The following is a 55453-nucleotide window of genomic DNA, read 5'->3' as shown; positions in this document are numbered from 1 at the left end:
GGCGCACGTAGCTCTTGATGCCCTTGGGATGGGCGACGTCGGCGGGCGCGCCACTGGCGGCCGGGGCGGGGGATTCGGGCAGGGAAGACAAGGCAGGAGAGGGGAAATCGGTCACGGGCGGGCATTGTAGGTTTGGCGCCAGGCCTGCACCCATAGGGCAAGCACCTGCGCCGTGGAGGTCGCGTCGGGCACGGCGGGCAGCCCCAGCACCTGCGCGGCCTGCGCCAGCGCGGCCAGGGGACGCGTTTCGTCCAGGGCCGGAGCGCCGTGCTGTTTGGACAGCTTCTCGCCATCGGCGCCGCGCACCAGCGGCGTGTGCAGGTAGCGCGGCGTGGGCAGCCCCAGCGCCGACTGCAGCAGGATCTGGCGCGGCGTGTTGTCCGCCAGGTCCGCGCCGCGCACGATGTCGGTGATGCCCTGGTCGGCGTCGTCCACCACCACCGCCAGTTGGTAGCCCCAGATGCCGTCGGCGCGGCGCAGCACGAAGTCGCCCACCTGCGCGGCCACGTCCTGCGACTGCGCGCCCAGACGGCGATCGTGCCAGCGCACGCCGTCCTGTGCTATTGAAGATGTAGCTGCAGGCCCTTTATTTATATGGGCCAAAGGCATATTTGACTGATATTTCTCGGTATGGAAGCGCCAGGCACGCGGCGCGCGCCCGCCCAGGCCCGCGCGGCAGGTGCCGGGATAGGGCCGCTCCACGTGCCGCTGGTGCGCCAATCCGCGTGCGGCCAGCGCGGCGTCGATGTCCCGCCGGGTGCAGGCGCAGGGATACGCCAAGCCGCCCGCCACGCAGTCCTGCAGCACCCGGGCGTAGCGCGCATCGCGCGTGGACTGCCACAGCGGCGGCGCGTCCGGCAGCAGCCCGCAGGCGGCCAGCTGGGCCAGGATGCGCTCGGCCGCGCCGGGCGGGCAGCGCGGGGCGTCGATGTCCTCGATGCGCACCAGCCAGCGCCCGCCGGCGGCGCGGGCGTCCAGCCAGCTGGCCAGGGCGGCGACCAGCGAGCCGGCGTGCAGCGGCCCGGTGGGCGAGGGGGCGAAGCGGCCGGTGTAGCGGGCCAATGCGGGTGGTCGGAGGATCAGGCCGCGGCCAGCGCCAGCGACAGGCCGGAGACGAAGGCGTCCTCCAGCCGGTGCCCCAGGCACCAGTCGCCGCAAGCGCCCAGGCCCGTCGCCTCGTCCCAGACGAAGGGCTGGCCCAGGGGCGACTGCGTCTGCGCATGCGGCCAGCAGCGCACCTGGGCGTGCGTCGGCGCGGCATGGATGCCGGTCAGCTCGGCGAAGGCGCGCGTGAGCTTGGCGCGCACGCGCGCCGGCTCATCCTGCAGGTGCTCGCGCGACCACTCGGGCGAGGCCTGCACCGTCCAGCGCTCGATCTGGCTGCGCCCGGGTTTGCTCGACTCGCGCGCCAGCCAGGCCACGCGGTGGTGCGTGCTGCGCGCGGCGTTCCACTGCGGGCCCAGCGTGACCAGGCCCGGGCGCACCGCCTGGGCGAAGGCCAGCAGCAGCGTCCAGCAAGGAGCGATCTGCACGTCGGCCAGCGCCTCGGCCCAGTCGGGCGCCACGTCGCAGGCGGCCAGCAGGGCCTGTGTCTGCGGCGCGGGCAGGGCGAAGACCACGCCGTCGAAGCCCGCCAGAGTGCGCGTGCCGCCGTCCAGCGCCTCGGTGCGCAGCTGCCAGGCGCCGGCGCGCATGGGGTCGCGCTCAATGTGCGTGACGCGGGTGTGCGTCAGCAGCCGGCCATCGGCATCCAGCGGCTGCGCCCAGGCTTGCACCAGCGCGTCCATGGTTGGCGTAGCGACCCAGTGCGCCTCGCCCGGCGGCGGCGCGGCGGCGGCCACGCGGCCGGCGGCGTCCAGCACGCGCACGGTGCTGGCGCTCCAGCGCCGCGCCAGGCCGGGCACGGTGGCCAGCGCCTGGTCGAAGCGCTCGTCGCGCACGGTGAAGTACTGCGCGCCGGCGTCGAAGCTGCCATAGGCCGTGTCCAGCGACGCGGTGCGCCCGCCGGCGTGCGGCTGCTGCTCGACCAGCAGCACCTCGTGCCCGGCCTGTGCCAGCGTGCGGGCGCAGGCCACCCCGGCCATGCCGGCGCCGACCACGGCGTAGCGACGCGGGCCCGAAGGGGAGGACGAAGACGGGGCAGGGCGGCGATGTGAGGTCATGGCAGGGCCTGGCGCGGGCGCGGTTGAAGGTGAGAAAGGGCCGGGCGCGCGGCGGCGCGGCGGGTGTGGTGGCTACTCTACACGTGCCACCGGCGCCGGCGCGGCAACTTCCCATGCGTGCTGCTCCAGCAGCCCACGGCGCGTGGCCGGGCTGCGCAGCTGCTGCAGCCACCAGGCCAGCGCGCGGCCGGGTGTGCCGCCAGCGTCGCGCCACGCATAGCTCAGCTGCACGGTGCGCACTGGCCGCGCCACGCGGCGCAGCACCAGCTGGCCGGCCTGCACGTAGGGGCGCACCATGGCCGCGGGCAGAAAGCCGCAGCCCAGCCCGCGCAGCTGCGCCTGCACCTTGGCGCGCATGTTCTCGACGGTGAACACGTCCTGACCCGGCAGAATGCCCATGCTGACCGGGTTGCGCCGCGCCGAGTCGGCCACCGCCACCAGCCGGTGCGCGCGCAGCGTGGCGTCGGTCAGCGGCTCGGGCAGAGCCGCCAGGGGGTGGTGCGGCGCCAGCGCGAAGACGAACTCCACCTCGCCCAGCGGCTCGGCGCGCAGCCCGGCCATGTCGGGCGCGACCAGCGTGGCGCCGATCGCCAGGTCGGCCGTGCCCAGGGCCAGCGCCTCGGCCGCGCCGCTGAGGATGGCGTCGCTCCATTTCAGCCGCGTGGGCGGCTGGAGGGCGTAGAACGCCTCGACCAGCTCCAGCAGCGTGCCGGGCGAGACCACGCCGTCGGCGCAGACAGTGAAGCGCGCCTCCCAGCCGGTGGCCACGCGGCGCACGCGCTGAGCGACGGCTTCGGCATCCTCCAGCAGGCGGGCGCCCTCGCGCAGCAGTGCCAGCCCGGCCTCGGTGGGCCGCGCCTGGCGCGCGCTGCGGTCGAACAGCAGCACGTCCAGCGCCTCCTCGATCTGGCGGATGCGGTAGGTCAGCGCGCTGGGCACCAGCCCCTGGGCGCGCGCGGCGGCGGCGAAGCTGCCGGCGTCGGCCACGCTTTGCAGCAAGGCCAGGTTGTCGGGTGTCAGCGCGTTGCGGGCGGTGTGCATTGGCAGGGCAGCGTCGGGCGTTGAAAACCTTTGCATGATGCCGTCAAGCGCATGCGCCGCGCGGCCGGGCGCGCGGCCCTAGCATGCGGGTTGCTTCATTTCACCCTGGATCGCCATGTTCACCCTGCGCCCCTCCGGCGAGCGCGGCCACGCCGATCATGGCTGGCTGCAGTCGCAACACAGCTTTTCCTTCGCCAGCTACCACGACCCGCGCCACATGGGCTGGGGCAGCCTGCGCGTCATCAACGAGGACCGCGTCGCCCCCGGCCAGGGCTTCGGCACGCACGCCCACCGCGACATGGAGATCGTCAGCTACGTGCTGTCCGGCCAGCTGGCGCACCGCGACAGCCTGGGCAATGTCGAGGTCATCCCGGCCGGCGACGTGCAGCGCATGAGCGCCGGCACCGGGGTGATGCACAGCGAGTTCAACCCCTCGGCGGACGCGCCCGTGCACTTCCTGCAAATCTGGCTGCTGCCACGCCGGGCGGGCATCGCGCCGGGCTACCAGCAGGCGGCGATGGATGCCGCCGCGCGCCGTGGCCGGCTGCTGTGCATCGCCGCGCCGCCGGGCGAAGGCGGGCTGGTGGACGTGCACGCCGACGCACGCCTGCATGCCGGCCTGTTCAACGGCCCGGCCGAGCATGCGCAGCTGCCCATCGCGCCGGGCCGCAAGGCCTATGTGCACCTGGTGCGCGGCCGCCTGCAGGCCAACGGCATGGCGCTGGCCGCGGGCGATGCACTGCTGCTGCAGGACGAGGCGCAGGTGCTGCTGGAAGGCGGGGAGGACGCCGAAGTGCTGGTCTTCGACCTGGCGCCGTGAAGCGCGCTTGCTATCGAATAAATAGCTGAAGGCCGATATGGATAAAGGGCCGCAGGCCGATCAGGCTTCAAATCGCCGCCACTGCCCGGCGACGCGCCGCTGGTGCGGCAGAAAGCGCGCCTTGTAGGCCATCTTGGCGCTTTGCTCGATCCAATAGCCCAGGTACACGTGCGGCAGGCCCAGCGTGCGCGCCTGCTGGATCTGCCACAGCACGTTGTAGGTGCCGTAGCTGGCCTGCGCCTCGGGTTCGTAGAAGGTGTAGACGGCCGACAGCCCGTCGTCCAGGACGTCCAGGATGCTGACCATCTTCAGCCGGCCCGGCTGGCCGCCCTCGGGCGGCTCGCGGAACTCGACCAAACGCGAGTTCACCCGGCTTTGCAGCAGGAACTGCGTGTACTGGTCGATGCTGTCGTGGTCCATGCCGCCGCCGGCATGCCGCGCCATCTGGTAGCGCAGGTACAGCTGGTAGTGCTCGGGCACATAGCACAGGCGCAGCACGCGCGCCTGTAGCTGGGCGTGGCGTTTCTCGGCGCGGCGCTGGCTGCGGTCGGGGCGGAACTCGGCCGCCAGCACGCGCAGCGGCACGCAGGCCTGGCAGCCGTCGCAGTGCGGGCGGTAGGTGAACATGCCGCTGCGCCGAAAACCCTGCGCCACCAGCTCCGAATACACCGCACCCTGTATCAGGTGGCTGGGCGTGGCCACCTGCGAACGGGCTTGGGCGCCGGGCAGGTAGCTGCAGGCGTATGGCGCCGTGGCGTAGAACTGCAGGCTTTGCAGCGGAAGGTCGTTGAGTTGCGTCACGCGGCAGCAGGCGGGGTCAGGAGTTCGTCCCAGTATAGGCAGCGCCAGTCCCAGGCGAAGTCGGACAGCGCGCTGGCGCGCGCCACCTGCGCCAGGAACTGCGCGCGCGGCACCTCGCGCGCGCCCAGCGAGGCCAGGTGTCGCGTGTTCTGCTGGCAGTCGATCAGCTGCACGCCCGCGCGGCGGGCAATGCACACCAGCGCCGCGAGGGCGACTTTCGACGCATCGGTGGCGTGCGCGAACATGGATTCGCCGAACACCGCGCGGCCCAGCGCCACGCAGTACAGCCCGCCCGCGAGGCGCCCTTCCACCCAGGTCTCGACGCTGTGCGCATGGCCGGCGGCGTGCAGCGCCTCGTAGGCGGCCACCATCTCCGGCACGATCCAGGTGCCCGACTGGCCGGCGCGTGGCACGCCGGCGCAGGCGCGGATGACGGCGGAAAAATCGTGGTCCACGCGCACCTCGCAGCCGGGCGTGGCGCGGAAGCGCTGCAGGGCTTTCTTCAGCGAGCGGTGCAGGCGGAACTCGGCCACCGGCAGCACCATGCGCGGCTCCGGGCACCACCACAGGATGGGCTGGCCATCGCTGAACCAAGGGAAGGTGCCCTGGGCATAGGCCGCCTTCAGATGCGCCACGTCCAGCGCGCCGCCGGCCGCCAGCAGGCCCGGCGCGGGCGAGTCGTCGCCCCATGCGTGCTGGGGCGGGGGCAGCGGGTCGTGCGTGCCCAGCCAGGGCAGGGGCAGCGTCGTCATGGGCGCGCACGGCCCGGGGCGCGCCGCGCGGGCTCAGTCCTCGACGTACCAGGCATCCTTGAGCTCGCTGACCGTGGCCTCGGCCACTTCGGGCTGGGCGGACAGCCAATCCTGGGCTGCCTGGCGGTCGTCCTCGGTGGCCGAGCCGCGCAGATAGCCGGTGACGAAGCCTTCGCGCACCCAGCCGGCGGCGGCCAGGTTGCGCGGCACCAGCAGCTCGTCGACCATGCGGTCCATCAACGCGGTCTGCTCGTCCTCGGACAGCTCGCGCTTGACTTTCAGCTCGTACTCGAAGCCGAACTCCTGGAATTCACCGACGCGTAGTTTCTTGCGCAGGCGGCGGCTGCGTTGCTTGTTCGGGGGCAGGGCCATGGGAGTTGTCCTTTCTAAACTCAGGGAGGGCAGGCGCCCATCATGGCAGAGCAGCCAACGCCCAGTGCCCGTTGGGGCATCACAAAACTATAGCTGCCGGCGCTTGCTCCATCAGGGCGAGAGGCCTGAAAGGCTTATAGGCCCAGCTTCTGGGCGACGTAATCCGCGTCCTTGTCCCCGCGGCCCGAGAGGTTCACCAGGATGTGCTGGTCGGCCGCCAGCGTCGGCGCCGTGCGCATCGCCCAGGCCACGGCATGGGCGCTCTCCAGCGCCGGGATGATGCCCTCCACGCGCGACAGGCGCATGAAGGCGTCCAGCGTTTCCTGGTCGTCAGCGATCTCGTAGCGCACGCGGCCGATGTCCTTCAGATAGCTGTGCTGCGGCCCGATGCCGGGGTAGTCCAGGCCCGAGGCGATGCTGTGCACGGCGGCCGGCACGCCGGGCGCGTCCTCCAGCACGTAGCACTTCATGCCGTGGATCTCGCCCGGCTTGCCCATCGACAGCGTGGCCGCGTGGCGCCCGGCCTTGTCCGTGCCCTCGCCGGCGGGCTCGACGCCGACCAACTGCACCTGCGCGTCGTTCAGGAAGGCGGTGAAGATGCCCATGGCGTTGGAGCCGCCGCCCACGCAGGCCGCCACATAGTCCGGCAGCCGGCCGTGGCGCGCCTGGAACTGCTCGCGCGCCTCGCGCCCGACGATGCTTTGAAAGTCGCGCACCATCATCGGGAACGGGTGCGGGCCGACCACCGAGCCGATGGCGTACAGGTACTCCGTGGGGTTGTTCAGGTACTCCTCGAAGGCGCTGTCCACGGCCTCTTTCAGCGTGGCCGCGCCGCGCGTCACCGGCACCAGTTTGCAGCCCAGGATGCGCATCTTGGTGACGTTGGGGTGTTCCTTTTCGATGTCCACCTGGCCCATGTGGATCTCGCACGGGATGCCGACCAGCGCGCAGGCGGTGGCCAAGGCCACGCCGTGCTGGCCGGCGCCGGTCTCGGCGATGACCTTCCTCTTGCCCATGAACTTGGCCAGCAGCGATTCGCCCAGGCAGTGGTTGATCTTGTGCGCGCCAGTGTGGTTCAGGTCTTCGCGCTTCAAGTGGATCTGCGCACCGCCCAGCTGCTCGGACAGGCGCCGGGCATGGAAGATCGGGCTGGGCCGACCGACATAGTCGGCGAACAGCTGCGCCAGCTCGTCCTGGAAGTCCGGGCGCTGGCGGATGGTGTCGTAGGCGACGGCGATGTCGTCCATCGCGGTCTTCAGATGCGGCGGCACCAGCTGGCCGCCGTAGGGGCCGAAGAAGCCGGCGGCGTCGGGCATGGGGGCAAAGGTGGGCAGTGGGCTCATGTCGATGCGCTGAAGTGAAAATGGGAGGGGAAGGCGGTGGCGGCACGCACCACCGCCGGCCATTGTCACCCGTGGTGCCGCCGTCCCACAGCGGGCGTGCCAGCGCCTTCGCACAATCGGCCGCATGCACCTGCAACCGTATGACTGCATGGACGGCATGCCGTTTTCCACTACGCGCGAAGACCTGCTGCGCCAGCGCGGCCCGCCGCGCAGCCAGGCGCGCAACGAGGTCGGCCTGACGGCGCTGGACTATGGCGACGTGGTGTTCCGCTTTCAGGACTGCGGGCGGCTGGAAGAAGTGACCGTGTGGGCCGAGGTGCTGCACCTGGACACGTTGGCGGTGCCGTTTCGCGCCTTGGCCGGATTTGTGCGCGAGCGCGATGCGCTGTTGTTCGAGCGCGCCGGGTTCCTGGTCAGCCCGGCACTCGGCATCGCGTTCGTGCCCGCCGAGCCGTGTTGGGTGACGGCGCTGACGCGGCATGCGGTGGTGCAGTGGGAGCGGATCAGGGCCTCGCGAAATCACGCAAGTGGTTGATTTTCCATCACATACGGGATGAAACACGATAACGGGGAAAAGTGCCGAAATATGGGAGGCTGGCCATTTCACCTCGCCCAAATTCAGACGGGTCAGTCCGGGCAGCCCGGGAAATTGGAATCTGACCCCAATAAATTCTGGCAATCGTCACCGAAACCGCCCGCTCCATCGCGGGCCTGGGCAGCTATGGCGGCTGTTGCGACCGGCTGTGGGGCATGTTGTGGGGCGGCGAGGACCTTTCGGCGGACCTCGGCGCCCACGAGAATCGTGAACAGGGGCGCTACACCAGCCCCTACCGGATGGCGCGCGACCTGTGCCTGTTCAGTGCGCGCGCTGCCGGGGTGCTGCCCATCGACGCGGTCTACACCGAAGTCGGCAACATCGACGGGCTGAAGGCGGAGACCAGCGAAGGCCGGCGCGACGGCTTCGCTGCCAAGGCCGTCATCCATCCGTCGCACGTGCAGCCGGTCAACGACGCATTCGGCGTGAGCGCCGCGCAGGCCGAATGGGCGCGCCGAATCGTCCAGGCCTTCCGGGACGACCCACAAGCCGGCGTCATCAACCTGGACGGGCAGATGATCGACCGGCCGCACTTGGTGCGCGCGCAGCGGATGCTGGACGCTGCCAGCAACTGACCGCGGGCGACGCGGGCGACGCGGGCGACGCGGGCGACGCGGGCGACGCGGGCGACGCGGGCGACGCGGGCGACGCGGGCGACGCGGGCGACGCGGGCGACGCGGGCGACGCGGGCGACGCGGGCGACGCGGGTGTCAGCGGCAATCACGACCGTCGTGCTCCGCACCAGGGCGGTCGCGGTAGCCATGGAGATCCCGCATTCGAAGCCTCGCCCGGCGTTGGCGGTTGAAGGACGTCCTGTTTCCTAAACGTCCTTGAAAACATCCGTGTACCATCCATCTGGAATCCAACAGGATGTTTTATGGCAACCACCACCAGCACCCCCCGCGCCAGCGATACCGAAAAAATCACCATCAACCTGGGTTACGTCGACTTGGGTCAGATCGATCTGCTAGTCGCAGAGGGCTTCTACACCAACCGCAGCGACTTCATCCGCACGGCGATTCGCAACCACCTGAACACGCACGGCGACGCACTGCGCCAGGTCGTGGCGCGCAAGATGCTGGTGCTGGGACTACAGCACTTCACGGCGGCCGACCTCAGCCAAGTGCAGGCGGCAGGCGAGACATTGCAGATCCGCGTGCTGGGCCTGGCCAGCATCGCCCCGGACGTGCCAGCCCAGCTAGCCGCCGACACCATCGAATCCATCACCGTACTGGGCGCGCTCCACGCCAGCCCCGCGGTCCGCGCCGCACTGGCCGGGCGCATCCACTAGCGCTTTGTGCGCTGCAAGAAGAAATCACCCATGAACCACCCCTTCCGAGACATGCTGGGCGAGGCCACGCGCCTGACGCAGGGCGGCCACCTGATGGCCGCCACCCAATTGATCCAGCGCGCCCTGCGCGGCGACGGCGGCACAGCGCCCGTCCCCGCCGCATCGCCGCCACCGAAGCGCCCTGGCGCCGGCGTGGTTATCGATGCCGAAGCCCGCGTAATCCATGACGCTGCACGTCCCGCCGGCCATCCGCAGGCCGACACCTCCGCGCCTGGTCACTTTGCCGGCGCCGAACAATGGCTGCGCGCCAGTCACAGCCACCAGGGCCGCCAGCTGGCCTATCGGCTATATGTGCCGCCTGCCCAGGCGGCGCATGCAGGGCCGCGCCCGCTGATCCTGATGCTGCATGGCTGCACGCAGGACGCCGATGACTTCGCTGCCGGCACGCGTATGAACGCCCTGGCGCGCGATGCGGGCGTGCTGGTGCTCTATCCCGAGCAAGTCCAGCGCGCCAATGCCCAGAAGTGCTGGAACTGGTTCAAGACGCAGCACCAGCAGCGCGGCCGCGGCGAGCCAGAGTTGCTGGCCAGCCTGACGCGCCAGGTCATGGCCCAGTACGGCGTGGATGCATCGCGCGTCTATGTCGCCGGCCTGTCGGCGGGCGGGGCGATGGCGGACATCCTGGGGCGGGCCTATCCGGAGCTGTTCGCCGCGGTGGGGGTGCATTCGGGCCTGGCGACAGGAGCGGCGTCCGACCTGCCATCGGCGCTGGCCGCCATGCGCAGCGGCGCGCCGGCAGGCCAGGCCAGCGGGCTGGCGCTGCGCCCGATCATCGTCTTCCATGGTGACGCGGACTCCACTGTGCACCCTGCCAACGGCGCGGCCGTGGCGGGCGCGGCGCGCGGCAGCAGCCCGGGGCAAACCACGGCGGACCGCGCGCCCGGCGGCCAGCGCTTCACGCGCACCGTGTACGGTGCGGGCAGCAGTGCCGCCGCTGTCGAATACTGGCAACTGCAGGGCGCGGGCCACGCCTGGTCGGGGGGCAGCGCCGCAGGCAGCTACACCGCGCCCGGCGGGGTGGACGCCAGCGCCGAGATGCTGCGCTTCTTTCTGGCGCACCGGCAGCCGCCAAGGCATTGACGGGGCCCGCGCGAGCGGGTTTGCTTTTCCCCCTGTATCGATCTGCACCTGCATGGCTCATCGGTCAACCCACCCGGCAGGCGGCGCCATCCCCATTGACGGCGCCGGCAACGCCGCTGCCGAGCCTGGGGCGCGCGGCCAGCCGCGTGCCTTGCGCGCGCTGCTGCCTTTCCTGCGCCCCTACCGTTGGCCCATCGCCGCCGCGCTGGCCCTGCTGGTACTGGCGGCGCTGGCCACCCTGGCCTTCCCAATGGCACTGCGCCAGTTGATCGACCAGGGCCTACCCGGCAGCGGCGGCGCTGCCGATTCGGGCGCGCTGCGCCGCCAGTTTGCGCTGCTGTTCGGCGTGGCGGTGGCGGTGGGCGTGTTCTCGGCCGGGCGCTACTACGCCATGAGCTGGCTGGGCGAGCGCGTCACCGCCGACCTGCGCAGCCGCGTGTACGCGCAGGTGCTGCGGCAAAGCCCGGCGTTTTTTGAAACCACGCAGACCGGCGAGGTACTGTCGCGCCTGACGGCCGACGCCACCCTGGTGCAGACGGTGATCGGCTCATCGTTCTCGATGGGCCTGCGCAACGCGGTGCTGGGCGCGGGCGCGCTGGTGATGCTGGTGTGGACCAACCCGCTGGTCATGCTGGTGGCACTGGCCGCCGTGCTGGTCGTCGTGCTGCCCACGCTGTGGATCGGGCGCAGCGTGCGGCGCCTGTCGCGCGCCAGCCAGGACCGGGTGGCCGACGCCAGCGCCATCGCCGCCGAGGTACTGGCCGCCGTGCCCGTGGTGCAGGGCTTCACCGCCGAGGGCCGCGAGGCCGCGCGCTTCGCCAGCGCAGCCGAGACCGCCTTTCGCACCGCCGTGCGCCGCAGCGGCGCGCGGGCGCTGTTGGTGGCCTTCATCATCATCGCCAACGCCGCGCTGCTGCTGTGGGGCCTGTATCGCGGCGCCGAGGCCGTGCTGGCCGGGCAGATGAGCGCCGGCAGCCTGGGCCAGACCGTCGTGTACGCGCTGTTTCTGGCCGGCGCCGTGGCCGTGCTGGGCGAGGTGTACGGCGACCTGCTGCGCGCGGCGGGTGCCATGGAGCGGCTGATGGAGCTGCTGGCGACCGAGCCGGACATCCGCTCGCCCGAAGGCGCCAGCGGCGCGACGGGCCAGCCGGGCGCTGCGTCAGATGCGCCGCTGGCGCTGGCCTTCGAGGGCGTGACGTTCCACTACCCCTCGCGCCCGGAGCGCGCGGCGTTGAGCGACTTCACCCTGCGCGTGGCGCCCGGCGAGACGGTGGCGCTGGTCGGCGCCAGCGGGGCGGGCAAGTCCACCGTGTTCCAGCTGCTGCAGCGCTTTTACGACGTGGGCGCGGGGCGCATCGCGCTGGGCGGGCACGACCTCCGCCAGTGGGGCCTGCACGCGCTGCGCGGCTGCATCGCCACCGTGCCGCAGGACGCGGTGATCTTCTCCAGCAGCGCGCTGGACAACATCCGCTACGCCCGGCCGGGCGCCAGCCGCGAGGAAGTCATCGCCGCCGCACGCGCCGCCTTCGCCCACGACTTCATTGAGGCGCTGCCCGAGGGCTACGACACCTTCCTGGGCGAGCGCGGCGTGCGCCTGTCGGGCGGCCAGCGCCAGCGCATCGCCATCGCGCGGGCGCTGCTCAAGGATGCGCCGGTGCTGCTGCTGGACGAGGCCACCAGTGCGCTGGACGCGCACAGCGAGCGGGCCGTGCAGCAGGCGCTGGACGCCGCGCTGGCCCAGCGCGCGGGCAGCCGTATCACCCTGGTCATCGCGCACCGGCTGGCGACGGTGCAGCACGCGGATCGGATCGTGGTGCTGGAGCAGGGGAGGATGGTGGAAGAAGGAAGCCACGCGGAGCTGGTGGCAAGAGGCGGGGTATATGCGCGGTTGGCGCGGCTACAGTTCGACGCTTGATGCCGGCTCTTGTCTAACGCTTGACATGATGAGTGCTCAGACGGCACAGCCAGCTGGACACTCCTCGATGAAATGGCTAGGCGTCGGGCGAACCGACCTCAAATGACTTGTCCGGTCGCTTCTAGCTTTTCAAGTAAAGGTAAGACGCATCGATTTCTCACCGCGTTCACAATATCTTGGTCGATGGTTCCAGTGCGCTGCACTTCAGCCCATATGTCACGAAGATCGATGCGGCCCACAGTCTTCGGGATGCCCACGGCACCGTCAGCGCCAGCGTCATCCAGAACGACAGGGATGATGTGGTCTTTCCGACCAGCGCGTGTCATTACATCTTTCTCATACTTAGTCCAAACCTTCTCACGATAGTGCTTATCAAGAAAGACTAAATAGAATCGACAAGACTCAGCATATACACGCTCAAGAATGTTTTCTAAATCAAGAGCGAGAAGCACGGCCTGTTGATCGTAGTCGTAAAAGGTGACTACATCTTCCTTTTTCAGTTCTGCATTCGCAACCTCCACAAGACGACGGACTTCGCCTGCGAACGAGAAGCCTATGTCGTACGAGTACAGATTTGCCTGCTCCACGGCTTCATTCTCCACCCCTAACTCTTGGTAGAGTCGTTTAGCGTCAAGGTTGGTAAGAAAATAACGGAACAAGGGATCCTCAATAGAAAAACCTGATTCAGGGTCAAAGGCAATTTGTTTTCTCATATCAACCTGCTTTGCAGGATCTACAAGGACTTCTGCAATTCGACCTCGTACTGCTTTAATTCCAGGTTTCCGCTTCTCTGGAAGCACATACAAGAGCTTATCGAACGTTACCACAGACTCGGGAATCTTGCATAGGGCCAAGAGAATTTCGAGATATGGCTTGTTTCCTCCAGGGCGCCACTTTTTACCCTTCGCTATTGTCTTCGCGACCGGCATGTAGCGCTGCGATAGCTCAGTCATGAGCCGTGCCCGGATTCCGAGAATGTCAAAAGTAAGAATTCGGGTGTCGTCCTGCGTTTCGTACACCTCTTTCGCGGCACAGACCTTATTGCATATGTACTGGGCCAGCCAAAAATTGCCTGCACTTTCAGAAAGTAGGACATCACGGTCTTCGAATAGCACTTGCAGCGCGTTCTCCCCCTCGCTCACTAGCTTGTCAATTTCCGAGTCGGAGACACGGCTGAGTACATATGTCCCTAGCCGAGGCCCTAGGTCATAGGCGTCTGATAGCAGTGAAACGCCAGTTGTCGGGATACCAATAAGGATTGCCTTCGGAGGGGCGGCATGCTCAAACGTTCTGTCACTAAGCCTCTTTAGTTGCGAGCCAATCTGTGCTCGGCGTTCGGCGCGCAGCAGGTGAAAATCATCAATCACTAAGACTGGCACGCGCGTTGGTTCTCCGTTGGCAGCAGCATCGAGAAATCCGTCGATAGTTTCCGCTGCGCCACCGTCGCGGCAACTTATGTACAAGAAGTCGTGATTCCGCCGAAACTTGAGCTCTTCAAAAACCTTGAAAACAACACAGGTCTTGCCGATTCCCGACGGCCCTTCAATCAGCAAATGTTTTCCGGGTTGAACGATATCGGAGCGCACTTCGCCATAGTACGGCGGTTTAATGTAAGTGTAAGGCGGCAAGCCGACTGTTTTGAATACTTCCTCAAGTTTCTTCTTCTCTGCCATGAATTACTCCTGTGATAAATTTTTCTAATATGGAACTGGTATTGGACGACAATCAGGTCGCGTGCCTCACTCAATTAAATATGTCGATTGTTCTGTTGCAGCTGAGTACCCGACGTGTGGCTCTTTAGGAAATCAAAAATTTCCCTTAAAAAAATAAGGGCGCTGTAACTACATGCTACAGCGCCCGTGCGTTTCGGTAAAGCCACTACCTCAGCAGCTCACCCTTTCTTCTGCACCATCTTGATCACGCTCGAGAAATCCTCCCCGCCGTGCCCGCCCAAGCTATGCGCCGCATACAGCGCCCGCGCCAACCCGCCCAGCGGCGTGCTCGCCTTCATCGCCATCGCGTTCTCCTGCGCCAGCCCCAGGTCCTTCAGCATCAGGTCCGTGCCAAACCCGCCTGCATAACCCTTGCTCGCCGGTGCGTTCTCGTGCACGCCAGGGTACGGGTTGTATTTCTCCAGCGCCCAGTTGCCGCCCGAGCTACGGCGCATGATTTCGGCCAGCACTTTTGGATCCAGCCCATTGGCCACGCCCAGCGCCATGGCCTCGCTGGTGCCGATCATCAGAATGCCCAGCAGCATGTTGTTGCAGATCTTGGCGGTCTGGCCGGCGCCGACGCTGCCAGCATGGAAGATGTTGGCGCCCATCTTCTCCAGCACCGGGCGGGCGCGCTCCAGGTCGGTGTCGCTGCCGCCGACCATGAAGGTCAGCGTGCCGGCAATCGCCCCGCCGGTGCCGCCGGAGACGGGCGCGTCGATGAAGGCGATGCCCATGCCCTCCGCCGCTTTGGCGACCTTCTGGCTGGTGGCGGCGGCGATGGTCGAGCTGTCGATGACCAGCGTGCCCTTGGCGATGTGCTGCAGCAGGCCGCTTTGGCCGTCCTTGCCCAGGAACAGCGCCTCCACGTGCGGGCTGGCGGGCAGCATCGACACGACCACCTCGGCGCCCTGTACGGCCTTCTTGGCGCTGGCTGCGATGTGCAGGCCGTCGGCCTGGGCCTTGTCGCAGGCGTCCTGGCTCAGGTCGAAGGCGCGGATGTGGTGGCCGGCCTTGTGCAGGTTGACGGCCATCGGGCCGCCCATGTGGCCCAGTCCGATGAAGGCGATTTGCATGGTGTGTCTCCGGGGTGGTGGGTGAGTGAAAAGGAAGGGAAAAGAAAAAACGCTGCGGAATTGATAGCTGGTAGCGCTTGAGGGATAAGGGCTAGAGGGATAAATGGTTGTGAATCTGGGGCGCGGCGGCCCTCACCCCGGCCCTCTCCCAGAGGAAGAGGGAGGAAGAGAGGGTCGGCGGCGGCGCGGCGTGGCGCGGGCCAGCGGGTTGTAGGCGAGGGCGGCATCCAGCCAGTGCTGCCACTGCGCCTGCGTGGCGTAGCCGGCGGGGTCGATCCAGAAGTAGCCGGGCATGCCGCCGCGCGCGTCCAGCTCGCGCACGCCGGGCTGCTCGGCGACGCTGGCGTGCTGCGCGGGCGGCAGGCGCACCAGCAGCGCCTCGCCCTTCACGCCCAGGCACAGCTTGCCGTTCACCATGAAGGCGTGGCAGCCGAACAGCGTGCGCTCGTCCACCACGTCCTGCGCGCCCAGGCGCTCGGCCAGCGCGGCGCGCACGGCGTCGATGAGCTGCAGCGTGGCATCCAGCAGGGGGCGGGCGGGCATCTACACGCACTCCATGGCGCGGTGCGGCGCGCGCGGCAGGCGCACGCGCACCGCGTCGCCCCCACCGATGGGGCCGCCCGCGCGCACCACGCCCATCACGCCGGCCTTGCGGCGCACGCGGCCGGCGGCGTCCTTGTCCAGCATGGCGGCCAGCAGGCCTTTGTGAAAGCGGTCGAGCTGGGCGCAGGGGTTGCGCAGCCCGGTCAGCTCGACCACCGGCCCCTGGGCGAAGTGCAATCGGGTGCCGACGGGCAGGGCGACCAGCGCGTCCCATTCCAGGCCGGGCGCGCTGGCCAGCGTCACGTTCTCGCCCAGCTCGCCCGCCGCCACGTCGAAGCCCAGGCCGGCCAGGTGCGCGAACAGCGAATCGCTGATCAGGTGCACCTGGCGCAGGTTGGGCTGGAACGGGTCGGCCTTGGCGCGCGAGCGGTGGCGCGCGGTCAGGCCATGGTGCGCGTCGCCGACGACGCCCAGGCCTTCTTCCAGTTCGATGCAGTCTTCAAGCTGCTTGGAAAAGCGGTGCTCGGCGTCGCGGTGCACCGCCACGACGGTAGTGCGCAGCGCGGCGCTCATGCGCGGCCTGGATGCCCCGCGCGGGTGGTGGATAGGCTGGCGCGCCGGGCGGGCGCGCTGGGGGCGCCGCAGCGCATCACCGGATGGCCTCCGGCGCGTCGCCGTCCAGCATGCGCCGGCCGATGATGACGCGCATGATCTCGTTCGTGCCCTCCAGGATCTGGTGCACGCGCGCGTCGCGCAGCAGGCGCTCCAGCGGGTATTCGCGGATGTAGCCGTAGCCGCCGTGCAGCTGCAGCGCGTCGTTCACCACGGTGAAGCCCGCGTCGGTGGCAAAGCGCTTGGCCATCGCGCAGTAGGTGGACGCATCCGGCGCCCCGGCGTCGAGCTTGGCGGCCGCCAGGCGCACCATCTGGCGCGCGGCGACCAGCTCGGTGGCCATGTCGGCCAGCTTGAACTGCAGCGCCTGGAAACTGGCGATCGGCTTGCCGAACTGCTTGCGCTCGTTCATGTAGCGCTGGGCATGCTGCAGCGCGCCCTGCGCCGCGCCGACGGAGCAGGTGGCGATGTTGATGCGCCCGCCGTCCAGGCCCTTCATGGCGATCTTGAAACCCTCGCCCTCGCGGCCCAGCAGGTGGCTGGCGGGGATGCGCACGTCGTCAAAACTGATGGTGCGCGTGGGCTGGCTGTTCCAGCCCATCTTGTCTTCCTTCTTGCCGTACTCAATGCCCGGCAAGTTGGCGGGGGCGGCGAAGGCGCTGATGCCGCCGGCACCCGATTGCGCGTCGCCCGTGCGCGCCATCAGCACCAGCACGTCGGTGGCGCCGGCGCCGCTGATGAAGGCCTTGGCGCCGTTGATGACGTACTCGTGGCCGACCCGTTCGGCGCGCGTCTTGATGCTGGCCGCGTCCGAGCCGGCGCCGGGTTCGGTCAGGCAGTAGCTGGCCAGTTTTTGCCCGCTGGTCAGCTGCTCGCCCCACTCGGCGCGCACTTCATCCGTGGCCCAGGTGCCCAGCATCCAGGTGGCCATGTTGTGGATGGTGATGAAGGCCGTGGTGCTGGGGTCGACGGCGGCCATTTCCTCGAACACCAGCGTGGCGTCCAGCCGCGGTAGCTGCAGGCCGCCGGCGTTCTCGGGCGCGTACAGGCCGCAAAAGCCCAGCTCGCCCGCCTTCTGGATCGCCTCGCGCGGGAAGGTGCCCTCGGCGTCCCACTGCGCCGCGTAGGGTGCCAGCTCGGCCTGCGCGAACTGCCGCGCCGTGTCGGTAAAGGCGCGCTGGTCTTCGGTCAGCTCGAAATTCATGCGCGAAGGTCTCCTCGGATGCTCTGTTTTCTGTAGCTGCTGGCCGTTGATTTACAACGACCTTGGTGGGTTTTGGCTGTTTCTCCCTCTCCCTCTGGGAGAGGGCGGGGATGAGGGATGGCCCAGGCTGGTTGAAGCTGACGGGTTGCCATCGCCCCTGTCGCTGGCCCTCACCCCCACCCTCTCCCGGAGGGAGAGGGTGCCAATCGGGGGCCGGGCCATGGCATCACTTCAAACTGATCGTCGTGTTCACGCCCTGGTGCAGTGTGCTGTCGTCAAACCAGCGCTCGGTCACCGTCTTGGTCTGGGTGTAGAACAGCACCACCTGCTTGCCGTACGGCCCCAGGTCGCCCAGCTTGGACGCGCGGCTGCCGGTGAACGAGAACAGCGGCACGGGCACCGGCACCGGCAGGTTGATGCCGACCTGGCCGACGTCGATCTCCTCCTGGAACATGCGCGCCGCCGCGCCGCTTTGCGTGAAGATGGCCGTGCCGTTGCCGTTCGGGTTGGCGTTGATGAACTCGATGGCCTGCTCCAGGCTGTCGGCCGAGACGATGGCCAGCACCGGCCCAAAGATTTCCTCGTCGTAGATGCTCATGCCGGGCTTGACGCCGCTGAAGATGGTCGGCGCGATGAAGTTGCCTTTTTCAAAGCCGTCGATCTTCGGGTTGCGCCCGTCCAGCTCCAGCGTGGCGCCCTCGGCCACGCCGCGTTCGATGAAGGACTCGACCCGCTCGCGCGCGGCGCACGACACCAGCGGCCCCAGGTCGGCCCCGGGCGTGGTGCCGGCGGCAACCTTCAGGGACTTGGACTTTTCCACGATGTCCGGGATCCACTGCTGCGCCTCGCCCACCAGCACCAGCACCGACACCGCCATGCAGCGCTGGCCGGCCGCGCCGAAGGCCGCACCCAGGATGGCGTTGATCGACTGCTCCTTGTTCGCGTCGGGCATCAGGATGGCGTGGTTCTTCGCGCCCATCATGCACTGCACGCGCTTGCCGGCGAGGCTGGCGCGGTTGTAGACATGCGTGCCCACGCGCGTCGAGCCGACGAAGGAAATCGCCTTGATGTCCGGGTGGTCGCAGATGGCGTTGACCACGTCCTCGCCGCCGTGCAGCACGTTCAGCACGCCGGGCGGCACGCCGGCCTCCAGCGCCAGCTCGCACAGGCGCATGGTGACCATCGGGTCCTGCTCGGACGGCTTCAGCACGAAGGTGTTGCCGGTGGCAATCGCCATCGGGAACATCCACAACGGGATCATGGCCGGGAAGTTGAACGGCGTGATGCCCGCGCACACGCCCAGCGGCTGCAGGATGGAGTAGGTGTCCACGCCGCTGGCGACGTTGTTGGCCAGCTCGCCCAGCTGCAGGTTGCCAATGGCGGCGGCGTGCTCGACCACCTCCAGACCGCGGAACACGTCGCCCTCGGCGTCGGGCAGGGTCTTGCCCTGCTCGGCGGTGAGCATGGCCGCCAAGTCCTTCATGTTCTCGCGGATCAGCTGCTGCAGCTTGAGGAAGATGCGGGCGCGCGCGCCGATGGGCGTCTTGCGCCAGGTCTTGAAGGCCTTGTGCGCGCTGGCGACGGCGGCGTTCACCTCGTCGGGCGTGGCGAACGGCACGCGCGCCAGCACTTCCTGCGTGGCCGGATTGACCACGTTGCGCCACTGGGTGGTCTGCGATTCGACCAGCTGGCCGTCGATCAGCAGCTTGACGGTGGGGGCCTGCACGGCCTGCGAGGTGGATGCGTCCATGGCGCGGGGTCTCCTGCGGTGGGTGAAAGAGGGAAGGGGAGCGGCAAAGCCAGCGCCCATGGTATGTGTGCAAAATTATGAGCACAAGACGCAAGAGCGCACTTCGGCTCTGCAGATTTGCACAACAATGGCCGGCATCATGGACTGGGACAACCTGCGCTACTTCCTGGAGCTGGCCCGCACCGGCACGCTGGCCGCAGCCGCGCGCCGCACGGGCGTCGAGCACACCACGGTGGGGCGGCGCATCCAGGCGCTGGAAAAGCAGATGGGCGTGCCGCTGTTCGCGCGCGAGGCGGCGGGCCACCGCCTGACCGAGGCCGGCCGCCAGCTGCTGCCGGCAGTGGAGGCGATGGAGGCGGCCGTGCTGGGCGCCGAGCGCGTGGTGCCCGCGGGCGGCACCAGCGGCCCCGCCGGGCTGGTGCGCGTGGGCGCGACCGAGGGCTTCGGCACGCTGATCCTGGCGCCGCAGCTGGCGCGGCTGGCGCGCCGGCACCCGCAGCTGTCCATCGACCTGCTGGCCGTGCCGCGCATGCTGCACCTGTCGCGGCGCGAGGCGGACATCGTCATCTCGCTGGAGCGGCCCAAGCGCGGCTCGGTGCTGGTCACCAAATTGGCCGACTACACGCTGCACCTGTACGGCCAGCGCGAATACCTGGCGCGCCGCCCGCTGGTGGCGCGGCGCGAGGACCTGCGCCAGCACGACTTCGTCAGCTACGTCGATGACCTGCTGTTCACCAAGGAGCTGCAGTTTTTGGACCAGCTCGGCGCGCCCGCGCGCTTCGCGCTGCGCAGCACCAGCGTCACCGCGCAGTACGAGGCGGTGCGCGCCGGCGCCGGGCTGGCGGTGCTGCCGGCCTTCCTCGCCGACCGCGACCCGACTCTGGCGCGCGTGCTGCCACGCGAGGCGCGCTTTACCCGCACCTTCTGGATGAGCATGCCGCCCGAGTCGCGGCACCTGGCGCGCACCCAGGCGGTGTGGGCCTTCCTGAAGGACGTGGGCCAGCAGGAAGCGGCACGCTTGCGCCCGGCGTGAAAGCGTCAACACAATTCAACGGGTGACACTCTTTTTTTGATAGCTGCAGGCCCATGTCCCATATGGGCACGGGCCGCTTTTCATTGGAAAATGCCACCATGGACCCCATTGCTTCCGACACCGCGGAACTGGAGCGCTTCGTGCAGGCGCAGGCGCACGACTATGCCCAGGCCCTGGCCGAGCTGCGCGCCGGCGCCAAGCGCAGCCACTGGATCTGGTATGTGCTGCCGCAGCTGCGCGCCCTGGGTCGCAGCCACAACGCGCAGTTCTATGGCCTGGCCGACGCCGCCGAGGCGCGCGCCTATGCCGCACACCCGCTGCTGGGCGCGCGCCTGGTGGAGTGCGTGCGGGCGCTGCTGTCGCACCCCGAGCGCACGGCGGTGCAGATGCTGGGCGAGGTGGATGCGCTCAAACTGCGCTCGTGCCTGACGCTGTTCGCCCAGGTGGCGCCGCAGCAGCCCGAGTTTGCGCAGGCACTGCAGGTGTTCTACGCAGGCCAGCCGGATGCACTGACGCTGCAGTTGCTGCAGGACGACAGGCAGACGTCACCGCGCAGCTGACTGTGTCCGGCTGGCAGCCCGACCATACGTACGTAGCCAGTTCAGGGTTTTTCCCCAGGAATTTCGACCAGCGGCTGCGGCACGATTGCTGCACTGCAGCATCCAAGTTGTTCCACCGTCCTTACGTGCCTGCACCCATGTCTGTCTCGTCCGCATCCCGTCGCCAATGGCTGTACCGCTGGGCCGGCCTGGCCGCGCTGTCCGGGCTGCCAGCCTCGGCCACCGCCCAGCTGTCCGAGCCCGACGAGCTGCTGCGCATCGCCGTGGGCGCGCGCGGCACGCTCTACCACCTGCCGCTGCTGGCGGCGCAGGAGCTGGGTTTCTTCGCCGACGAAGGCCTAAAGGTGCAGATCGACGACCACCCGTCCGGCGCCGCGGCCGTGCAGGCACTGGCCACGGGCAGGGCCGACGTGTGCTGCGGCGGCTACGAGCATGTCATGCGCGGCCAGCTGCACGGGCAGGACTGGCGCAGCCTGGTACTGCTGGCGCGCGCGCCGCAGATCGCGCTGCTGACCAGCGCCAAGCTGCAGCGCAACGAGGACCTGGCCCGGCTGCGCCCGTTGCGCGTGGGGGTGACGGCGCCGGGCTCGTCCACGCACTACCTGGCCAGCCTGTGGCTGCAGCAGGCCGGGCTGGACGAACACCCGGTGCAATTCGTCGCCGTGGGCAGCGGCGCGGCGGCGGTCGAGGCGCTGCGCCATGGCCGCGTGCACGCCCTGTGCCATGCGGACCCGGTGCTGACGCTGCTGGAACAGCGCACCAGCGTGCGCGTGCTGGCCGACACACGCTCGCTCAAGGGCTCGGCGCAGATGTATGGCGGCACCATGCCGGGCGGCTGCCTGTTCGCGCCGCAGTATTTCGTGCAGCGCCGCCCGCGCCAGACCCAGGCGCTGGCCAACGCCATGGTGCGCGCGCTGCGCTGGCTGCAGACCGCCAGCGTCACCGACTTGGCGCGGCTGGTGCCCAAGCCTTATCTACTGGGCGACCGCGGCGCCTACCTGGCCGCGTTCGAGAAGGTGCGCGAAACCCTGTCGCCTGACGGCACCATGCCGGCCGACGGGCCCGCGACCGCGCTGCGCGCGGTACAGCGCATGCAGCCCATGGCGCTGGCGCAGACGCGCGTGCTGCTGGAAAAGACCTACAGCGATACCTGGGCACGCAAGGCGCGCGAGAAAATCGAGCGGGTGTAGACACGCCCCAGGGCGCCTAACGGGCGCCGAGCCGTGTCGCGCGCATGTCCCCACACAAAGGAGTTGCACCATGAATTTGAGCATTGGCCCGCTGGTGGCGCTGATCGCCGGCATTTTGATCCTGGTTATGCCGCGCCTGCTGAACTACATCGTGGCGCTGTACCTGATCGTGATCGGCGTGCTGGGACTGGTGGGCGCGCACAACCTGAGCCTGTGAGCGCGCCCGCCGGCGCGGGGCTCAGCGGCCGGACTTGGCGACCTTGGCCGCCGGGCGCGCGGGCGCCGACTTGGCGGCCGTGCGGGCCGGTGCTGGGCGCGCGGCGCGCGTCGGCGCCTTGGCCGAACTGGCCGCTGCCTTGACCGGGTGCTTGGCGATCACCGGCTGGCGCGGACTGGTGCGTGCCGGCGACGAGGCCGCCAGGCGCACCGGCAGGTACATTACCACTGCCTCGCCGCCCTTGAAGCGGCTGCCGGTCTTCACGTCGTTCCAGTCGGCCACGTCGGCAGCCGTGACCTTGTAGCGGTGGGCGATCGACGCCACGGTCTCGCCGCGCTTGGCAGCGCGCACCGTGGTGCGGCGCGTGACAATCTCGGGGGTGAAGGCGATCTGGCCGTTGTCGGCCAGCTGGCTGGGCACATCCTGGCGCGTGGTGGCCGCGCGCGGCACCATCAGCGCCGAACCGGCCTTGATCAGCATGCGCGGCGGGATGCCGTTGAGCTGGCGCAGGTCGGCCTCGCTCATGCCGGCCTGCTGCGCGGCGGCGGCGACGCTCATGTTGGTCGGCACGGTCCAGACCGTCCAGCTGGCGTACTGGCCCTCGGTATAGGCCTGCAGGTTGCGCCGGAAGACCTGCGCGTTATCCCAGGGCAGCAGGATCTGCGGCATGCCGGCGGCCAGGATGACCGGCTTGTGCAGTGACGGGTTGAGCGCGCGGAAGTCCTGCTCGCGGATGCCGGCCAGGCTGGCGACCAGCTCCACGTCGATATCGCGCGTGATCTCCACGGTCTGGAAGTAGGGGTGGTTCTCGATCAGCGGCAGCTCGGCGCCGAAGCGGTCGGGCGCGGCGACGATGTTCTTCACCGCCTGCAGCTTGGGCACGTACAGGCGCGTCTCGGCCGGCATGCTCAGCTCGGGGTAGGTGGTGCCCAGGCCCAGCTTTTCGTTCTTGGCGATGGCGCGCGCCACGCTGCCTTCGCCCCAGTTGTAGGCCGCCAGCGCCAGGTGCCAGTCGCCGAACATGCCGTAGAGTTTTTGCAGGTAGTCCAGCGCCGCGCGGGTGGAGGCCAGCACGTCGCGCCGGTCGTCGCGGAAGGCGTTCTGCTTCAAGTCGAAGTAGGTGCCGGTGGCGGGCATGAACTGCCACATGCCGGCGGCCTTGGCGCTGGAGACGGCCTGCGGGTTGAAGGCGCTCTCGATGTACGGCAGCAGTGCCAGCTCGGTCGGCATGTTGCGCCGCTCCAGTTCCTCGACGATGTGGAACAGGTACTTGCGCGAGCGCTCGGTCATGCGCTGCAGGTAGTCAGGGCGCGTGGAATACCACTGCTCACGGTCGGCGACCAGCTCGCCGTCCAGGTCGGGCATGGCAAAGCCACGGCGGATGCGGTCCCACAGGTCGGCCGGCGCGTCGATGCCGGCCACCGCGTTGCCGCGCGCGGCGCCGGCGGTGATCGGGCGCAGCGGGCCGGACGGGTACAGCGGGGTGTGAATGGCCGCCGGGATGTCCTGACTGTCGGAGGATGCAGTGGAGACGGCGGTGGTGGAGCAGCCGGCCAGCCACAGCAGACTGGTCAGCACGAGCAGGTGCAAAAGGCGCATCAGAATTGGTTCTTCCACTCGCGCAGAGCGGCCAGCACCGAGACAGGGGACGACACATCGACGCCGGCATCGAAGCCGCGCGCCGCGTCGGCCACGGCGGGCAGCCGGGTACGCAGAAAAGGGTTGACCTGCCGCTCCAGCGCCAGCTGCGCGGGCAGGGTGGGCTCGCCGCGCTGGCGCAGCAGCTGGCAGTCGTGCTGGTACTGGAGCAGCCGCGCGTTGGAAGGTTCCACGGCGCGGGCGAATTTCAGATTGGACAGGGTGTACTCGTGTGCGCAGCACACGCGGGTATCGTCCGGCAGCGTGGCCAGCTGGTCCAGGGACGCCAGCATCTGCGCCGGCGTGCCCTCGAACAGCCGGCCGCAGCCGCCGGAAAACAGCGTGTCGCCACAGAACAGCAGCGGCCCGCCGGGCGCATCGGCACAGAAGTACGCGATGTGGCCGGCCGTATGGCCGGGAACGTCCAGCACCTGGAAGGTCAGTCCCAGGACAGTGACGGCATCGCCCTGCGCCAGCGGCGTGGCCGGCTGGGGGATGCGTTCGCGCGCCGGGCCGTATACGGTGGCGCGCGTGGCGCGGCGCAAAGTCTCGACGCCGCCCACGTGATCGCCGTGGTGGTGCGTGACTAGAATCGCCCCCAGCGTGGCACCCGAGTGGCGCAGCGCCTCCAGCACCGGCTCGGCGTCGCCCGGGTCCACCACGACGGCGCTCTGGGCGCCTTGCAGCATCCAGATGTAGTTGTCGGCGAAGGCGGGCAGCGGCAGCAACTTCATGAGCGGCGAAATTATAGGTTTGCATCACTGGTTCGACACTTCCCCCGGCCGCCATCTGCTGGCGTGGGAGCAATCGAGCTATGACGAACTGGTGGCCGACGTCTTCGGCTTCCATGCACTGCAGCTCGGGCTGCCGGCGGTGGATGCGCTGCGCGCCAACCGCATGCCGCACCGCTGGCTGGCGCTGGGCCCGGCCGAGACCGAGGCCCCCGGCAACAGCGCCGCGGCGCTGCTGGCCGAGCCGGTGATGCTGCCCTTTCCTGAAGCCAGCTTGGACCTGGTGCTGATGCCGCACACGCTGGAGGTGAGCGTGGACCCGCACGCTGCGCTGCGTGAGGTGCAGCGCGTGCTGGTGCCCGAGGGCAGGGTGGTCATCAGCGGTCTGAACCCCTGGAGCCTGTGGGGCTTTCGGCAGAAACGCGCGCGGCTGTACCAGCGCCTGGGCGCGGGCGGGCGCCTGTACCTGCCCGAGGGCGGCGAGTTCATCGCCCCCGGCCGGCTGCGCGACTGGCTGCAGCTGCTGGATTTCGAGCTGGAGTCGCTCAGTTTTGGCTGCTTTCGCCCGGCGGTGAACAGCGAGCCGTGGCTGCAGCGCTTTGGCTGGATGGACAGTCTGGGCGCGCGCTGGTGGCCGGCGCTGGGTGCAGGCTACGTGGCGGTGGCCGTCAAGCGCGTGCACGGCATGCGGCTGATGGAGCCGGGCTGGCGCGGCGTGCCGGTGCCGGCCGCCGCGCAGGCACAGGTGGCGCAGCGCGTGCGCCCGAATGAATGAATGAATGAACAACGAAATGCACGGGAGCGATGCGTGACCGAGGTGGTGATCTATACGGACGGAGCCTGCAAGGGCAATCCCGGGCCGGGAGGCTGGGGCGTGGTGCTGAGCGCCGGCACGCTGGAAAAGGAACTGTGCGGCGGTGAGCTGAACACCACCAACAACCGCATGGAGCTGATGGCCGTCATCCAGGCGCTGTCGGCCCTGAAGCGCCCGTGCAGCGTGCAGCTGTACCTGGACAGCCAGTACGTGCGCCAGGGCATCATGACCTGGATCCACGGCTGGAAGAAAAAGGGCTGGCGCACCGCTGCCGGCCATCCGGTCAAGAACGCCGAGCTGTGGCGCCAGCTCGACACCCTGGCGCACGACGCCGGCCACCGGATCGAGTGGCACTGGGTGCGCGGCCACGCGGGCGACCCCGGCAACGAGCGCGCCGACGCGCTGGCCAATCGGGGCGTGGAACAGGCGCTGGCAGCGGCCTGAACGGCCGCACGGCGCCGCGCCGTGTCAGGCTGCGTTGGCCTGGGCCAGCGCGTCGTCCAGCTCCTGCGCAGTCTGCGGGCGCACCACGCGCGCCACTTCCTGGCCGTCCTTCAGGAACACCAGCGTCGGCCACAGCTTGACGCGGTAGCTGCGTCCCAGGGGGCGGCCCGGGCCATCCTCGACCTTGATGTGCTCGACCTGTGGCAAGTCTTGCAACGCCTGCTCGATCAGTTGCTGCGCACCGCGGCAATATCCGCACCAGGGCGCGCCAAACTCAAGTACTGCAGCGCCGCGCAGCTGGTCTACGGCTTCACGCGTGGGTGGCGTTTCGGAGTGAATGGCGGTGTAGGACATGGGATGCTCCGGAAGGTTGGTGCGAGGCCTCAAGCATAGGTCGTGTACGACGCCGCGCTGCGGCGGGCATGTTCTCTCACGTGCCATGTCCGCCCCCCCTTTTTCCTGTATCGCTTACTTAGCGACAGCTGATGCCGCCGAACCGGGGCCAGATGACGGCACAACGCCGACGCCTTTCTTGTAACACGGTCGTGCCCTGCCGCACTATCCGGAGTGCACGCCCCATCCGCAGCCCGCAGGGGGACCCGGCCAGGGACGTGGCCATCGCAAGCTAGCGCGTGGAGGATTGTTTCTTTTCTATGACTTCCCCGGCTGAATAGACATACAAGGGCAGGAACCTCTCCCTTGCTTATTCTTGCCTTTGTTACATTTTGTATAGCGGGCGAAAAGTAGGCGCTGCCCATGGCAGGAAGCGGAAGAAGAGCAAAGTTGGCTAATCAGATATTCCAGAAATGATTATTGACACTTTGTCATTCGATTTTGACAATGGATTTCGTTTGAGAATAAATATTAACTATAGATAGTATTTGGCACGCTATTCGCGAACCACGAGGGTGCTTCAGCGATACATGGATGTGGAGGTATGCCACCGCATCTGCGGAGTAGCCAACCACCAGCTAGTGCATGGCGCGCACGACGCTCCATGCGACGAGAGCTTCTGGCTCGCACGCGGCAGCAAAGATATTGACGGGCTCACTTGGAGTGTTGTGATGCTTTTGCCTTCGTGGCCTGACGCTGTTCACTTGCCTGTACCAATTCTGATGGTCTCTGGAACGCGCCCTGAGATCATCAAGCTGGCGCCGCTCTACCATCAGCTATCGCGCTGCGGCTGGGCGCGCGTCGCGTGGCTGCACACCGGCCAGCACAGCCAGATGGCCGACCAGATCCTGACGTGTTTCGACATCGACCCAGATATCTCCCTGGTCCGCGCAGGCGACTCGTTGCTCGAGTTCGGCATGGGCTGCCGTGTCCAGCTGGATGCGCTGCTGGACCGCTCTCCCTGGGCGTGTGTAATCGTACAAGGCGACACCGAGAGTGCCTTCCAGGGAGCACTCGCCGCGTTCTACAGGCAGATTCCGGTAGCCCACATAGAAGCAGGGTTGCGCACCCACAATCTGCTTCGGCCTTTCCCGGAGGAGGGTCTGCGCCAGATGATCGGACGAATCGCGAAGTTCCACTTTTCGCCCACGTCCCGGTCGCGGCAGGCGCTGCTGGCGGAAAACGTGGCACCGCATAGCATCTGGACAACCGGCAATACGGTAGTGGATGCGCAGGAATGGATTTGCAAGCGCCGGGACATCCAACGCCGTGCAACCGGGCGCGGCCACATGCTGGTCACCATGCACCGGCGTGAAAACTGGGGTGACGATATCGACCACGTGTGCGCGGCCATCGCCGACATCGCGGCTCGGCTGCCTGATCTGCCAGTGCTGTTTCCGGTGCATCTCAACCCAGTGGTGCACGGGCCGGTGCATCGGCATCTCGGCGGGCTGCCCAACGTCCGGCTCACCCAGCCCCTCGACTACTTGGCCATGCAGCAGGCTTTGGCCGACGCGTGGCTGGTGCTGACCGATTCGGGCGGCCTGCAGGAAGAGGCTCCCACTTTCGGCGTGCCGGTGCTGGTGCTGCGTGAAGAAACCGAGCGGCCCGAGGTGCTCGAGGCAGGCTGCGCGATGCTGGTGGGCGCACACCGCCAGGCCATCATGGACCAGGTTTTGCACCTGCATGCCGACGCGCAGGCCTATCGCGGCATGCAGGCAAGCGTCAACCCGTTTGGGGATGGCAAGGCGTCGCAGCGGATAGCGGCGCACCTTGAGTCCGCGCTGCGCCCCTCAAGACAAGAAGCAAGTTGCCTGTCTGGGGGCTCCATTTGTGCAGAGGAGCTGGCATGAGAGCGACCGGAAAAACTACGCGGCCACTGTACCTTGAGGAGCGCAGCCTTGCCAGGACGCGGGCGGTGCTGGCCCTGGCGGTGATGCTGGCACCGGTGTTGGCCTGCGCGCAGCCGGCCGGCAGCGCACTGGGAGCATCGGGCAATGCATTCGTGATGGTGTGCAGGGCACTGCTGGCCTTCGTGGTGGGTCTATTGCTGCTGTATTCGCTGCGGCATTACTGGTTCGCCTTGACCCGCATGTTCCGGCCACAGGTGCCGCTGCATGCTTCTATCGAAACTGCGAACTGGCCCCGCGTGGTGGTTTTGATCGCTGCGCACAACGAGGAAGCCGTGATTGGTGACTGCATTGATGCGCTTTTGCATTGCGACTACCCGAGCGACCGGCTGGTGTTGATGCCCGTGAACGACCGGTCGACCGACGGCACGCGGGCGGTCATTGAACACTATGCCGCGCGATACCCGGGCCGGCTGCATCCTTATCATCGGTCCGCAGGTGCACCAGGGAAGGCGGCCGCGCTCAAGGACGCGACCGACATCGTGACGGGTAACGGGTTCAGGCAGCTGCGCGACTCCGAGGACGAGCGCGAGGCCCACCAGGAGCTGCTGCAGGCGGAAGAGGCGGAAATCGCACGCGTGCGCGCCCTCAAAGCCGCAACCGAATACGTGCAGGCGCAGGACGTGGCGGACCTGATCATCGTCTTTGATGCCGACTATCTGCCCAATCGGCAGTTGATCAAGCAATTGGCAGCGCCGTTTTTCGACCCTGAGGTGGGGGCCGTCATGGGCCGGGTGGTGCCGCAGAATGTGGGCGTCAATCTGCTCACACGCATTCTCGATCTGGAGCGTTCGGCCGGCTATCAGGTCGACCAGCAGGCGCGCTATTGCCTGGGGTCGGTGCCGCAGTACGGGGGCACCGTGGGCGGCGTGCGTCTCAGCGCTCTGGCCGACGCCGGCGGCTGGACAATCGACACCCTGGCCGAGGATACCGACCTGACCTACCGATTACTGCTCAAAGGCTGGCACACCGCCTACCTTAACCATGCGGAGTGCTATGAGGAGGTGCCGCAATCCTGGGAAGTGCGCTTTCGCCAGATCAGCCGCTGGGCCAAGGGCCACAACGCGGCCATGATGACGTATTTCGGGCGCGTGCTGCGCAGCGGCGACCTGTCACGGCTGCAGCGGCTTGATGGTCTCGCTTTGCTCGGGGTGTTCTTCATGTCGCCTCTGCTGCTGCTGGGCTGGCTGCTTTCAGCGGTGCTGGCCCTTACCGGAGTCGATTTCGCGCAGGGCCTGCAATCGTGGGAGTTGTGGTTCCTGATCTTCGTCACCACCTTGGCGCTGGCGGGAAACTTCGCCGCTTTCGTGCAGGTCGCAGTCGCCTCGCACCTAGACGGGTACCGCGAGCGCATACGGCTGTTGCCTCTAATGTTCTGCGGTTTTCTCGTCAGCATGATGGCAATTACCAAGGCCAGCGTTGACGGGCTGTTTCTTGATCGTTTGCTGCGCCGCAAGCTCCAATGGGACAAAACTGCACGCTTTCGCCATCCTGACTCCGGACGCGGGGAGGCCGCACCATGACCGAAATGAACCCCATCGGCTGGGGCCTGGTCTGGACCTCGGTCGCGATAGCCCTGTTCCTGCTGCCCCTGCTGCCTGCTTTCACCGAACTCAGGCAGCGGCGGGACATCGGGCCCATTCCCATCGACGATGCAGACAGCGGCGAGACGGCCTACCGCCTTCAGGTGCTGGCACCGCAACTGCCTGATCTCGCGTCCGTGGAGCAGGCGGGTTCCTGGCTCAAGGGAGAAGCCTACGTGGTGCCCATAGCAGTCCACATTCCGTCGGTGCGCACTTCCCGGGCCGTACGCATGGAGCAAGACGCTACCGCTGACATTTTGATCTCGGGAATGAGACTGGAAATGGAGCGGGGGGCGCAGGTACGCCACCTGGTGCACGCCGAGTCCATCGTGAGCCATGGTCCGGTCGTGCTCAACGGCCGCACCAGCGCCGAATCGCTGGTGGTGCTGGCTGCAGGCTCCCAGGCGTTTCGGATGGCGGCTCCATGCATCGTCACGGCACCACTGCTGGTGCCTCCGGAAGACGTCGAGGCCGAAGGTGCTCCCACGCCCTTGGCGCTGATGCCTGAACGGCACGCCGGGGATTTGCTGATCGAAGCCGGCGAGGTGCGCTTTGCCGACCTGGTGGTGGGCGGTAATCTCCTGCTGGGCGAAGGCGCACGCGTTGTCGGCCACGTCAAGGCGCACGGGAACATCGATCTGGCAGAGGGCGCCTCCGCGCAGGGCGCCTTGTTTGCCGAGGGTCAAATTCGCTGCCGGGGTTTCAATCGCATTCAGGGGCCGATTTCAGCGGGCTGGCGCGTCGAACTGGGGCGCGGCACTCACGCGGGCTCGCCTTCGATACCCTGCAGCGTCTCCGGTTGGGATGTCGTGCTCGGTCCCTCGGTTGCTGTGTTCGGCGCGATCGCGTCGGTCGGCGGCTGCCATGTGTCGGAGGAGGCCTCGTGAAGCCGCTCGCGCTGCCCGCGCTGGTCGCCAGTCTGTTTTTGGCGTGCGGCCCTGCGATGTCTGCATCTGTACCCGAGCCCGCGCCCTGGCGGGCCTTCCAGGGCGCCGACGGGAGTTTCACCGTTCTGGTGGGGGGCACAGTAGCGGACCCATACTTCGCCAACAAGGCGCTGATCATCGCGATGGACTCGGGCCTTGACGTGCGGGTCGAGCTGAAAGCGTGGCTGGCCTGGCTGCTGCCGCGCCAGCGCAAGGACGGCGGCTTCGACCGCTTTTGCACACGTGAGGACTCGACATGGGTGGCCTGCATGGCGGCGGACGCCGACGACTCGACTGCGGCCACCACCATCCACCTCATCCGCCTGGCAAGGGCGCGCGGGTGGATAGGTATGCTCGAACGCGTCGACACCAGCACCGCGGAGCGCCGCGCGGCTGCACTGCTTGTGTCTTTGCGCGACCCGGGCAACGGCCTGTACCAGGTGTTTCCGGGCCAGTCCGCGTACTACCTTATGGACAACATCGAGGTATACGAGGCGCTGAAAATCTCCCGTCAGACCACGGCTGCGGCGAACCTGGCCACTGCCATCGGACAGCGCTTTCGCCACAACGGCCAGTGGCTGCCCGCGCTGCCTGCGCTAGAGCGCGAGAGCTTTTATCCGCATGCGCTGGCGCCGACGTATCTCTGGGGCAGCGGCATGTTGCCCAAAGCGCAGGCAGCGGCTGACATGGCTGGCTGGCTAGCCCAATACAGCGCCACGTGGCTGAACCGCCAGAACGACCACTACGCATGGGGCATCGTGGCTTGGAACATCCACGGCCTGGCACCCGCCGAAGCTGCCTGCTGGCGGCTGTCGGTCCGTTCGTCGTCTGGCAACGTGGGCTGGACAGTCCTGGACGCCATGGCCGATGCGGCGTTGGCGCATCGATCCATCGGCGTTGCCTGCACGCGTCAGTTGGGCGCTTCGCTCACCCCACTCCCGGGTGTCATATGAACCTGCCGACAGGAGACGCAACGTGATGAGCTTTGGTTCGATCCCGGCACTCGCGCCGCCCTTACAGCGCGCTGCCTTGATTATTGCGGCCGGCTGCTGCCTGGCGGAGGGCGCGCTCGCACAGGCCGCAGGCGGCGACGCCGTCTCCATGCCTTTGGCCTCCACAATGGAAGACGTGGTCTCTCCAAAGCCGACCACCGGCAGTGTCGAGGTGGGCGTGGCGGGAGCGCATCTGAGCGACGGGCTGCAGCACTGGACCGAGGGCTACGCGCTCGGGCACTTCAGTCCGGCTTCGGGCACCGTGCTGCACTGGAGCGTGGCCAGCCAGCGGCATTTCGGCGAGACCGGCACCGTCGGCGCTCTGTCGGTGGTCTATGACTTCTCGCCAGACTGGTACGGCCTGGTGGGTATCTCGGGCGCCACCGCAAGCTTTCAAAACCGCTACCGACTGGATGCGGGTGCGTTCCGCAAATGGGGCGAGGAGCGCCGTTGGGTGACAGGCCTTGCGTTCATGCATGCCGCCAGCGGCGACCACATCCACCACGACAACGCCCTGCGCGCCACGTTGCTGTATTACGCGCCTGCCGGCTGGACGGGGGAGGCTGGCGTGTCGGTCAACCGCTCCAGTCCCGGCTCCGTCACGAGCACGCGCGCGTTCATCGCGGGCACCGTGGGACAGGTGGGCCAGCGCACCGTGGCGCTGCGCCTCGAGCACGGCCAAGAGGGCTACCTGCCGGTGGCCGCAGGCCTGGACTTGCCGGCGGATGTGCGCTTTCGCTCCACCGAGGCCACGCTGCAGTGGCGCCAATGGGTCACCCGGCGCTGGGGCTATGTCCTGGGAACGCAGCTCTACCGCAATCCCTATTACCACCGCGCAGGCTTGCAAATCGGCATTTTTATGGACTTCTGACGACCATGACGATACGCCCACGCCGCATCGAAACGACCCGCCAGCAGCGCGGTTTGCGTTCTTACTCCTGGAGCACCGGGCAGACCCTTGAAGTGCTGGCGCTGCTGCTCGTGTGCTGGCTGTGTCTCGCATTGGGGTTTCGCCACGTGCAGGCGCTGTGGCATGACCTCTTGGCATGGGCATGGCCGCGCTTGGGCATCGGACCCGGGTCGGCAATCACGCTCGAGCCCTTCTATTTTCTCGGTCGCCGGTGGGATGCCGTAACCATGCAGGTGACGGCCAATGCCCCAACGGTGGTGCAGGCGTGGGTGACGCTGGTGGTGCTGGCGCTTTTGTTCGTTGTCTCCCTGCTAGTACCTAGACGCCATCTGCCTTTCATCTATTTCTGGCGTGTCACGACGTTCTTGGGCATGGGGAGCTCCCTGGCTTTTCTCTGGTTTCCAACCCTGTTCCAGGTCCAGGTGTCGGATTACTTCAACAGCCTGATGCAGATCAACGGCATCTTGCTCTGGATCATGCCAGTGCTGCACGCGGCGTTGCTGTACATATTTCCGCTCGGAATGCTGCAAAAGCTTCTGGCCACCTTGGTTGCCGTAGCTTTTGTAGTAGTCAGCGCACCGTTCCACGTCGGCACCCTGGTGTGGATCGTGCATGAGACGAACACCTTGGTGCTGCTGCCCATCTACCTGCTCGCGACCTTTCTGCCTCCCGTGCTCGCGCAGCTCGGCATCTATTCCTACTTTGTCAGCAAAGCGTCCGTCTCCGAGCGCCGTAGTGTCGCGCGAGCCGCGCGAGCGGCGGCGCGTACTGTCGCCAAAGCCTGACCGGCCTGCGCTGAACCAGCAAGGTCGCGCCCGTTCACCCACCACCAAGGGAATTCACCATGACAGCCCAAGCGAGAACTACCCACGCTGCCGCCGGGCTCTGGCGACGGGCCGCGGCGCCGGCCGTGCTGTGGGCGATGGTCACGGCTCTTGCGGCATGCGGCGGGGGCGGAGGCGAGGACGAAGCCGCCCCGGTTTCAGCCCATGCCTCTGTTGGCACCTCACCCGTGGCACCCCTGGTAGGAGCGGCAGTAGAAGTTCCCTCCTCGCCGCCGCCTGGCGAAAGAGTGCCGGTCGCCACGCGCCGACTGGCTGCGGCGTCGTTGGATGCGCCGCCCGCTGCGCCTGCCGCCGTACCCGCGGTGGCTGCCGATCCCGGGCAGCTCATGCTGCTCATCCCGGATGCTCTCTCGCCATCCGATCCGGGTGTAACCGCCTGGCTGGATGCCACCTCGGAAGTCGGAGCGCGCACCGCGGTCGTCACGGACTCGCAGTTCCTGTCCATGGGCACCGCGGGCGCCCTGGGCTATGCCGGCTTGGTGCTGCCCGACTCGATCCACGCCATCGGCACCGACGAACTTGTGGCTGCCGTGCGGGCCTACACCCAGGCGGGGGGCAAGACGTTCCTGACGTTCGACTTCGCCGCCCTGACGTTAAATGGCGACGGCGTGCCGGTGTTCCCAATTCCGAAGTCGCGCCTGAGCGACTTGGCAGGGGTCGACTACATCCTCTACGACAAGTACCTGGACAAGACCACGGGCCTGGGGCCGGTGACGGCCATGCGCAGCACGCTGCGCGAGTTGCTAGTGCCGCCGGGCAAGTCGGCAGCCTACCCACCCGATGCCCAGGCAGCACGCTCGTCGGCTGGAGTTTCGGAAGCGACGCCCTCCCTCCAGGGCAAGGCGCGTGCGGCGGCCAGCGATCGAGGCATACCGCTTCTCGACGCGGCGGGCGTCGCCGAGCACGAGTCGCTGTACCTGGCGCCCAGCGTGTCCGACCCGGGGGGCGCGCGGGGATTCGATCCCCAGCAGTTCCAGATGCTGCCGTCCTACTCACAACGCGAACGCGCAGGCGCCAGTGCAAAGCCCGCGCGCACGGTCAAGATCCGCTACGGCAGGGCGTTCAAGGGGGCAGCTCCGACGCGTTCCACGCGGGTTGCGCTGACCTCGTCCACGAGCCGCCCGCTGGTAGCCGCGGATGACGAGATAGACAAGGGCGCCGACGCTCAGGATGCGCTGTGGCCCAAGGCGGCCACCGACACAGGCCCCGACGAGCGCCATGCATACAGTGGTTACCTGCTGGGCTATCTGATCTATCCTACTTACCAGACGGAAGGTGACTACCTTGGCACCACGCTGGCGACGTCGCCTGACTTCGGTCTGGTGGCAGGCGTCAACCACTACGGCGCAGGCCAGGTGATGTTCGTCAACCTGCCACTGACCTACCTGAAGGGCCGCACAGACGCGCTGCCGATGCACGGGTTCCTGGGCTACTTCGTGAAGAACGTGCTGGACGGCATCCGCCTGTCGGCCATGCCCAAGGCTGTTCCTGGCATCACCTTCAACTGGCACCTCGACTCCAAGGCCGCGCAGGCGCCGATGCTGGCGCTGGAAAAAGCGGGCATCTTCAAGAACGCCGGCACTTCGATGCACATGACAGCTGGCCCTGACACGATCACCATCGGCGACGGCGCCGGATTTGACCTGGACCATAACCCCACCGCACGGGCGTTCCTGCAGCGCATGGTCGCGCTCGGGCATTCGGTGGGTTCTCACGGGGGCTGGATCCACGACTATTACGGCAACAACGCCAACGAAACCAACGAAACGCAGTTCCTGCCGTACCTGGTGGAGAACCGCCGTGCGGTGGCCAATGCCATCGGCCGCCCCAGCCGCGACTACTCCGCGCCCCAAGGCAACAATCCCACGTGGGCCATGACGTGGCTGGAGAGCCAGGGCGTTGTCGGCGCGTATTTCGGTGGGCACACGGGTCTGGGCGTCACGCGCCAGTACCGCGACGGGGCCCTGCTGAACCCCCGTCTATGGGTTTCTCCCGTGACGCCCTTTGGCAACTACGCGACGTTCGAGGAGTTCCAGGACTTCAACGTTCCGAAAACAGACGTGCTGGGTTGGTACCAGGCGCTGATCGACTTCGACATCGCACAGAACACCGCGCGGATGGTCTATGCCCATCCGCCGGGGGCGGCCGACTGGATGGACGTCATGAAGGGGCTGATTGCCTATGCCAACAGCAAGGGGAAGGCGAAATTCAAATGGTATTCGATCGAACGCCTGGCGGACTTCATGGACAAGCGCAACCAGGTTGTCTGGAGTGAGGCTCGCCTGGACGCGCAGACCAGCCGTATCACGGCCGCACACCCGACCAGCCTGGATGAAATGGTGTGGATATTGCCGAAGGACCGCTACCTCAAGCCCACCAACGTGTCAGGCGCCGCAGTGGCGAATGGAGGAGCGTACTGGCTGGTCAAGGCCAAGGCCGTCGGCGCGATGAACTTCAAGGTCAAGATCAATCCTGCCTACAGCGGTAGCTGAAGCGGCAGAGCGGGACCGTCCGACCGCCCGCGCCAATCCGGCACTAGAGCGATCGGGCCAGCTGCCCAGACTCAGGGGGCCCTGGCAGCTCCATCCTGCCGGTGCAGCTCTTGCAGCTGCTCCAGCGTGTTGGCATTGGCAAAGGCCTGGGGATCGTCTCCCGGGCGGTCGAACGCCGCGATGGCGCAGCCATGCTGCCCGCTCCACTGCTGCACACGGCGCCCGCCCGCGCGCAGGAAAACCTCCAGATCTTCATGCAGCGCTACCGACACCAGGCAGAACACGGCGTGGGTGCGCAGCCGGAGCGGCCCATCGCGTTCGGGCTGTGGCGCCGCAGCCATGGCGACGGGAGCCCTGGCCTGCTGCGCGGCCTGCGCAAGGCGTGCGGCCAGGTCCTGAGGAAACAACGGCGTATCGCACGGCACAGTGAGCATCCACGGGGTCGAGCAGTGCGCCAGCCCGGCGGCGATGCCGGCCAGCGGTCCAGCGAAACTGCCGTCGGTGTCGGGCCACACGGGCATGCCCCAAGCGGCGTATTCAGGGAGATGGCGATTGGCGCTCAGCATGACGCTGGCCACCTGGGGCCGCACGCGCCGCGCGGCATGCAACGCTAGCGGCACGCCGCGAAACAGCTGCAGTCCCTTGTCCACGCCTCCCATGCGGCTGCCGCGCCCGCCGGCTAGGACCAAGGCGGTGATGTCATGGGCGGCAATAGGCGCAAAGCTAGGCACGAAAGTCGTCAGCCGCCGATGTAGCTCATCTCAATGCGGCGCTTGCCGGTCTGCGCCGTATCTGCCGGCAGGCTGGCGCGCAACTCGGAGTAGCGGTCCTCGCGCTGCCCCCAGATGCCAGTAATGGCCGCCTCCACCTCGGCGTCGCTGGCGCCGCCGCGCAGCAGGCCGCGCAGGTCCCAGCCCTGGGAGGCGAACAGGCACAGGTACAGCCGCCCCTCCATGGACAGGCGGGCGCGGTTGCAATCGCCGCAGAACGCCTGGGTGACGCTGCTGATGACGCCGATCTCGCCCAGCGAGGGGTCGTGCCGGCCGTCCGCGCCAGCCCAGCCCCAGCGCTTGGCGGTCTCGCCCGGCGCGGTGGCGGCCAGCGGCACCAGCGGCAGCTCGGCCGTCAGACGCTCGATGACCTGCGCCGAGGGCAGCACCTCGTCCATGCGCCAGCCGTTGGTGGCGCCCACGTCCATGTATTCGATGAAACGCAGCGTGATGCCGGTGCCGCGGAAGTGCCGCGCCATGGGCAGGATCTCGTGGTCGTTGGTGCCGCGCTTGACGACCATGTTGACCTTGATGTGCTCCAGCCCCACGGCGTGCGCGGCCTCGATGCCGTCCAGCACCGCCCGCACCGGGAAGTCCATGTCGTTCATGCGCCGGAACACCTCGTCCTGCAAACTGTCCAGGCTGACGGTGACGCGTGACAGGCCGGCGTCCTTGAGGGCGCGCGCCTTGCGCGCCAGCAGCGAGCCGTTGGTGGTCAGCGTCAGGTCGGGCGCGCGCCCGTCCACGGTGCGCAGCAGGGCCAGCTGCTCGACCAGCCGCTCCAGGTGCTTGCGCAACAGCGGTTCGCCGCCGGTCAGGCGCAGCTTGCGCACGCCATGCGCCAGGAACAGGCGCGAGATGCGCGTGATCTCCTCGAAGCTCAGCAGGTCGCCATGCGGCAGGTACTGGTAGTGCTTGTCGAAGACTTCCTTGGGCATGCAGTAGCTGCAGCGGAAGTTGCAGCGGTCGGTCACGCTGATGCGCAGGTCGCGCAGCGGCCGGCCGCGCGCGTCCAGCAGGGTGCCGCTGGGTGCCGGAGACGGGGCTTGGGTGAAGCGGGACGGGCTGAGGACCGGCGCCCGATGGTCCACGATGGGGATGACGCGTTCGGCCATGGGCAAATTGTGCCGCAGGCGCCGTGGAGCGGCGTGGAGCAGGGCCTTTGTGCTTGACGTGCATCAATTTTTTGAGGCGTGTCGGAGCGTGAGCCGTGTGACGCTGATCAACCGCCGGTTGGGCGCTGGTCCAGACAATCGCGTGCATGCGCTATTCCCGCCCGCTTCGTATGTCGATCCGCCGCCCGGCACGTCACCGCCTGTCCGGCGCACCTTCCAGCCGGCGTGTCCTGCTACGCATGGCTGCCGGTGCATTGCTGTGGCCCACGCTGGTGCCGCTGTCGGCACAGGCGCGGCTGGCACTGGCCACGGCCATCAACATCACCGCCCGCTACCGGGCGCTGTCGCAGCGTGCCGCCAAGGTCTATGGGCTGCTGGTGCTGCAGGTGGGGCCGGCGCGCTCGCGCGACTTGCTGGAAGGAGTGCGCAAGCAGCTGCGCGATGGCCTGCGCGCGCTGGACGGCCAAGGCTGGCCACCGGCCGTGGTGCGCCTGCTGGTCGAGGTGCAGCAGGCCGCCGGTCAGCTGGACGCGCTGCTGGCCCAGGCGCCGACGCGCGACACCTGGCAGGTGGTCGGCAAGCAGGCCGACCACCTGCTGGCCAGCGCCGACCAGGCAACGCAGGCGCTGGAGCAACTCGCCCAGGCCCCGTCGGCGCGCCTAGTGAACACCGCCGGGCGCCAGCGCATGTTGTCGCAGCGGCTGGCGCGGCACTACGGCCTGGCGGCTGCGGGCCTGGGCAGCGACGCTGGGCGCCGGCAGATGCGGGACGATGCGGCGGAGTTCGAACGCGCCCTGGCACAGCTGGACGCCGCGCCCATCAGCACGCCGGCGATCCGCGCCGCGCTGGAGCTGGGCCGCGGGCAGTGGATGTTCTTCCAGGCGGCGCTCAAGCGCGCGCCGGACGCGCGCGGGCTGGACGACGTGGCCAGCACCAGCGAGCGCTTGCTGCAGGTGATGGATGAGCTGACCGGCCTGTACGAGGGGGCACTGCGCGACGTGCTCGGCTGATTTTCAAGCCAAAAGCCGCAATGGCCCTTATGAAATAACGGCCTTAAGCTATCGCTTCAATAGCATCCGGTACCCTGTCCAGGCACCTCAGCCATGGCGGATCGCCACCGTCTTCAGCGTGGTGAAGCCGTACAGCGCCTCAAAGCCCTTCTCGCGCCCGTGGCCGCTGGACTTGACGCCGCCAAACGGCAGCTCCACGCCACCGCCAGCGCCATAGTTGTTGACGAACACCTGGCCGGACGCCAGCCGCCGCGCCATGCGCAGCTGGCGCGCGCCGTCGCGCGTCCACACGCCGGCCACCAGGCCGTAGCGCGTGCCGTTGGCCAGCTGCATGGCCTGCTCCTCGCCGTCGAACGGCATGGCAGCCAGCACCGGGCCGAAGATTTCTTCCTGTGCCAGGCGGTGCTGCGGCGGCACGTCGCGCAGCAGCGTCGGAGCTTGGTAGAAGCCGGTCTCGGGCGCCTCGTCGACCACCGTGCCCTGCGCCAGCACGGGGATGCCGGCGACCTGCGCGTCCGACAAAAAATCCCACACGCGCTGCTGCTGGCTCTGGCGGATCAGCGGCCCCAGGTCCAGGTCCATCGCCGCCGGGCCGACGCGCAGCGCCTCGAAGGCCTGCGCCAGGCGCTCCAGCAGCGGCTCGTAGATCGGCTGCTCGATCAGCACGCGCGAGCCGGCGGAGCAGGTCTGGCCGGCGTTCTGCACGATGGCGTTCACCAGGGATGGCACGGCCGCATCCAGGTCGGCGTCGGCGAAGACGATCTGCGGACTCTTGCCGCCCAGCTCCAGCGTCACCGGGCAGTGGCGCTCGGCGGCGGCCTGGGCAATCAGCGTGCCCACGCGCGGGCTGCCGGTGAAGCTCAGGTGCTGCACATCGGGGTGGCGCGCCAGCGCCTCGCCCACCTCGTGGCCGTAGCCGGTGACGACGTTCAGGGCACCGGCCGGCAGGCCGGCCTCGGCCGCCAGCCGCGCCACGCGTAGCAGCGACAGGCAGGCGTCCTCGGACGGCTTGACCACGCAGACGTTGCCGGCGGCCAGCGCCGCGCCAACGCAGCGCCCGAAGATCTGCATCGGGTAGTTCCACGGCACGATGTGGCCGGTCACGCCGTGCGGCTCGCGCCAGGTCAGCACGCTGAAGCCTTCCTGGTAGGGGATGGTCTCGCCATGCAGCTTGTCGCAGGCGCCGGCGTAGAACTCGAAGTAGCGCGCCAGCGCCAGCGCGTCGGCGCGCGCTTGGCGCGTGGGCTTGCCGCAGTCGCGCTGCTCCAGCGTGGCCAGCTCGTCGGCATGCTGCGTGACCAGCATCGACAGGCGCATCAGCACCCGCCCGCGCTCGGCCGGCGCGGTGCGGCCCCAGACGCTGTCGAAACACTGGCGCGCGGCCTGCACCGCGGCGTCGATGTCCTCGGGCGTGCCGCGCTGGATCTCGTCGAAGGGCTGGCCATCCGACGGATCAATCACCGCGATGGTGCGGCCACTGGTGGAGGCCACGCCCCCGTTGGCGATGAAATGAAGCTGCATGGGCGCATTGTGCGCCGCCGGCAGCGTGCATGCCGTGCCGAGCGCGACATGGGGCCAAAACGGGCCCTGGCCTATATGATTAAAGGGCCTTCAGCTATTCATTGCATAGCAATCAGGCGCCGCCGTGGAAGCGCACCACCAGCGGCACGATCAGCAGCGCGACGATGTTGATGATCTTGATCAAGGGGTTCACCGCCGGGCCGGCCGTGTCCTTGTACGGGTCGCCCACGGTGTCGCCGGTGACGGCGGCCTTGTGCGCCTCGCTGCCCTTGCCGCCGTGGTGGCCGTCCTCGATGTACTTCTTGGCGTTGTCCCAGGCGCCGCCGCCGGTGCACATGGAAATCGCCACGAACAGCCCGGTGACGATGGTGCCCATCAGCAGCCCGCCGAGCGCCCGCGGGCCCAGCAGCAGCCCGACGACGATGGGCGCGACCACCGGCAGCAGGCTGGGCACGACCATTTCGCGGATGGCCGCGCCCGTCAGCATGCCCACCGCGCGGCCGTACTCGGGGCGCGCCGTGCCGGCCATGATGCCGGGGATCTCGGCGAACTGCCGCCGCACCTCGACCACCACGGCGCCGGCGGCGCGACCCACCGCCTCCATCGCCATGGCGCCGAACAGGTAGGGAATCAGGCCGCCGATGAATAGCCCGACGATGACCAGCGGATCGGACAGGTCGAAGCGGATCGACTGGCCCAGGCCGTCCAGCTTGTGCGTGTAGTCGGCGAACAGCACCAGCGCCGCCAGGCCGGCCGAGCCGATGGCGTAGCCCTTGGTGACCGCCTTGGTGGTGTTGCCGACGGCGTCCAGCGGGTCGGTCACGTCGCGCACGGCGGAGGGCAGCTCGGCCATCTCGGCGATGCCGCCGGCGTTGTCGGTGATCGGGCCGTAGGCGTCCAGCGCCACCACGATGCCGGCCATGGACAGCATCGACATCGCCGCCACCGCCACGCCGTACAGCCCGGCGAGCGCGTGCGAGGCGATGATCGCCAGGCACACGAACAGCACCGGCCAGGCGGTGGAGCGCATCGACACGCCCAGGCCGGCAATGACGTTGGTGCCATGCCCGGTGGTCGAGGCCTGCGCGATGTGGCGCACCGGCGCGTACTGCGTGCCGGTATAGAACTCGGTGATCCACACCAGCGCCGCCGTGAGCACCAGCCCGGTGGCACAGGCGCCGAACAGCCGCCCCTGCGCGCCGGTGCCGCCCAGCGCGTCGTCGGGCACCAGCCAGGCGGTGACGAACCAGAACGCGACCAGCGACAGCACGCCGGCCACCGCCAGACCGCGGTACAGCGCCGGCATCACGTTGGTCATGCCGGGACGGGCCCGCACGAAGAAGCAGCCGACGATGGACGCCAGGATCGATACCGCGCCCAGCGCCAGCGGATAGGCCACCGCCGCGCCCGGCGCGCCGGTCACCAGCAGCGCGCCCAGCACCATGGTGGCGATCAGCGTCACCGCATAGGTCTCGAACAGGTCGGCCGCCATGCCGGCGCAGTCGCCGACGTTGTCGCCCACGTTGTCGGCGATCACCGCCGGGTTGCGCGGGTCGTCCTCGGGGATGCCGGCCTCGACCTTGCCGACCAGGTCGGCGCCCACGTCGGCGCCCTTGGTGAAGATGCCACCGCCCAGCCGCGCGAAGATGGAGATCAAGGACGAGCCGAAGGCGAAGCCGATCAGCGGATCCAGCGTGGCCGCCAGCGTGCTGCTGGCCGGCGCGCGCGCCAGCAGCAGCCAGGCAAAGCCGGCCACGCCCAGCAGGCCCAGGCCCACTACCAGCATGCCGGTGATGGCGCCGCCCCGGAACGCCACCTGCAGTGCCGCTGCCATGCCCTGCGTGGCTGCCTGCGCAGTGCGCACATTGGCGCGCACCGAGACGTTCATGCCGATGAAGCCGCAGGCGCCCGACAGCAGCGCGCCCATCACGAAGCCAGCAGCCGTGAGCAAGTCCAGGAATACGCCGATGAGCAGCGCCAGCAGCACGCCGACCAAGGCGATGGCCGTGTACTGGCGCGCCAGGTAGGCCGCCGCGCCCTGTTGGATGGCGCTGGCGATCTCCTGCATGCGGGCGTTGCCGGCGCCCTGCGCCAGGATCCAGTTGCGTGCCCAGATGCCGTAGGCCACGGCGATCAGCCCGCAGGCCAGCGCCAGGACAAGGGGAGAGTGAAGTGCGGTCGTTGGATGCATGCCTGTCTTTCGTTGATGTGCACAAGACGGCAGGCGCAACGCGGGAGCTGGACCTGCCCGGCGTTGCTTCCTCGTGCCCGCCAGGCGGAGACGATTGGCCAACGGCCTTGACTGTAGTGCGCCGCTGCAAGCTGGCAGCAAGGGGTAAACGCCTAAAATCGCCCCCGAGCCGGCCCCTGCGTGCAGCGGGCCGGCTGGCTTTTTTCCATCCCTCTACGACCTTCCCATGTCCCTGAACCACGTCAGCCCCGGCAACAAGCTGCCCGAAACCTTCAACGTCGTCGTCGAAATCCCGGCCGAGTCCGATCCCATCAAGTACGAGGTGGACAAGGAATCCGGCGCAGTCTTCGTGGACCGCTTTCTCACCGTGGCTATGTACTACCCGTGCAACTACGGCTACGTGCCGCAGACGCTGTCGGGCGACGGCGACCCGGTCGACGTGCTGGTCATCACCCCGTACCCGCTGCTGCCCGGCGTGGTCGTGCCCTGCCGCGCGCTCGGCATCCTGAAGATGGAGGACGAGGCCGGCGTGGACGGCAAGGTGCTGGCCGTGCCCACCACCAAGATCCTGAAGATGTACGAGAACTGGAAGACCGTGGAGGACGTGAACCCGATGCGCCTGAAGGCCATCACGCACTTTTTCGAGCACTACAAGGACCTGGAGGAGGGCAAGTGGGTCAAGGTGCTGGGCTGGGACGGCGTCGAGGCCGCGCACAAGGAAATCACCGACGGCGTGGCCAACTACGCCAAGAGTCAGCAGCAGGGCTGATTGCTATTGTTAGCATAGCTGCAGGCCCTTCACCTACAAGGGCCTGCAGCCAATAATGTTGACAAGCGCCAAGGCGGGGCAGGGCCGCGAGGCCAATTGTCAAAATACGTAACGCCCGGCTGCTATGCTCCGGGCCTTTTCGCCCCGACGCTTTCCATCTCCAGGAGTCCTGCGCCATGCTCGCCTCGTCCGCCCAGCGTTCCCCTGCCGCCGCCACCACCAAGATGGCCGAATACCTCACCTTCCGCCTGGGCCAGGAGGAGTACGGCATCGACATCCTGCGCGTGCAGGAAATCCGCTCCTACGAGCAGCCCACGCGGCTGGCGCATGCGCCGGAGTTCATCAAGGGTGTGATCGACCTGCGCGGCGTGATCGTGCCGATCGTCGACCTGCGGCTGAAGCTGGGCTGCCCGGCCGAGTACACCGATTTCACGGTGGTCATCATCCTGAATGTCGGCGGCACGGTGCTGGGCGCGGTGGTGGACGCGGTGGCCGACGTGGTCGCGCTGGCGGCCGACGCCATCAAGCCGGCGCCGCAGTTCCATGGACCGGTGGATGCGTCCTTCGTGCGCGGCATCGCCACGGTAGGCGAGCGCATGCTGATCGTGGTGGATATCGAAGCGCTGCTCAGCCGCACCGAGATGGGGCTGATCCATGGCGTCGTCACCGGCGGCTGAGCGACAACCACACCCGCCGGCGCCAGCCTGAGCCTGAAGCGTTGGTCAGTCCTGCCGGCGCAGCGGGCTGCGTTCATGCAGTTCCTGCAGGTACTGCGCCACGCCTTCTCCTTCCCGCTGCAGGAAGCGCTCGACCGCCTCGGCGAAGGCCGGATGCGCCAGCCAATGCGCGCTGGCAGTGGGCTCCGGCAGCAGGGCGCGCGCCATCTTGTGCTCCCCCTGCGCGCCACCTTCGAAACGCCGCACGCCGTGGGCAATGCACCATTCGATGGGCTGGTAGTAACAGGCCTCGAAGTGCAGGCAGTCCACCCGTTCCAGAGCGCCCCAGTAGCGGCCATAGGCCACCGTCTGCAGCGCACCGCCGGCCGTGTCCGCCGGCTCCTCGCCAAGTGCCACCAGGCTGGTGGCAATGGCGCGGCCGTCCTTCCGGGCAACGAACATCAGCCATGCCTGTGGCAGCTGCGCCGCCATGCGGGTGAAGAAGTCGCGCGTCAGGTATGGACGATTGCCATGCTCGAGATAGGTACGCTCGTAGCAGCGGTAGAAAAATTCCCAGTCCTGCGCGCTGATCTGGCTGCCTTGCAGCGCGACGAAGCTGACGCCTGACTGGTGCACGCGCCGGCGCTCCTGGCGAATCTTCTTGCGCTTTTCTTGGTTCAGCCCGGCCAGGAATTCGTCAAAGTCGCGCAGGCGGCCGGTGCCGTCGGCACGGACGTTGTGCCAGTGGAACTGCACGCCGTGGCGCAGCAGCAGGCCACGGGACTGCGCGGCGGCGATGTCCTCGTCGGCGCCGAACAGCAGGTGCAGGGACGACAGGCGCCGCTGCTGTGCCCAGCCCAGCACCGTATGCAGCAGCGCGCCGCGTGCCGCGTCGTCCAGCGCCAGCAGGCGAGTGCCGGGCACGGGCGTGAAGGGCACGGCCAGCACCGCCTTCGGGTAGTAGGCCAGGCCATGCTGCTCATAGGCGCGCGCCCAGGCCCAGTCGAACACATATTCGCCATACGAGTGGCTCTTGACATAGGCCACGCAGGCGCCGTGCAGCACGTCGCCCTGCCACAAAGTGAAATAGGTGGGCTCCCAACCGCTGGCCGGGCAGGCGCTGGCGCTGTCCTGCAGGGCCGCGAGATAGGCATGGCGCATGAAGGGCGTGGGCTGGCGCTGCCGCACCAGCAGGGCATCCCAGGCGTCCCCGTCGAGTTCTCCGGCACTGCCCGACAGCACCAGCTGGTATCCGGTCTCGGCGGCCAGGGAAGGATCGGACAGGGGAATGACGGACACACGGATCTCCAGGAAGGATGGAACACCGCAACGCAGGCGCGCCGGGCAGGCTGGCGCAACGGCATGCGCCAGGGACCTGCGGAGCGGGTGCTCATGATAGGAGCGTGGCCCGGCACCGGCCGACGCGGGGTCTTGGCGCTGCGCTTTCACCCACGATCACGCAATTGCACAAAAAACAGGCACAGACGGTGCATGCCTTGTGAATCAATGGCTTGCATCAGCAGTGCAGGCGCTTGCGCAGGTTGTCCACAGGTCTGTCCAGAGTTGCCGGGGATAACCGCCGCCAGCCTGGTGCGGCTGGCGCGCATAATCGTGCGGCTTTGCCCGCTACGCCATTCCAACCCTGCCCCTGGAGCCTTAAGCCATGCACATGATCAGCGCCGTCATCAAGCCCTTCAAGCTGGAAGAGGTGCGCGAGGCATTGGCCGAATGCGGTGTGACTGGCCTGACGGTGACCGAGGTCAAGGGATTCGGGCGGCAAAAGGGCCATACCGAGCTGTACCGCGGTGCGGAATACGTGGTGGATTTCCTGCCGAAGGTGAAAATCGAAGTCGTCGTCAAGCAAAACGACGTGGAGCGCTGCGTGGACGCCATCGTCGCCGCCGCGCGTACCGGGCGCATCGGCGATGGCAAGATCTTCGTCACCGCCGTCGAGCGTGTGGTGCGCATCCGTACCGGCGAACTGGACGAAGCGGCGATCTGAACCTCAGATGCGGCTGCGCAGCGGCACCGCCGCCTGGCGCGCTATGCCGGCCTGCTGCACCAGCTCGGCCATCAAGGCGTCGGCATCTTGCCCGACGCTGACCAGCCCCATCTGCCACTCGCCCATCAGCGCGTTGTCGACACAGTGGCGCAGGAAGGCCAGCAACGATTCGTAGTAGCCGTCCACGTCGAGCACGCCGACGGGCTTGTCGTGGTAGCCCAGCTGGCGCCAAGTCCAGACCTCGAACAGCTCTTCCAGCGTGCCGATGCCGCCAGGCAGGGCGATGAAGGCATCGCTGCGCTCGGCCATCATGGCCTTGCGCTCGTGCATGGTGCCGACGATGTGCAGTTCGTCGCACTGGTGGTTGGCCAGTTCCTTGTCCACCAGCGACTGCGGGATCACGCCGACCACACGGCCCCCGGCCAGCCGCGTGGCTTCGGCCACGGTTCCCATCAGGCCGCTGCGCCCGCCGCCGTATACCAGCTGGCCACCGTGCCGACCGATGAACTGGCCGACGGCCGTGGCGGCGGCGGCGAAACGCGGGTTCTGGCCCGGGCGGGAGCCCAGGTAGACACAGACGGAAAAGGCGACGTCAGCCATGCAAGGCAATCCTGTGAAAAAGCGCCGCACCAAAAGCCCCGGCACACAGCAGCAGGCTGAGCAGCACGGCAGCGCTGCCCATGTCCTTGGCGCGGCGTGACAGTTCGTGCCACTGTGGTCCGATGCGGTCGATGGCGGCTTCGATGGCCGAGTTCAGCAGCTCCACGACCAGCACCAGCACCACGCAGCCCGTCAACAACAGCACCTGCACCCAGTCGCGGCCCAGCCACAGCGCCAGCAGCAGCAGCAGCAGCGCCAGGCAGGCTTCGAGCCGGAAGGCTTTTTCGCCCCAGCCGTCACGCAGGCCGTGCAACGAGTGCCGGCCGGCGTGCAGCAGCCGGGTCAGGCCGGTACGGCGCTTGTGGCGCGCTGCGGCGTTGTTCTGGTCGCAGGGTTCAGCCACGGCGTGGCGCCCGTCGTGCTTCATAGTGCACCAGCCGCGTGCCGGCCAGGGCATCGTGCCAGAACTGCTGTTCGGGATGGAATCGGCTCAGGACTGCCCAGATCGCGACCCAGCCGAGCATCAGCACCGCCACCTCGGCGGCGGACAGCTGGAATGGCGCGACCAGCGCCAGCGGCGGCAGGAACCACAGCCAGCTCAGCGCATAGCGTGCCAGGGCGCGGCGCTGGCTGATGGCGCATCCGTGGCGGTCGACCACGCGGATGTGCCAGGTCTTCATGGCCAGGGTGTGACCGCGTGACCAGAACCAAGAGAAGTAGATGCCGAAGACCACGAACAGGAAGGCCTGCAGCGCATGCCGGTTGTCCAGCGCGTGGCGCATTTGGGTCAAGGTGCTGAACAGGTAGCCAGCGATGAAGACCACGCCGAACATCAGCATGCCCTCGTACAGCCAGCACGCCATGCGCCGGCGCAGCGGGGGCGCCATCAGCGCGCTGGCTGCGCATGGAGCGGCATTCGCGCCCGGAGGTGGGACCTGCTCCGGCAGGGAAGAAGAAGACATAGGGAAGTGGCTACGAGCGACCCTGCGCGCGTGTCACTGCGGAGGATGCACCGGCTCCATGCTGCCGCTGATGGGCGGCTCGGGCGCAGGCGCAGTCTCCTCCAGAAGCAGTGGCGGCAAGGCCGTGGGGCGGGCGGACGGCGTCTCGACCGGCTTGGTTTCTACCACAACGGGAGGCGGTGCCGGCGCCAGCGCAGGGGGCGGTACCGGCAGGGCCTGCGGCACATGCTGCACGCTGGGACGCGGAATCTTTGGGGGGTTGGGCAGCGTGGCCGGGGCGGCGCTGGCGGCAGGTACATGCGCCAGCTTCTTGGCGCTGCCGCGCACCGCGGGCGCAGCACCCGTGGGCGGACGCGGCGCCGCCTTGGCGGCCAGCCGCTTGCGCTCTTCCTCGCTCAAGGCCTGGTACGCCTCCCATTTGGCGCGCTTGCTGTCCGGTGCCAGGCGGCTGGTGGCGGCATAGTTCAGGCGTGCCTGGCTGCGCTGCTGTGCGCTCAGGCTGGCCCAGTCGGTCAGGCGCACCAGCCATTTCTGCTGCTCATCGGGCGCCAGCGCGGCAAAGCCGGCGGCAAGTTTCAACCAGTGGCGCTTTTGCAGCTCGCTGAGCAGGCTCCAGCGGTCGACCAGCGGATACAGAGCCTCTTTTTGCGCGGTCGTCAACTCGCTCCATGCCGGCCCTGACTCGCGTCGGAGCGCAATGGGGGCCTCACCAGCCGGCCGGTGACGGTTTTCCGGCAGCGCCTGGAGCGGCAGCGGCGTGCTGGGCGCCGTGCGCAGCCAGACCGCCGCGCGCAGCCCGGTGACGGCGAAGGCGCCCAGAAGCACCAATGCCAGCACGATGGCTGGCACGTTGGACAGGAAGGGGGAAGAAGGTGGCGAAGCAGGCATGCAGGGCAGATTGGCGGCTGGCCCGTCGGTCAGCGGGCAGGCGCCGTCACCCGCAAATATTGCACGAAACCCGGATCGGCATAGGCGGACGGCGGCAAATCATCCGCCAGCAGCGCCGCATCGACTTCGGCCAGCTCGCTGGCCAGGCTGTCATCCTGCGACAGGTTGATGAATACCAGCCCGCCCAGCAGCGCCAGCAGTGGCACGGCGGAAGCCCATGCGCGCCACCAGCCACCGCGCGACTGATCGCCGCCCGGCATGCCGCTCAGCGCGGCCGCGCCGCCACCCAGGTGCACGATCTGTGTCTGAGGCGCATGGCGCACCGCCGGGGCCAGCGCCACGGCACGCTTGCGCCGCGCCAGCGCCTGTATGCGTGCGGCGCGCAGGCGCTCGGTGATGTCGTGGGGCAGGTCGGTGCTGCCTTCGGTCAGGCGGGCGGCGATACGGCGCGCATAGGCGTCGCCCGCCAGGGTGGATTCTGCGGAGGGCTCGGGAGGGCGGGTCATAGCTCGATTCCTTTGGCCTTCAATACACGGCTCAAGGTCTGCACGGCGCGAAAACAATGGGTCTTGACGCTGCCTTCCGAGCACCCCATGGCGGCTGCGGTCTCGGCGACGTCCAGTTCCTCCCAGTAACGGAGCAGGAAAGCCTCGCGTTGACGCGCCGGCAGCGCCTGGATCTCGGTTTCTATGTTGCGCAGCGTCTGGCGGCGACGCACCTGGTCCTCGGCACTTTGCGCGGCCTCGCCGTCGCTGGCGCCGGCATGCACTTCCAGCAGGTCGAAGTCCGAGCCGTCGTCGCCGGTGCGCTCGAAGTCGCTCATGCTGGTGAACACCGCGTTGCGCGTCTTCTGCCGGCGAAACCAGTCCAGCGTGCTGTTGGTGAGGATGCGCTGAAACAGCATCGGCAGCTCGCCCGGCGGCTTGTCGCCGTAATGCTCGGCCAGCTTCAACATGCTGTCCTGGACGATGTCCAGTGCCGATTCCTCATTGCGCACATGGTAGAGCGTGCGCTTGAAGGCACGCTTGTCGACGCTCTTGAGGAAATCGGACAGCTCTTGCTCGGTGGCCAAAAAAGGGCGGGCCCCGTTTGCGGGGCAGACTGCGGTGCAGCAGCGTTGCAACGAAGGCCAAGCGCGCACCTGTGGCTGAAAGCCTGCAATTATCTCATCGGTACCCGAAATTTAATGCCGGCGGCACGCCTGCCGTCTTATTGCAGTGCAATAATCGCACGATTCCCAACAGGCAAACGGGTCCCGGTCCGGCGCGGCATCGAATGCGCCCATGGCCTGGGCCTCAAGTCCCAAGGCGGCTTCACAAGAGCTGGCGCGAGGGGCACCCAAGGTTTTTCGTCAGAGAAAATCGCAAAGGTTGATCATGGATATCTCCAAGGCCGAAATCGCATCGGCAGCTGCCGCCACCGGCAGCCAAACTCCCCCCGCTTCCGCCAGCGCGCCCCAGGAACTGATGGGCGCTGACATCCTCGTGCAGTGCCTGCAGGCCGAAGGCGTGCAGTACATGTGGGGCTACCCCGGCGGTGCGGTGCTCTACATCTATGACGCGCTGTACCGCCAGGACAGCATCCAGCACGTGCTGGTGCGCCATGAGCAGGCAGCGGTGCATGCCGCCGACGGCTTCGCGCGCGCCACCGGCGAGGTGGGTGTCGCGCTGGTCACCTCCGGCCCCGGCCTGACCAACGCGGTCACCGGCATTGCCACGGCGTACATGGACTCCATTCCCATGGTCATCATCTCCGGCCAGGTGCCTACGCCCGCGATCGGGCTAGACGCCTTCCAGGAGTGCGACACCGTCGGCATCACGCGTCCCATCGTCAAGCACAACTTCCTGGTCAAGGACGTGCGCGACCTGGCGCTGACGCTCAAGAAAGCCTTCCACGTGGCGCGCACCGGCCGTCCCGGCCCGGTGGTGGTGGACATCCCGAAGGACGTGTCGTTCAAGAAGACGCCCTGGCATGGCTATCCGGCCAGCGTCGAGATGCGCTCGTACAACCCGGTGAAAAAGGGCCACGCCGGCCAGATCCGCAAGGCGCTGCAGCTGCTGCTGACCGCCAAGCGGCCCTACATTTATACCGGCGGCGGCATCCTGCTGGGCAACGCTTGCCAAGAGCTGCGCACGCTGGTGGACATGCTGGGCTACCCGGTCACCAACACGCTGATGGGCCTGGGCGCCTATCCTGCGTCCGACCGCAAGTTCCTCGGCATGCCCGGCATGCACGGCACGGTGGAGGCGAACAACGCCATGCAGCACTGCGACGTGCTGCTGGCCGTGGGCGCGCGCTTCGACGACCGCGTGATCGGCAACCCCAAGCACTTCGCGCAGAACGAGCGCAAGATCATCCACGTGGACATCGACCCCTCGTCGATCTCCAAGCGCGTGAAGGTCGACATCCCGATCGTGGGCGACGTTAAGGACGTGCTGAACGAGCTGATCTCCATGATCCGCGAAAGCACCGTGCGGCCCGACGCCGGCGCGCTGTCGGCCTGGTGGGAGCAGATCGAGGCCTGGCGCAGCCGCGACTGCCTGAAGTACGACCGCGGCAACACCGAAGTCATCAAGCCGCAGTATGTGGTCGAGACGCTGTGGAACATGACCCGCGGCGAGGAGACCTACATCACCTCCGACGTCGGCCAGCACCAGATGTGGGCCGCGCAGTACTACCGCTTCGACGAGCCGCGCCGCTGGATCAACTCGGGCGGTCTGGGCACCATGGGCGTGGGTATTCCCTACGCCATGGGCATCAAGCTGGCCAAGCCTGATTCCGAGGTGTTCTGCATCACCGGCGAGGGTTCGGTGCAGATGAACATCCAGGAGCTGTCCACCTGCCTGCAGTACAACACCCCGATCAAGGTGGTGTCGCTGAACAACCGCTACCTGGGCATGGTGCGCCAGTGGCAGGAGATCGAGTACTCCGGCCGCTACAGCCACAGCTACATGGACGCGCTGCCCAACTTCGTGAAGCTGGCCGAGGCTTATGGCCATGTGGGCATGCTGATCGAGCGGCCGCAGGACGTCGAGCCGGCACTGCGCGAGGCGCGCAAGCTGAAGGACCGCACAGTCTTCATGGACTTCCGCACCGACCCCACCGAGAACGTGTTCCCGATGGTGCAGGCCGGCAAGGGCATCACCGAGATGCTGCTGGGGTCGGAAGACCTGTAAGCACGAAATTGGCCTCTGGCCCTTGTGTTGCAAGGGCCTTCAGCTATATTTTCGATAGCTGTCATTTTTCCCCACTGACGAATCTATTGCCTGCCAAGCCTGGCGCTTACCGGCGCCAGGGGAGGGCAGTGAAAAACGACAGTTTTCTGCGACCACTTGTTGATCGTGCTGTCGTCGCAAAAAGAGGAGCCTGCATTCCCATGAAACACATCATCGCTGTCCTGATCGAGAACGAGGCGGGCGCGCTGTCGCGCGTCGTCGGGCTGTTCTCCGCACGGGGCTACAACATCGAATCGCTGACCGTGGCGCCCACCGAGGACCCGTCGCTGTCGCGCATGACCATCCAGACCACGGGCTCGGACGACGTCATCGAGCAGATCACCAAGCACCTGAACCGCCTGATCGAGGTGGTCAAGGTGGTCGACCTGACCGAGGGCTCGTACACCGAGCGCGAACTGATGATGGTCAAGGTGCGCGCGGTGGGCAAGGAGCGCGAGGAGATGAAGCGCATGGCCGACATCTTCCGCGGCCGCATCATCGACGTGACCGAGAAGAGCTACACCATCGAGGTCACCGGCGACCAGGCCAAGAACGACGCCTTCCTGCACGCCATCGACCGCACCTGCATTCTGGAAACCGTGCGCACCGGCGCCAGCGGCATCGGGCGGGGCGAACGCATCCTGCGTGTGTAGGACAATCGCCTGTTTTCTTTCATTCAACCAACACCCCAACGGAGCTCGTTTTTCCCATGAAAGTTTTCTACGACAAGGACTGTGACCTCTCCCTGATCAAGGGCAAGACCGTGGCCATCATCGGCTACGGCAGCCAGGGCCACGCACACGCCCAGAACCTGAACGACAGCGGCGTGAAGGTGGTGGTCGGCCTGCGCAAGGGCGGCGCGTCCTGGGACAAGGTCGGCAAGGCCGGCCTGAACGTCATGGAAGTCAACGACGCCGTCAAGGCCGCCGACGTGGTCATGATTCTGCTGCCCGACGAGCAGATCGGCGACGTGTACAAGAACAACGTCGAGCCGAACATCAAGCAGGGCGCGTCGCTGGCCTTCGCGCACGGCTTCAACGTGCACTACAACCAGGTCGTGCCGCGCGCCGACCTGGACGTGTGGATGGTCGCCCCCAAGGCCCCCGGCCACACCGTGCGCAACACCTACAGCCAGGGCGGCGGCGTGCCGCACCTGGTGGCTGTGCACCAGGACAAGTCGGGCAAGGCGCGCGACCTGGCGCTGAGCTATGCCATGGCCAACGGCGGCGGCAAGGCCGGCATCATCGAGACCACCTTCAAGGAAGAGACCGAGACCGACCTGTTCGGCGAGCAGGCCGTGCTGTGCGGCGGCGCGGTCGAGCTCATCAAGATGGGCTACGAGACGCTGGTCGAAGCCGGCTATGCGCCCGAGATGGCCTACTTCGAGTGCCTGCACGAGCTCAAGCTGATCGTCGACCTGATTTATGAAGGCGGCATCGCCAACATGAACTACTCGATCTCCAACAACGCGGAGTACGGCGAGTACGTGACAGGCCCCGAGGTCATCAACGAAGAGTCGCGCAAGGCCATGCGCAACGCGCTCAAGCGCATCCAGGACGGCGAGTACGCCAAGATGTTCATCCAGGAAGGCCGCCTGAACTATCCTTCCATGACCGCCCGCCGCCGCAACCTGGCCGACCACAGCATCGAAGTCGTGGGCGGCAAGCTGCGCGCCATGATGCCCTGGATCGCCAAGAACAAGCTGGTCGACCAGACGCGCAACTGATCTTCCACAAGGCACCCGGGCTGCCCGTCGCGTGCGGGCGCCCGGCGCACTTCCAAGGCCACCTCGGTGGCCTTTTTGCTTGGCGGTGCGCGGCTACACTGCGGGGCTTTTCCGCCGAATCGGTGGAACTATCAAAACCATAGCTGGATGCCTATGTCTTTAAAGGGCTGGAGGTCGATTTGATGCATGAAGGCAATGGCGCCGGCGCAGAGCGTGGCGTGCTGGTGCGCAAGCGCCGCAAGGGCATCTACATCCTGCCCAACCTGTTCACGTTGGCGGCGCTGTTCGGTGGCTTCTACGCCATCGTCATGGCGGTGAACGGCCGCTTCGACCAGGCGGCGGTGGGCGTGTTCTGCGCCATGGTGCTCGACAGCCTGGACGGGCGGGTGGCGCGCATGACCAACACGCAGAGCGCGTTCGGCGAGCAGATGGACTCGCTCTCGGACATGGTCTCCTTCGGCGCCGCCCCGGCGCTGGTGGCCTACATCTTCGCGCTGCAGGGACTGGGGCGCTGGGGCTGGATCGCTTCGTTCGTGTACTGCGCCTGCGCCGCGCTGCGCCTGGCGCGCTTCAACGTCAACACTAGCGTGGTGGACAAGCGCTGGTTTCAGGGCCTGCCGTCGCCCGCGGCCGCGGCGCTTGTCGCCGGCTTCATCTGGCTGCTGACCGACGCCGGCGTGCGGCCGGGTTACGACGGCTGGCTGAGCTGGGACGCGGTGACCTGGATCATGTTCGCCACCACGCTGTATGCCGGTCTGACCATGGTGACCAACGTGCCGTTCTACAGCTTCAAGGACGTGCAGCTGAAGAAGAGCGTGCCGTTTGCCGCCATCGTGCTGATCGCGCTGGGCATCGCCGTCATCAACATCGACCCGCCCAGCGTGCTGTTCGCCGTGTTCGTGCTGTATGGGCTGTCGGGCTACGGCGTGTATGCCTGGCGCAAGTCGCGCGGCCAGCACACCAGCGTCATCAGCACCTCCACCGACGAGCCCGACGAGCGCGGGCTGCACGACTGAATGGGCTGTGCTAAAGTGGCCGCCATGCATTTGCTGTCGCTAGCCCTACTACCGATGTCCCACGGGCAGGCAAAGTAGCGCGCGTTAGTTCAGGCTTCCATCCCTACTTCTTCGGCCCGTTTGCACCAGCAACGGGCCGTTTTTGTATGCATGCAGGTTGCTGGTGGTTCTTCCCACATCTTGATCGGACACCCACACCATGCTCCACAATCCTGCCGCCAAGTACCGTCCCTTCGCCCCCGTCGCGCTCAGGGACCGCACCTGGCCCGATGCGCAGATCACGCGCGCGCCGCGCTGGCTGTCCACCGACCTGCGGGACGGCAACCAGGCGCTGATCGAGCCCATGGACCTCGCGCGCAAGCTGCGCATGTTCGAACTGCTGGTGCGCATCGGCTTCAAGGAGATCGAAGTCGGCTTCCCCGCCGCCTCGCAGGTCGAGTGGGACTTCGTGCGCCAGCTGATCGATGAGGACCGCATTCCGCACGATGTGACCATCCAAGTCATGACGCCGGCACGGGAGGAGTTGATCGAGCGCACGGTGCAGTCGCTTGCCGGCGCGCGCCGCGCCATCGTGCATGTCTACAACGCCGTGGCACCGCTGTGGCGCGAGGTGGTGTTCGGCATGTCGGTGCTCCAGGTCATGGCATTGGTCGAGCGCCACGTGCGCCAGGTGCGCGCGCTGACCGATGCGCAGCCCGGGACCGAGTGGGTGCTGCAGTATTCGCCCGAGACCTTCAGCCTAGCCGAGCTGGACGTGTCGCGGCAGGCCTGCGAGACGGCGATCGCCGCCTGGGGCACGGGCCGCCCCATCATCCTGAACCTGCCGACGACGGTGGAGGCCGCCACGCCCAACGTCTTCGCCGACCAGATCGAATGGATGGCGCGGTGCTTTGCCGACCGGCCCGAGGTGGTGCTGTCGGTGCATCCGCACAACGACCGCGGCACCGGCACTGCAGCCGCCGAGCTGGCCCTGATGGCCGGCGCGCACCGGGTGGAAGGCTGCCTGTTCGGCAATGGCGAGCGCACCGGAAACCTGGACATCGTCAACGTCGCGCTGAATCTGTATGTGCAGGGCGTGGCGCCCGGGCTCGACTTTTCCGACATCGATGCCATCCGCGCCGAAGTCGAGCACTGCAACCAGCTGCCGGTGCCGGCGCGCCATCCGTATGCGGGCGATTTGGTCTACACCTCGTTCTCGGGCTCGC

General features: G+C 67.6%; 56 protein-coding genes (2 of these 56 cut by a window edge). 28 read left to right on the top strand and 28 right to left on the bottom strand.

Annotation, left to right across the window (positions count from 1 at the left end):
- From trmB to BLQ61_RS02730, 4 genes are all read right to left on the bottom strand, one after another.
- A protein-coding gene (gene trmB, locus BLQ61_RS02745) for a tRNA (guanosine(46)-N7)-methyltransferase TrmB (protein WP_175488191.1) crosses the window boundary here: on the bottom strand, positions 1-154 show its beginning. The gene continues 650 nt to the left of window position 1, outside the view; the window shows 154 of its 804 coding nt (coding positions 1-154); the start codon lies at positions 152-154; its stop codon lies beyond the left edge, outside the window.
- Positions 112-1062: a tRNA glutamyl-Q(34) synthetase GluQRS gene (gene gluQRS, locus BLQ61_RS02740; protein WP_091566382.1), complete on the bottom strand. Its 951-nt coding sequence runs from the start codon at positions 1060-1062 to the stop codon at positions 112-114. Before gluQRS ends, trmB begins: the two co-directional genes overlap by 43 nt.
- A gap of 17 nt (positions 1063-1079) precedes the next feature.
- The gene (locus tag BLQ61_RS02735; protein ID WP_139182708.1) at positions 1080-2162 is read right to left on the bottom strand and encodes an NAD(P)/FAD-dependent oxidoreductase; all 1083 of its coding nucleotides are present in this window, start codon (positions 2160-2162) and stop codon (positions 1080-1082) included.
- Positions 2163-2234: 72 nt separating this feature from the next.
- Complete coding sequence (locus tag BLQ61_RS02730) at positions 2235-3203, bottom strand: LysR family transcriptional regulator (RefSeq protein ID WP_091566380.1); 969 nt, start codon at positions 3201-3203, stop codon at positions 2235-2237.
- A 115-nt stretch (positions 3204-3318) separates the two neighbouring features.
- Here BLQ61_RS02730 and BLQ61_RS02725 point away from each other — a divergent pair, with 115 nt between their 5' ends.
- Positions 3319-4023 carry a pirin family protein gene (locus tag BLQ61_RS02725; protein WP_091566378.1) on the top strand — a complete coding sequence of 235 codons (705 nt, stop codon included), beginning with the start codon at positions 3319-3321 and terminating at the stop codon, positions 4021-4023.
- 60 nt (positions 4024-4083) lie between these two features.
- Here BLQ61_RS02725 and BLQ61_RS02720 read toward each other — a convergent pair whose 3' ends face one another.
- From BLQ61_RS02720 to trpB, 4 genes are all read right to left on the bottom strand, one after another.
- Positions 4084-4824 carry an arginyltransferase gene (locus BLQ61_RS02720; RefSeq protein WP_091566376.1) on the bottom strand — a complete coding sequence of 247 codons (741 nt, stop codon included), beginning with the start codon at positions 4822-4824 and terminating at the stop codon, positions 4084-4086.
- Positions 4821-5576 (bottom strand): leucyl/phenylalanyl-tRNA--protein transferase, encoded by a 756-nt coding sequence (aat, locus tag BLQ61_RS02715; protein WP_091566374.1) that lies wholly within the window; start codon positions 5574-5576, stop codon positions 4821-4823. The genes BLQ61_RS02720 and aat overlap by 4 nt, the downstream gene beginning before the upstream one ends.
- A gap of 33 nt (positions 5577-5609) precedes the next feature.
- Entirely contained in the window at positions 5610-5948 is a 339-nt protein-coding gene (locus tag BLQ61_RS02710) for a YggL family protein (protein ID WP_091566372.1), read from the bottom strand.
- Positions 5949-6082: 134 nt separating this feature from the next.
- On the bottom strand, positions 6083-7291 hold the full coding sequence (trpB, locus tag BLQ61_RS02705) for a tryptophan synthase subunit beta (RefSeq protein WP_091566370.1): 1209 nt from the start codon (positions 7289-7291) through the stop codon (positions 6083-6085).
- 124 nt (positions 7292-7415) lie between these two features.
- Here trpB and BLQ61_RS02700 point away from each other — a divergent pair, with 124 nt between their 5' ends.
- The 5 genes from BLQ61_RS02700 (at position 7416) to BLQ61_RS02675 (ending at position 12232) form a co-directional block, all read left to right on the top strand.
- A complete protein-coding gene (locus tag BLQ61_RS02700) occupies positions 7416-7826 on the top strand; it encodes a hypothetical protein (protein WP_091566368.1) in 411 nt (136 codons plus the stop codon).
- Positions 7827-7960: 134 nt separating this feature from the next.
- Positions 7961-8461 carry an aldolase/citrate lyase family protein gene (locus BLQ61_RS02695; RefSeq protein ID WP_091566366.1) on the top strand — a complete coding sequence of 167 codons (501 nt, stop codon included), beginning with the start codon at positions 7961-7963 and terminating at the stop codon, positions 8459-8461.
- Between the two features lie 302 nt (positions 8462-8763).
- Entirely contained in the window at positions 8764-9177 is a 414-nt protein-coding gene (locus BLQ61_RS02685; protein ID WP_091566364.1) for a CopG family transcriptional regulator, read from the top strand.
- 30 nt (positions 9178-9207) lie between these two features.
- Complete coding sequence (locus BLQ61_RS02680) at positions 9208-10317, top strand: extracellular catalytic domain type 1 short-chain-length polyhydroxyalkanoate depolymerase (RefSeq protein ID WP_091566362.1); 1110 nt, start codon at positions 9208-9210, stop codon at positions 10315-10317.
- 52 nt (positions 10318-10369) lie between these two features.
- Positions 10370-12232 (top strand): ABC transporter transmembrane domain-containing protein, encoded by a 1863-nt coding sequence (locus BLQ61_RS02675; RefSeq protein ID WP_091566361.1) that lies wholly within the window; start codon positions 10370-10372, stop codon positions 12230-12232.
- Between the two features lie 98 nt (positions 12233-12330).
- Here BLQ61_RS02675 and BLQ61_RS02670 read toward each other — a convergent pair whose 3' ends face one another.
- From BLQ61_RS02670 to BLQ61_RS02645, 6 genes are all read right to left on the bottom strand, one after another.
- Positions 12331-13905, bottom strand: coding sequence for an AAA family ATPase (locus BLQ61_RS02670; RefSeq protein WP_091566359.1), 1575 nt, complete (start codon positions 13903-13905; stop codon positions 12331-12333).
- Between the two features lie 218 nt (positions 13906-14123).
- On the bottom strand, positions 14124-15020 hold the full coding sequence (gene mmsB, locus BLQ61_RS02665; protein ID WP_091566358.1) for a 3-hydroxyisobutyrate dehydrogenase: 897 nt from the start codon (positions 15018-15020) through the stop codon (positions 14124-14126).
- Between the two features lie 132 nt (positions 15021-15152).
- Positions 15153-15563, bottom strand: a complete 411-nt coding sequence (locus BLQ61_RS02660; protein WP_091566356.1) for a TfoX/Sxy family protein — start codon at positions 15561-15563, stop codon at positions 15153-15155.
- The gene (locus tag BLQ61_RS02655; RefSeq protein WP_091566355.1) at positions 15564-16136 is read right to left on the bottom strand and encodes an MOSC domain-containing protein; all 573 of its coding nucleotides are present in this window, start codon (positions 16134-16136) and stop codon (positions 15564-15566) included. It lies immediately after the preceding gene.
- A gap of 76 nt (positions 16137-16212) precedes the next feature.
- Complete coding sequence (locus BLQ61_RS02650) at positions 16213-17379, bottom strand: acyl-CoA dehydrogenase family protein (protein WP_091566353.1); 1167 nt, start codon at positions 17377-17379, stop codon at positions 16213-16215.
- A gap of 226 nt (positions 17380-17605) precedes the next feature.
- The gene (locus BLQ61_RS02645; protein WP_091566351.1) at positions 17606-19129 is read right to left on the bottom strand and encodes a CoA-acylating methylmalonate-semialdehyde dehydrogenase; all 1524 of its coding nucleotides are present in this window, start codon (positions 19127-19129) and stop codon (positions 17606-17608) included.
- A gap of 139 nt (positions 19130-19268) precedes the next feature.
- On the opposite strand from BLQ61_RS02645, the gene BLQ61_RS02640 reads away from it, so the two are divergent.
- The 4 genes from BLQ61_RS02640 (at position 19269) to BLQ61_RS02625 (ending at position 22129) form a co-directional block, all read left to right on the top strand.
- Positions 19269-20162, top strand: a complete 894-nt coding sequence (locus BLQ61_RS02640; protein ID WP_091566499.1) for a LysR family transcriptional regulator — start codon at positions 19269-19271, stop codon at positions 20160-20162.
- A 98-nt stretch (positions 20163-20260) separates the two neighbouring features.
- Complete coding sequence (locus BLQ61_RS02635) at positions 20261-20722, top strand: DUF1810 domain-containing protein (protein WP_091566497.1); 462 nt, start codon at positions 20261-20263, stop codon at positions 20720-20722.
- Positions 20723-20859: 137 nt separating this feature from the next.
- On the top strand, positions 20860-21912 hold the full coding sequence (locus BLQ61_RS02630) for an ABC transporter substrate-binding protein (RefSeq protein WP_091566347.1): 1053 nt from the start codon (positions 20860-20862) through the stop codon (positions 21910-21912).
- 70 nt (positions 21913-21982) lie between these two features.
- Complete coding sequence (locus BLQ61_RS02625; protein WP_091566345.1) at positions 21983-22129, top strand: DUF3096 domain-containing protein; 147 nt, start codon at positions 21983-21985, stop codon at positions 22127-22129.
- Between the two features lie 21 nt (positions 22130-22150).
- On the opposite strand, the gene BLQ61_RS02620 is transcribed toward BLQ61_RS02625, so the two are convergent.
- Both BLQ61_RS02620 and gloB read right to left on the bottom strand, forming a co-directional pair.
- Complete coding sequence (locus BLQ61_RS02620; protein WP_091566343.1) at positions 22151-23728, bottom strand: transglycosylase SLT domain-containing protein; 1578 nt, start codon at positions 23726-23728, stop codon at positions 22151-22153.
- Entirely contained in the window at positions 23728-24501 is a 774-nt protein-coding gene (gene gloB, locus BLQ61_RS02615; protein WP_091566341.1) for a hydroxyacylglutathione hydrolase, read from the bottom strand. The genes BLQ61_RS02620 and gloB overlap by 1 nt, the downstream gene beginning before the upstream one ends.
- On the opposite strand from gloB, the gene BLQ61_RS02610 reads away from it, so the two are divergent.
- Both BLQ61_RS02610 and rnhA read left to right on the top strand, forming a co-directional pair.
- Positions 24500-25273 (top strand): class I SAM-dependent methyltransferase, encoded by a 774-nt coding sequence (locus tag BLQ61_RS02610; protein ID WP_091566495.1) that lies wholly within the window; start codon positions 24500-24502, stop codon positions 25271-25273. The genes gloB and BLQ61_RS02610 overlap by 2 nt on opposite strands.
- Positions 25274-25306: 33 nt before the next feature.
- Positions 25307-25756, top strand: a complete 450-nt coding sequence (gene rnhA / locus BLQ61_RS02605) for a ribonuclease HI (RefSeq protein WP_091566340.1) — start codon at positions 25307-25309, stop codon at positions 25754-25756.
- Between the two features lie 24 nt (positions 25757-25780).
- Here rnhA and BLQ61_RS02600 read toward each other — a convergent pair whose 3' ends face one another.
- Positions 25781-26110, bottom strand: coding sequence for a thioredoxin family protein (locus BLQ61_RS02600; protein WP_091566338.1), 330 nt, complete (start codon positions 26108-26110; stop codon positions 25781-25783).
- Between the two features lie 710 nt (positions 26111-26820).
- Between BLQ61_RS02600 and wecB the strand changes: the two genes are divergently transcribed.
- From wecB to BLQ61_RS02565, 7 genes are all read left to right on the top strand, one after another.
- Positions 26821-28002 carry a non-hydrolyzing UDP-N-acetylglucosamine 2-epimerase gene (wecB, locus tag BLQ61_RS02595; RefSeq protein ID WP_091566492.1) on the top strand — a complete coding sequence of 394 codons (1182 nt, stop codon included), beginning with the start codon at positions 26821-26823 and terminating at the stop codon, positions 28000-28002.
- Positions 27999-29582 (top strand): glycosyltransferase family 2 protein, encoded by a 1584-nt coding sequence (locus BLQ61_RS02590; protein ID WP_091566336.1) that lies wholly within the window; start codon positions 27999-28001, stop codon positions 29580-29582. Before wecB ends, BLQ61_RS02590 begins: the two co-directional genes overlap by 4 nt.
- Positions 29579-30529, top strand: a complete 951-nt coding sequence (locus BLQ61_RS02585; RefSeq protein ID WP_091566334.1) for a hypothetical protein — start codon at positions 29579-29581, stop codon at positions 30527-30529. Before BLQ61_RS02590 ends, BLQ61_RS02585 begins: the two co-directional genes overlap by 4 nt.
- Positions 30526-31521, top strand: coding sequence for a hypothetical protein (locus BLQ61_RS02580; RefSeq protein WP_091566332.1), 996 nt, complete (start codon positions 30526-30528; stop codon positions 31519-31521). Before BLQ61_RS02585 ends, BLQ61_RS02580 begins: the two co-directional genes overlap by 4 nt.
- 25 nt (positions 31522-31546) lie before the next feature.
- Positions 31547-32431: a YaiO family outer membrane beta-barrel protein gene (locus tag BLQ61_RS02575; RefSeq protein ID WP_175488190.1), complete on the top strand. Its 885-nt coding sequence runs from the start codon at positions 31547-31549 to the stop codon at positions 32429-32431.
- Between the two features lie 5 nt (positions 32432-32436).
- Positions 32437-33255: a hypothetical protein gene (locus BLQ61_RS02570; RefSeq protein ID WP_091566328.1), complete on the top strand. Its 819-nt coding sequence runs from the start codon at positions 32437-32439 to the stop codon at positions 33253-33255.
- A 362-nt stretch (positions 33256-33617) separates the two neighbouring features.
- Positions 33618-35807, top strand: a complete 2190-nt coding sequence (locus BLQ61_RS02565; protein ID WP_175488189.1) for a polysaccharide deacetylase family protein — start codon at positions 33618-33620, stop codon at positions 35805-35807.
- Between the two features lie 71 nt (positions 35808-35878).
- On the opposite strand, the gene mobA is transcribed toward BLQ61_RS02565, so the two are convergent.
- The gene (gene mobA / locus BLQ61_RS02560; protein ID WP_281218489.1) at positions 35879-36496 is read right to left on the bottom strand and encodes a molybdenum cofactor guanylyltransferase MobA; all 618 of its coding nucleotides are present in this window, start codon (positions 36494-36496) and stop codon (positions 35879-35881) included.
- 50 nt (positions 36497-36546) lie between these two features.
- Entirely contained in the window at positions 36547-37692 is a 1146-nt protein-coding gene (gene moaA, locus BLQ61_RS02555) for a GTP 3',8-cyclase MoaA (RefSeq protein ID WP_091566322.1), read from the bottom strand.
- Positions 37693-37862: 170 nt separating this feature from the next.
- Between moaA and BLQ61_RS02550 the strand changes: the two genes are divergently transcribed.
- Entirely contained in the window at positions 37863-38702 is an 840-nt protein-coding gene (locus tag BLQ61_RS02550) for a type IV pili methyl-accepting chemotaxis transducer N-terminal domain-containing protein (RefSeq protein WP_091566320.1), read from the top strand.
- Between the two features lie 87 nt (positions 38703-38789).
- Here BLQ61_RS02550 and BLQ61_RS02545 read toward each other — a convergent pair whose 3' ends face one another.
- Together BLQ61_RS02545 and BLQ61_RS02540 are read right to left on the bottom strand one after the other, a co-directional pair.
- Positions 38790-40223 (bottom strand): aldehyde dehydrogenase family protein, encoded by a 1434-nt coding sequence (locus BLQ61_RS02545; RefSeq protein ID WP_091566318.1) that lies wholly within the window; start codon positions 40221-40223, stop codon positions 38790-38792.
- 112 nt (positions 40224-40335) lie between these two features.
- Positions 40336-42414, bottom strand: a complete 2079-nt coding sequence (locus BLQ61_RS02540) for a sodium-translocating pyrophosphatase (RefSeq protein WP_091566316.1) — start codon at positions 42412-42414, stop codon at positions 40336-40338.
- Between the two features lie 226 nt (positions 42415-42640).
- Between BLQ61_RS02540 and ppa the strand changes: the two genes are divergently transcribed.
- Positions 42641-43183, top strand: coding sequence for an inorganic diphosphatase (gene ppa / locus BLQ61_RS02535; RefSeq protein ID WP_091566313.1), 543 nt, complete (start codon positions 42641-42643; stop codon positions 43181-43183).
- Positions 43184-43359: 176 nt separating this feature from the next.
- Positions 43360-43860, top strand: coding sequence for a chemotaxis protein CheW (locus BLQ61_RS02530; RefSeq protein ID WP_091566311.1), 501 nt, complete (start codon positions 43360-43362; stop codon positions 43858-43860).
- A gap of 45 nt (positions 43861-43905) precedes the next feature.
- Here BLQ61_RS02530 and BLQ61_RS02525 read toward each other — a convergent pair whose 3' ends face one another.
- Positions 43906-45129: a GNAT family N-acetyltransferase gene (locus tag BLQ61_RS02525; protein ID WP_175488199.1), complete on the bottom strand. Its 1224-nt coding sequence runs from the start codon at positions 45127-45129 to the stop codon at positions 43906-43908.
- A 373-nt stretch (positions 45130-45502) separates the two neighbouring features.
- Here BLQ61_RS02525 and BLQ61_RS02520 point away from each other — a divergent pair, with 373 nt between their 5' ends.
- Positions 45503-45841, top strand: coding sequence for a P-II family nitrogen regulator (locus tag BLQ61_RS02520; protein ID WP_091566307.1), 339 nt, complete (start codon positions 45503-45505; stop codon positions 45839-45841).
- 3 nt (positions 45842-45844) lie between these two features.
- Here the strand turns inward: BLQ61_RS02520 and BLQ61_RS02515 are convergent, their stop codons facing one another.
- Genes BLQ61_RS02515 through BLQ61_RS02490 form a run of 6 tightly spaced genes read right to left on the bottom strand, consistent with a single transcriptional unit; the run spans position 45845 to position 49363 of the window.
- The gene (locus BLQ61_RS02515) at positions 45845-46441 is read right to left on the bottom strand and encodes an LOG family protein (RefSeq protein WP_091566305.1); all 597 of its coding nucleotides are present in this window, start codon (positions 46439-46441) and stop codon (positions 45845-45847) included.
- Positions 46434-46844 (bottom strand): diacylglycerol kinase, encoded by a 411-nt coding sequence (locus BLQ61_RS02510; protein WP_245703787.1) that lies wholly within the window; start codon positions 46842-46844, stop codon positions 46434-46436. The genes BLQ61_RS02515 and BLQ61_RS02510 overlap by 8 nt, the downstream gene beginning before the upstream one ends.
- Positions 46837-47403 carry an RDD family protein gene (locus tag BLQ61_RS02505; protein ID WP_091566300.1) on the bottom strand — a complete coding sequence of 189 codons (567 nt, stop codon included), beginning with the start codon at positions 47401-47403 and terminating at the stop codon, positions 46837-46839. Before BLQ61_RS02505 ends, BLQ61_RS02510 begins: the two co-directional genes overlap by 8 nt.
- Before the next feature lie 33 nt (positions 47404-47436).
- Complete coding sequence (locus BLQ61_RS02500) at positions 47437-48291, bottom strand: DUF3106 domain-containing protein (RefSeq protein WP_091566298.1); 855 nt, start codon at positions 48289-48291, stop codon at positions 47437-47439.
- A gap of 29 nt (positions 48292-48320) precedes the next feature.
- Positions 48321-48797: a DUF3619 family protein gene (locus tag BLQ61_RS02495; RefSeq protein WP_091566296.1), complete on the bottom strand. Its 477-nt coding sequence runs from the start codon at positions 48795-48797 to the stop codon at positions 48321-48323.
- Positions 48794-49363 (bottom strand): RNA polymerase sigma factor, encoded by a 570-nt coding sequence (locus BLQ61_RS02490; RefSeq protein WP_091566293.1) that lies wholly within the window; start codon positions 49361-49363, stop codon positions 48794-48796. The genes BLQ61_RS02495 and BLQ61_RS02490 overlap by 4 nt, the downstream gene beginning before the upstream one ends.
- 304 nt (positions 49364-49667) lie before the next feature.
- Here BLQ61_RS02490 and BLQ61_RS02485 point away from each other — a divergent pair, with 304 nt between their 5' ends.
- The 5 genes from BLQ61_RS02485 to leuA form a co-directional block, all read left to right on the top strand.
- Positions 49668-51467 carry an acetolactate synthase 3 catalytic subunit gene (locus BLQ61_RS02485; protein ID WP_091566291.1) on the top strand — a complete coding sequence of 600 codons (1800 nt, stop codon included), beginning with the start codon at positions 49668-49670 and terminating at the stop codon, positions 51465-51467.
- A 200-nt stretch (positions 51468-51667) separates the two neighbouring features.
- Entirely contained in the window at positions 51668-52159 is a 492-nt protein-coding gene (gene ilvN, locus BLQ61_RS02480; RefSeq protein ID WP_091566289.1) for an acetolactate synthase small subunit, read from the top strand.
- 56 nt (positions 52160-52215) lie between these two features.
- Positions 52216-53232, top strand: a complete 1017-nt coding sequence (gene ilvC / locus BLQ61_RS02475) for a ketol-acid reductoisomerase (protein ID WP_091566287.1) — start codon at positions 52216-52218, stop codon at positions 53230-53232.
- A gap of 182 nt (positions 53233-53414) precedes the next feature.
- Positions 53415-54248 carry a CDP-diacylglycerol--serine O-phosphatidyltransferase gene (pssA, locus tag BLQ61_RS02470; protein WP_091566285.1) on the top strand — a complete coding sequence of 278 codons (834 nt, stop codon included), beginning with the start codon at positions 53415-53417 and terminating at the stop codon, positions 54246-54248.
- 199 nt (positions 54249-54447) lie between these two features.
- Positions 54448-55453: the 5' portion of a 2-isopropylmalate synthase gene (leuA, locus tag BLQ61_RS02465; RefSeq protein WP_091566284.1), read on the top strand. The gene runs 716 nt beyond the window's last position; only the first 1006 of its 1722 coding nucleotides appear in the window; it begins with the start codon at positions 54448-54450; the stop codon falls past the right edge of the window.

It is taken from the genome of Oryzisolibacter propanilivorax (genome assembly GCF_900103645.1).
Taxonomy (GTDB): domain Bacteria; phylum Pseudomonadota; class Gammaproteobacteria; order Burkholderiales; family Burkholderiaceae_C; genus Melaminivora; species Melaminivora propanilivorax.
The sequence above is the reverse complement of the archived record's forward strand: the minus strand, read 5'-3'. Positions and strand labels throughout refer to the sequence as shown.

Bases quoted from the DNA above. Each gene is read 5' to 3' on its own strand.
- mmsB (WP_091566358.1), bottom strand. From the start codon at position 15,020: ATGCAAATCGCCTTCATCGGACTGGGCCACATGGGCGGCCCGATGGCC.
- BLQ61_RS02735 (WP_139182708.1), bottom strand. From the start codon at position 2,162: ATGACCTCACATCGCCGCCCTGCCCCGTCTTCGTCCTCCCCTTCGGGC.
- BLQ61_RS02725 (WP_091566378.1), top strand. From the start codon at position 3,319: ATGTTCACCCTGCGCCCCTCCGGCGAGCGCGGCCACGCCGATCATGGC.
- moaA (WP_091566322.1), bottom strand. From the start codon at position 37,692: ATGGCCGAACGCGTCATCCCCATCGTGGACCATCGGGCGCCGGTCCTC.
- BLQ61_RS02575 (WP_175488190.1), top strand. From the start codon at position 31,547: ATGAGCTTTGGTTCGATCCCGGCACTCGCGCCGCCCTTACAGCGCGCT.
- BLQ61_RS02485 (WP_091566291.1), top strand. From the start codon at position 49,668: ATGGATATCTCCAAGGCCGAAATCGCATCGGCAGCTGCCGCCACCGGC.
- BLQ61_RS02500 (WP_091566298.1), bottom strand. From the start codon at position 48,291: ATGCCTGCTTCGCCACCTTCTTCCCCCTTCCTGTCCAACGTGCCAGCC.
- BLQ61_RS02700 (WP_091566368.1), top strand. From the start codon at position 7,416: ATGCACCTGCAACCGTATGACTGCATGGACGGCATGCCGTTTTCCACT.
- BLQ61_RS02505 (WP_091566300.1), bottom strand. From the start codon at position 47,403: ATGTCTTCTTCTTCCCTGCCGGAGCAGGTCCCACCTCCGGGCGCGAAT.
- BLQ61_RS02550 (WP_091566320.1), top strand. From the start codon at position 37,863: ATGTCGATCCGCCGCCCGGCACGTCACCGCCTGTCCGGCGCACCTTCC.
- BLQ61_RS02655 (WP_091566355.1), bottom strand. From the start codon at position 16,136: ATGAGCGCCGCGCTGCGCACTACCGTCGTGGCGGTGCACCGCGACGCC.
- BLQ61_RS02570 (WP_091566328.1), top strand. From the start codon at position 32,437: ATGACGATACGCCCACGCCGCATCGAAACGACCCGCCAGCAGCGCGGT.
- BLQ61_RS02530 (WP_091566311.1), top strand. From the start codon at position 43,360: ATGCTCGCCTCGTCCGCCCAGCGTTCCCCTGCCGCCGCCACCACCAAG.
- BLQ61_RS02685 (WP_091566364.1), top strand. From the start codon at position 8,764: ATGGCAACCACCACCAGCACCCCCCGCGCCAGCGATACCGAAAAAATC.
- BLQ61_RS02495 (WP_091566296.1), bottom strand. From the start codon at position 48,797: ATGACCCGCCCTCCCGAGCCCTCCGCAGAATCCACCCTGGCGGGCGAC.
- aat (WP_091566374.1), bottom strand. From the start codon at position 5,576: ATGACGACGCTGCCCCTGCCCTGGCTGGGCACGCACGACCCGCTGCCC.
- BLQ61_RS02635 (WP_091566497.1), top strand. From the start codon at position 20,261: ATGGACCCCATTGCTTCCGACACCGCGGAACTGGAGCGCTTCGTGCAG.
- BLQ61_RS02545 (WP_091566318.1), bottom strand. From the start codon at position 40,223: ATGCAGCTTCATTTCATCGCCAACGGGGGCGTGGCCTCCACCAGTGGC.
- BLQ61_RS02610 (WP_091566495.1), top strand. From the start codon at position 24,500: ATGAGCGGCGAAATTATAGGTTTGCATCACTGGTTCGACACTTCCCCC.
- BLQ61_RS02670 (WP_091566359.1), bottom strand. From the start codon at position 13,905: ATGGCAGAGAAGAAGAAACTTGAGGAAGTATTCAAAACAGTCGGCTTG.
- BLQ61_RS02680 (WP_091566362.1), top strand. From the start codon at position 9,208: ATGAACCACCCCTTCCGAGACATGCTGGGCGAGGCCACGCGCCTGACG.
- BLQ61_RS02625 (WP_091566345.1), top strand. From the start codon at position 21,983: ATGAATTTGAGCATTGGCCCGCTGGTGGCGCTGATCGCCGGCATTTTG.
- BLQ61_RS02585 (WP_091566334.1), top strand. From the start codon at position 29,579: ATGACCGAAATGAACCCCATCGGCTGGGGCCTGGTCTGGACCTCGGTC.
- BLQ61_RS02630 (WP_091566347.1), top strand. From the start codon at position 20,860: ATGTCTGTCTCGTCCGCATCCCGTCGCCAATGGCTGTACCGCTGGGCC.
- BLQ61_RS02710 (WP_091566372.1), bottom strand. From the start codon at position 5,948: ATGGCCCTGCCCCCGAACAAGCAACGCAGCCGCCGCCTGCGCAAGAAA.
- pssA (WP_091566285.1), top strand. From the start codon at position 53,415: ATGCATGAAGGCAATGGCGCCGGCGCAGAGCGTGGCGTGCTGGTGCGC.
- trpB (WP_091566370.1), bottom strand. From the start codon at position 7,291: ATGAGCCCACTGCCCACCTTTGCCCCCATGCCCGACGCCGCCGGCTTC.
- BLQ61_RS02730 (WP_091566380.1), bottom strand. From the start codon at position 3,203: ATGCACACCGCCCGCAACGCGCTGACACCCGACAACCTGGCCTTGCTG.
- BLQ61_RS02650 (WP_091566353.1), bottom strand. From the start codon at position 17,379: ATGAATTTCGAGCTGACCGAAGACCAGCGCGCCTTTACCGACACGGCG.
- BLQ61_RS02520 (WP_091566307.1), top strand. From the start codon at position 45,503: ATGCACATGATCAGCGCCGTCATCAAGCCCTTCAAGCTGGAAGAGGTG.
- ilvN (WP_091566289.1), top strand. From the start codon at position 51,668: ATGAAACACATCATCGCTGTCCTGATCGAGAACGAGGCGGGCGCGCTG.
- wecB (WP_091566492.1), top strand. From the start codon at position 26,821: ATGCTTTTGCCTTCGTGGCCTGACGCTGTTCACTTGCCTGTACCAATT.
- BLQ61_RS02660 (WP_091566356.1), bottom strand. From the start codon at position 15,563: ATGCCCGCCCGCCCCCTGCTGGATGCCACGCTGCAGCTCATCGACGCC.
- BLQ61_RS02515 (WP_091566305.1), bottom strand. From the start codon at position 46,441: ATGGCTGACGTCGCCTTTTCCGTCTGTGTCTACCTGGGCTCCCGCCCG.
- BLQ61_RS02620 (WP_091566343.1), bottom strand. From the start codon at position 23,728: ATGCGCCTTTTGCACCTGCTCGTGCTGACCAGTCTGCTGTGGCTGGCC.
- BLQ61_RS02675 (WP_091566361.1), top strand. From the start codon at position 10,370: ATGGCTCATCGGTCAACCCACCCGGCAGGCGGCGCCATCCCCATTGAC.
- BLQ61_RS02645 (WP_091566351.1), bottom strand. From the start codon at position 19,129: ATGGACGCATCCACCTCGCAGGCCGTGCAGGCCCCCACCGTCAAGCTG.
- BLQ61_RS02540 (WP_091566316.1), bottom strand. From the start codon at position 42,414: ATGCATCCAACGACCGCACTTCACTCTCCCCTTGTCCTGGCGCTGGCC.
- ilvC (WP_091566287.1), top strand. From the start codon at position 52,216: ATGAAAGTTTTCTACGACAAGGACTGTGACCTCTCCCTGATCAAGGGC.
- ppa (WP_091566313.1), top strand. From the start codon at position 42,641: ATGTCCCTGAACCACGTCAGCCCCGGCAACAAGCTGCCCGAAACCTTC.
- BLQ61_RS02590 (WP_091566336.1), top strand. From the start codon at position 27,999: ATGAGAGCGACCGGAAAAACTACGCGGCCACTGTACCTTGAGGAGCGC.
- BLQ61_RS02640 (WP_091566499.1), top strand. From the start codon at position 19,269: ATGGACTGGGACAACCTGCGCTACTTCCTGGAGCTGGCCCGCACCGGC.
- gloB (WP_091566341.1), bottom strand. From the start codon at position 24,501: ATGAAGTTGCTGCCGCTGCCCGCCTTCGCCGACAACTACATCTGGATG.
- BLQ61_RS02600 (WP_091566338.1), bottom strand. From the start codon at position 26,110: ATGTCCTACACCGCCATTCACTCCGAAACGCCACCCACGCGTGAAGCC.